General features: G+C 65.4%; 52 protein-coding genes (2 of these 52 cut by a window edge). 28 read left to right on the top strand and 24 right to left on the bottom strand.

Features of this window, described 5'->3' with window-relative positions:
- From ACTJKX_RS15250 to ACTJKX_RS15235, 4 genes are all read right to left on the bottom strand, one after another.
- Positions 1-1,021, bottom strand: the 5' portion of a protein-coding gene (locus tag ACTJKX_RS15250) for a GH1 family beta-glucosidase (protein WP_440725768.1). The gene continues 398 nt to the left of window position 1, outside the view; 1,021 of the gene's 1,419 nt are visible here — the first part of the coding sequence; the start codon lies at positions 1,019-1,021; its stop codon lies off the left edge, out of view.
- On the bottom strand, positions 1,002-2,657 hold the full coding sequence (locus tag ACTJKX_RS15245) for an amino acid ABC transporter permease (protein WP_440725767.1): 1,656 nt from the start codon (positions 2,655-2,657) through the stop codon (positions 1,002-1,004). The genes ACTJKX_RS15250 and ACTJKX_RS15245 overlap by 20 nt, the downstream gene beginning before the upstream one ends.
- A gap of 188 nt (positions 2,658-2,845) precedes the next feature.
- A complete protein-coding gene (locus tag ACTJKX_RS15240) occupies positions 2,846-3,598 on the bottom strand; it encodes a transporter substrate-binding domain-containing protein (RefSeq protein WP_440725766.1) in 753 nt (250 codons plus the stop codon).
- A gap of 36 nt (positions 3,599-3,634) precedes the next feature.
- A complete protein-coding gene (locus tag ACTJKX_RS15235; RefSeq protein WP_440725765.1) occupies positions 3,635-4,702 on the bottom strand; it encodes a LacI family DNA-binding transcriptional regulator in 1,068 nt (355 codons plus the stop codon).
- Between the two features lie 219 nt (positions 4,703-4,921).
- Here ACTJKX_RS15235 and fghA point away from each other — a divergent pair, with 219 nt between their 5' ends.
- Positions 4,922-5,758, top strand: a complete 837-nt coding sequence (gene fghA, locus ACTJKX_RS15230; protein ID WP_311944619.1) for an S-formylglutathione hydrolase — start codon at positions 4,922-4,924, stop codon at positions 5,756-5,758.
- Positions 5,759-5,823: 65 nt separating this feature from the next.
- Here the strand turns inward: fghA and ACTJKX_RS15225 are convergent, their stop codons facing one another.
- From ACTJKX_RS15225 to ACTJKX_RS15205, 5 genes are all read right to left on the bottom strand, one after another.
- Positions 5,824-7,071, bottom strand: a complete 1,248-nt coding sequence (locus ACTJKX_RS15225) for a cyanate transporter (RefSeq protein ID WP_440725764.1) — start codon at positions 7,069-7,071, stop codon at positions 5,824-5,826.
- Between the two features lie 17 nt (positions 7,072-7,088).
- A complete protein-coding gene (locus ACTJKX_RS15220) occupies positions 7,089-7,769 on the bottom strand; it encodes an ankyrin repeat domain-containing protein (protein WP_440725763.1) in 681 nt (226 codons plus the stop codon).
- A 157-nt stretch (positions 7,770-7,926) separates the two neighbouring features.
- Positions 7,927-8,904: an ABC transporter substrate-binding protein gene (locus ACTJKX_RS15215; protein ID WP_376717793.1), complete on the bottom strand. Its 978-nt coding sequence runs from the start codon at positions 8,902-8,904 to the stop codon at positions 7,927-7,929.
- Positions 8,905-8,999: 95 nt separating this feature from the next.
- Entirely contained in the window at positions 9,000-9,866 is an 867-nt protein-coding gene (locus tag ACTJKX_RS15210; protein WP_440725762.1) for an ABC transporter permease, read from the bottom strand.
- 16 nt (positions 9,867-9,882) lie between these two features.
- Positions 9,883-10,635 (bottom strand): ABC transporter ATP-binding protein, encoded by a 753-nt coding sequence (locus tag ACTJKX_RS15205; protein WP_311944627.1) that lies wholly within the window; start codon positions 10,633-10,635, stop codon positions 9,883-9,885.
- 178 nt (positions 10,636-10,813) lie between these two features.
- Here ACTJKX_RS15205 and ACTJKX_RS15200 point away from each other — a divergent pair, with 178 nt between their 5' ends.
- Positions 10,814-11,479 carry a response regulator gene (locus tag ACTJKX_RS15200; RefSeq protein ID WP_440725761.1) on the top strand — a complete coding sequence of 222 codons (666 nt, stop codon included), beginning with the start codon at positions 10,814-10,816 and terminating at the stop codon, positions 11,477-11,479.
- Entirely contained in the window at positions 11,466-12,839 is a 1,374-nt protein-coding gene (locus tag ACTJKX_RS15195) for a sensor histidine kinase (protein WP_440725760.1), read from the top strand. The genes ACTJKX_RS15200 and ACTJKX_RS15195 overlap by 14 nt, the downstream gene beginning before the upstream one ends.
- A gap of 18 nt (positions 12,840-12,857) precedes the next feature.
- Here the strand turns inward: ACTJKX_RS15195 and ACTJKX_RS15190 are convergent, their stop codons facing one another.
- Positions 12,858-13,688 (bottom strand): response regulator transcription factor, encoded by an 831-nt coding sequence (locus tag ACTJKX_RS15190; RefSeq protein WP_440725759.1) that lies wholly within the window; start codon positions 13,686-13,688, stop codon positions 12,858-12,860.
- A 161-nt stretch (positions 13,689-13,849) separates the two neighbouring features.
- On the opposite strand from ACTJKX_RS15190, the gene ACTJKX_RS15185 reads away from it, so the two are divergent.
- The 4 genes from ACTJKX_RS15185 (at position 13,850) to ACTJKX_RS15170 (ending at position 18,498) form a co-directional block, all read left to right on the top strand.
- A complete protein-coding gene (locus ACTJKX_RS15185) occupies positions 13,850-15,355 on the top strand; it encodes an amino acid permease (RefSeq protein WP_440725758.1) in 1,506 nt (501 codons plus the stop codon).
- An 82-nt stretch (positions 15,356-15,437) separates the two neighbouring features.
- Complete coding sequence (locus ACTJKX_RS15180; protein WP_440725757.1) at positions 15,438-16,205, top strand: SDR family NAD(P)-dependent oxidoreductase; 768 nt, start codon at positions 15,438-15,440, stop codon at positions 16,203-16,205.
- Between the two features lie 60 nt (positions 16,206-16,265).
- On the top strand, positions 16,266-16,793 hold the full coding sequence (locus tag ACTJKX_RS15175) for a nucleoside deaminase (protein ID WP_440725756.1): 528 nt from the start codon (positions 16,266-16,268) through the stop codon (positions 16,791-16,793).
- Positions 16,794-17,067: 274 nt separating this feature from the next.
- Positions 17,068-18,498: a sensor domain-containing diguanylate cyclase gene (locus tag ACTJKX_RS15170; protein ID WP_367626753.1), complete on the top strand. Its 1,431-nt coding sequence runs from the start codon at positions 17,068-17,070 to the stop codon at positions 18,496-18,498.
- 18 nt (positions 18,499-18,516) lie between these two features.
- Here the strand turns inward: ACTJKX_RS15170 and ACTJKX_RS15165 are convergent, their stop codons facing one another.
- On the bottom strand, positions 18,517-19,212 hold the full coding sequence (locus ACTJKX_RS15165; protein WP_440725755.1) for a GntR family transcriptional regulator: 696 nt from the start codon (positions 19,210-19,212) through the stop codon (positions 18,517-18,519).
- 114 nt (positions 19,213-19,326) lie between these two features.
- On the opposite strand from ACTJKX_RS15165, the gene ACTJKX_RS15160 reads away from it, so the two are divergent.
- The 3 genes from ACTJKX_RS15160 to ACTJKX_RS15150 all read left to right on the top strand — a co-directional run bounded on the left by ACTJKX_RS15160 (position 19,327) and on the right by ACTJKX_RS15150 (position 23,808).
- On the top strand, positions 19,327-20,694 hold the full coding sequence (locus ACTJKX_RS15160; RefSeq protein WP_311944683.1) for a glutamine synthetase family protein: 1,368 nt from the start codon (positions 19,327-19,329) through the stop codon (positions 20,692-20,694).
- Between the two features lie 91 nt (positions 20,695-20,785).
- Entirely contained in the window at positions 20,786-22,105 is a 1,320-nt protein-coding gene (locus ACTJKX_RS15155) for an NAD(P)/FAD-dependent oxidoreductase (RefSeq protein ID WP_440725754.1), read from the top strand.
- Between the two features lie 278 nt (positions 22,106-22,383).
- Positions 22,384-23,808, top strand: a complete 1,425-nt coding sequence (locus ACTJKX_RS15150; RefSeq protein WP_367626756.1) for an aldehyde dehydrogenase family protein — start codon at positions 22,384-22,386, stop codon at positions 23,806-23,808.
- An 89-nt stretch (positions 23,809-23,897) separates the two neighbouring features.
- On the opposite strand, the gene ACTJKX_RS15145 is transcribed toward ACTJKX_RS15150, so the two are convergent.
- Positions 23,898-25,397 carry a CoA-acylating methylmalonate-semialdehyde dehydrogenase gene (locus ACTJKX_RS15145; protein WP_311944641.1) on the bottom strand — a complete coding sequence of 500 codons (1,500 nt, stop codon included), beginning with the start codon at positions 25,395-25,397 and terminating at the stop codon, positions 23,898-23,900.
- A 223-nt stretch (positions 25,398-25,620) separates the two neighbouring features.
- Here ACTJKX_RS15145 and ACTJKX_RS15140 point away from each other — a divergent pair, with 223 nt between their 5' ends.
- On the top strand, positions 25,621-26,508 hold the full coding sequence (locus tag ACTJKX_RS15140; protein ID WP_440725753.1) for a LysR family transcriptional regulator: 888 nt from the start codon (positions 25,621-25,623) through the stop codon (positions 26,506-26,508).
- A gap of 101 nt (positions 26,509-26,609) precedes the next feature.
- Here ACTJKX_RS15140 and ACTJKX_RS15135 read toward each other — a convergent pair whose 3' ends face one another.
- On the bottom strand, positions 26,610-27,848 hold the full coding sequence (locus ACTJKX_RS15135; RefSeq protein ID WP_440725752.1) for an MFS transporter: 1,239 nt from the start codon (positions 27,846-27,848) through the stop codon (positions 26,610-26,612).
- A 243-nt stretch (positions 27,849-28,091) separates the two neighbouring features.
- On the opposite strand from ACTJKX_RS15135, the gene ACTJKX_RS15130 reads away from it, so the two are divergent.
- From ACTJKX_RS15130 to ACTJKX_RS15115, 4 genes are all read left to right on the top strand, one after another.
- Positions 28,092-29,303 (top strand): alpha-hydroxy acid oxidase, encoded by a 1,212-nt coding sequence (locus ACTJKX_RS15130; RefSeq protein WP_440725751.1) that lies wholly within the window; start codon positions 28,092-28,094, stop codon positions 29,301-29,303.
- A 140-nt stretch (positions 29,304-29,443) separates the two neighbouring features.
- A complete protein-coding gene (locus ACTJKX_RS15125; protein ID WP_440725750.1) occupies positions 29,444-31,783 on the top strand; it encodes a heavy metal translocating P-type ATPase in 2,340 nt (779 codons plus the stop codon).
- A gap of 15 nt (positions 31,784-31,798) precedes the next feature.
- The gene (locus ACTJKX_RS15120) at positions 31,799-33,310 is read left to right on the top strand and encodes a multicopper oxidase family protein (protein WP_440725749.1); all 1,512 of its coding nucleotides are present in this window, start codon (positions 31,799-31,801) and stop codon (positions 33,308-33,310) included.
- Positions 33,311-33,599: 289 nt separating this feature from the next.
- Positions 33,600-34,328, top strand: a complete 729-nt coding sequence (locus tag ACTJKX_RS15115; protein ID WP_440725748.1) for a FecR family protein — start codon at positions 33,600-33,602, stop codon at positions 34,326-34,328.
- Positions 34,329-34,443: 115 nt separating this feature from the next.
- Here the strand turns inward: ACTJKX_RS15115 and ACTJKX_RS15110 are convergent, their stop codons facing one another.
- The 3 genes from ACTJKX_RS15110 to ACTJKX_RS15100 all read right to left on the bottom strand — a co-directional run bounded on the left by ACTJKX_RS15110 (position 34,444) and on the right by ACTJKX_RS15100 (position 37,203).
- On the bottom strand, positions 34,444-35,316 hold the full coding sequence (locus ACTJKX_RS15110) for an NAD(P)-dependent oxidoreductase (RefSeq protein ID WP_440725747.1): 873 nt from the start codon (positions 35,314-35,316) through the stop codon (positions 34,444-34,446).
- A gap of 170 nt (positions 35,317-35,486) precedes the next feature.
- Positions 35,487-36,071 (bottom strand): histidine phosphatase family protein, encoded by a 585-nt coding sequence (locus ACTJKX_RS15105; RefSeq protein WP_440725746.1) that lies wholly within the window; start codon positions 36,069-36,071, stop codon positions 35,487-35,489.
- Positions 36,072-36,162: 91 nt separating this feature from the next.
- Positions 36,163-37,203, bottom strand: a complete 1,041-nt coding sequence (locus ACTJKX_RS15100) for an aldo/keto reductase (RefSeq protein WP_440725745.1) — start codon at positions 37,201-37,203, stop codon at positions 36,163-36,165.
- Positions 37,204-37,390: 187 nt separating this feature from the next.
- Between ACTJKX_RS15100 and ACTJKX_RS15095 the strand changes: the two genes are divergently transcribed.
- From ACTJKX_RS15095 to ACTJKX_RS15085, 3 genes are all read left to right on the top strand, one after another.
- Positions 37,391-38,314: a LysR family transcriptional regulator gene (locus tag ACTJKX_RS15095; RefSeq protein WP_311944655.1), complete on the top strand. Its 924-nt coding sequence runs from the start codon at positions 37,391-37,393 to the stop codon at positions 38,312-38,314.
- Positions 38,315-38,507: 193 nt separating this feature from the next.
- Positions 38,508-39,317 (top strand): SDR family NAD(P)-dependent oxidoreductase, encoded by an 810-nt coding sequence (locus ACTJKX_RS15090; protein ID WP_440725744.1) that lies wholly within the window; start codon positions 38,508-38,510, stop codon positions 39,315-39,317.
- Positions 39,318-39,420: 103 nt separating this feature from the next.
- Entirely contained in the window at positions 39,421-41,088 is a 1,668-nt protein-coding gene (locus tag ACTJKX_RS15085) for an OFA family MFS transporter (RefSeq protein ID WP_440725743.1), read from the top strand.
- 210 nt (positions 41,089-41,298) lie between these two features.
- Here ACTJKX_RS15085 and ACTJKX_RS15080 read toward each other — a convergent pair whose 3' ends face one another.
- Positions 41,299-42,174 carry an aldo/keto reductase family oxidoreductase gene (locus tag ACTJKX_RS15080; protein ID WP_394311674.1) on the bottom strand — a complete coding sequence of 292 codons (876 nt, stop codon included), beginning with the start codon at positions 42,172-42,174 and terminating at the stop codon, positions 41,299-41,301.
- Positions 42,175-42,266: 92 nt separating this feature from the next.
- On the opposite strand from ACTJKX_RS15080, the gene ACTJKX_RS15075 reads away from it, so the two are divergent.
- Complete coding sequence (locus tag ACTJKX_RS15075) at positions 42,267-43,205, top strand: LysR family transcriptional regulator (protein WP_394311676.1); 939 nt, start codon at positions 42,267-42,269, stop codon at positions 43,203-43,205.
- A gap of 19 nt (positions 43,206-43,224) precedes the next feature.
- Here the strand turns inward: ACTJKX_RS15075 and ACTJKX_RS15070 are convergent, their stop codons facing one another.
- Positions 43,225-43,746 carry a TetR/AcrR family transcriptional regulator gene (locus tag ACTJKX_RS15070; RefSeq protein ID WP_311944660.1) on the bottom strand — a complete coding sequence of 174 codons (522 nt, stop codon included), beginning with the start codon at positions 43,744-43,746 and terminating at the stop codon, positions 43,225-43,227.
- A gap of 294 nt (positions 43,747-44,040) precedes the next feature.
- Between ACTJKX_RS15070 and ACTJKX_RS15065 the strand changes: the two genes are divergently transcribed.
- The 3 genes from ACTJKX_RS15065 to ACTJKX_RS15055 are packed head-to-tail and all read left to right on the top strand — an operon-like array spanning position 44,041 to position 49,303.
- The gene (locus ACTJKX_RS15065) at positions 44,041-45,153 is read left to right on the top strand and encodes an efflux RND transporter periplasmic adaptor subunit (RefSeq protein WP_440725742.1); all 1,113 of its coding nucleotides are present in this window, start codon (positions 44,041-44,043) and stop codon (positions 45,151-45,153) included.
- A complete protein-coding gene (locus ACTJKX_RS15060; RefSeq protein ID WP_440725741.1) occupies positions 45,150-46,253 on the top strand; it encodes an efflux RND transporter periplasmic adaptor subunit in 1,104 nt (367 codons plus the stop codon). Before ACTJKX_RS15065 ends, ACTJKX_RS15060 begins: the two co-directional genes overlap by 4 nt.
- On the top strand, positions 46,250-49,303 hold the full coding sequence (locus tag ACTJKX_RS15055) for an efflux RND transporter permease subunit (protein WP_440725740.1): 3,054 nt from the start codon (positions 46,250-46,252) through the stop codon (positions 49,301-49,303). The genes ACTJKX_RS15060 and ACTJKX_RS15055 overlap by 4 nt, the downstream gene beginning before the upstream one ends.
- Here ACTJKX_RS15055 and ACTJKX_RS15050 read toward each other — a convergent pair.
- Entirely contained in the window at positions 49,272-49,826 is a 555-nt protein-coding gene (locus ACTJKX_RS15050; protein WP_440725739.1) for an N-acetyltransferase family protein, read from the bottom strand. The genes ACTJKX_RS15055 and ACTJKX_RS15050 overlap by 32 nt on opposite strands.
- A gap of 305 nt (positions 49,827-50,131) precedes the next feature.
- Positions 50,132-50,569, bottom strand: a complete 438-nt coding sequence (locus ACTJKX_RS15045; RefSeq protein ID WP_068294636.1) for an Lrp/AsnC family transcriptional regulator — start codon at positions 50,567-50,569, stop codon at positions 50,132-50,134.
- A gap of 125 nt (positions 50,570-50,694) precedes the next feature.
- Between ACTJKX_RS15045 and rocF the strand changes: the two genes are divergently transcribed.
- Together rocF and ACTJKX_RS15035 are read left to right on the top strand one after the other, a co-directional pair.
- Positions 50,695-51,630 (top strand): arginase, encoded by a 936-nt coding sequence (gene rocF, locus ACTJKX_RS15040; protein WP_440725738.1) that lies wholly within the window; start codon positions 50,695-50,697, stop codon positions 51,628-51,630.
- Positions 51,631-51,741: 111 nt separating this feature from the next.
- A complete protein-coding gene (locus ACTJKX_RS15035) occupies positions 51,742-52,155 on the top strand; it encodes an ACT domain-containing protein (RefSeq protein ID WP_440725737.1) in 414 nt (137 codons plus the stop codon).
- Between the two features lie 28 nt (positions 52,156-52,183).
- On the opposite strand, the gene ACTJKX_RS15030 is transcribed toward ACTJKX_RS15035, so the two are convergent.
- The 4 genes from ACTJKX_RS15030 to ACTJKX_RS15015 form a co-directional block, all read right to left on the bottom strand.
- Positions 52,184-52,396: a hypothetical protein gene (locus ACTJKX_RS15030; RefSeq protein ID WP_440725736.1), complete on the bottom strand. Its 213-nt coding sequence runs from the start codon at positions 52,394-52,396 to the stop codon at positions 52,184-52,186.
- A 51-nt stretch (positions 52,397-52,447) separates the two neighbouring features.
- Complete coding sequence (locus ACTJKX_RS15025; protein ID WP_440725735.1) at positions 52,448-52,879, bottom strand: SRPBCC family protein; 432 nt, start codon at positions 52,877-52,879, stop codon at positions 52,448-52,450.
- Complete coding sequence (locus ACTJKX_RS15020; protein ID WP_246683823.1) at positions 52,876-53,202, bottom strand: ArsR/SmtB family transcription factor; 327 nt, start codon at positions 53,200-53,202, stop codon at positions 52,876-52,878. Before ACTJKX_RS15020 ends, ACTJKX_RS15025 begins: the two co-directional genes overlap by 4 nt.
- A 252-nt stretch (positions 53,203-53,454) precedes the next feature.
- A complete protein-coding gene (locus tag ACTJKX_RS15015) occupies positions 53,455-53,820 on the bottom strand; it encodes a Rap1a/Tai family immunity protein (protein WP_311944673.1) in 366 nt (121 codons plus the stop codon).
- Positions 53,821-54,135: 315 nt separating this feature from the next.
- Here ACTJKX_RS15015 and ACTJKX_RS15010 point away from each other — a divergent pair, with 315 nt between their 5' ends.
- From ACTJKX_RS15010 to ACTJKX_RS14995, 4 genes are all read left to right on the top strand, one after another.
- Positions 54,136-54,564 (top strand): hypothetical protein, encoded by a 429-nt coding sequence (locus ACTJKX_RS15010; RefSeq protein ID WP_440725734.1) that lies wholly within the window; start codon positions 54,136-54,138, stop codon positions 54,562-54,564.
- Positions 54,565-54,614: 50 nt separating this feature from the next.
- The gene (locus ACTJKX_RS15005; protein ID WP_440725733.1) at positions 54,615-55,400 is read left to right on the top strand and encodes a hypothetical protein; all 786 of its coding nucleotides are present in this window, start codon (positions 54,615-54,617) and stop codon (positions 55,398-55,400) included.
- Positions 55,401-55,528: 128 nt separating this feature from the next.
- Complete coding sequence (gene msrB, locus ACTJKX_RS15000) at positions 55,529-56,005, top strand: peptide-methionine (R)-S-oxide reductase MsrB (RefSeq protein ID WP_440725732.1); 477 nt, start codon at positions 55,529-55,531, stop codon at positions 56,003-56,005.
- A 104-nt stretch (positions 56,006-56,109) separates the two neighbouring features.
- On the top strand, positions 56,110-56,201 hold the 5' portion of the coding sequence (locus tag ACTJKX_RS14995; RefSeq protein WP_311944676.1) for a hypothetical protein. The gene runs 418 nt beyond the window's last position; 92 of the gene's 510 nt are visible here — the first part of the coding sequence; its start codon is at positions 56,110-56,112; the stop codon falls past the right edge of the window.

The raw sequence follows: 56,201 nt of genomic DNA, 5'->3' as shown, positions 1-56,201 counted from the left end.
CGTAGTCGACGGCGGAATAGACGCCCTCGGGCCGCACGCGCCTGTAGTTGAGCGGCGCGAGCTCGCCGCCCTCCGCGATCACCGAGCGGCGGTAAATGTTGACGCCGAGATAGTCGACCGGGGCGGCGATGATGGCATTGTCGCCGGGGCGGATGTCCGGCAGAAGCGGGCCGTAGAGCGCCAGCATGTCCTCGGGGTAGCTTCCCTTGAACACGGCGTCGAGGAACCAGCGATTCTGGGCGCCGTCGAAACGCCGGGCGGCCGCGACATCGCGCGGGTCGGGGCTGGCCGGCTCGACCACGTTGAGGTCGAAGACGATGCCGACGGAGGCGTCGGGCACTTCGGCACGCACCGCCGGCACGGCAAGGCCATGGCCGAGCAAAGCGTGATGGCTGGCGGTCACGCCGCCCTTGGTGCCGTCATGAAGGCCCGGCGCGTCCTCGCCGGTGGCGTGGCCCGACCAGCAGAAGGTCCAGGGCTCGTTCAGCGTGGTCCATTGCTTGACGCGGTCGCCGAAGGCGCGGGCGATCACCGAGGCGTAGGTGGCGAAATGCTCGGCGGTCTCGCGGTTGTACCAGCCGCCGCGATCCTGCAGCATTTGCGGCAGGTCCCAGTGATAGAGGGTGAGGTAGGGCTCGATCCCGGCTTCCAGCAGACCGTCGATCAGCCGGTCGTAAAAGGCGATCCCCTTGGCGTTTGGCGTGCCCGTGCCCTCGGGCAGGATGCGCGTCCAGGCGATGGAGAAGCGATAGGCGTCGAGGCCAAGCCGCTTCATCACCGCGATGTCCTCGCGCCACAGATGATAGTGGTCGCAGGCGACCTCGCCGCTGCTGGCGTCGGTGATCACGCCGGGCTTGCGGCAGAAACGGTCCCAGATGCTCTCACTCTTGCCGTCGAGGTCGTGGGCGCCCTCGATCTGGTAGGCGGCCGTGGCGGCGCCGAAGACGAAGCCCTTGGGGAAGACGAGGCCGCGGGCACGGGCTTCGAGAGCCTTGCGGCTCTCAGCGATGCTTGATGTCATATTTTCTCTCGATGGTGTTGACCAGGCTCGCCGCGGCGAGGGTCAGGACGATGTAGAAGATGGCGGCGGAGTTGTAGGGCGCGAAGGGCAGGAAGCTCGCCGACTGGAACTCGCGCATGCGCTGGGTGATGTCGCGGATCGACAGGATGGAGAGCAGCGAGGTGTCCTTGAGGATGGCGATCAGCTCGTTGCCGAGCGGCGGAATGATGATGCGGAAGGCCTGCGGCAGCACCACCAGCCGCGCCGTCTTCCAGCGCGACAGGCCGATGCTGCGGGCCGCTTCGATCTGCCCCATCGGGATGGCGTTGATGCCGGAGCGGAAGATTTCCGCCAGATAGGCCGAATAGGCGAAGGCCATGGCGACGATGCCGCGCAGCAGATTGGGCGGGTCGAGGGCGCCCTGGGTGGCATCCTTGAGCGCGCCGCTGAGCGGCAGGCCGATATAGAGCACGATCACCAGCATCGGGATGCCGCGGATGGTGTCGACGATGAACTCCGAGCCGATGGCGAGCGGGTGGCGGAAATTGAGATGGCCGCCGAAGGTGAGCAGGCCGAGGATGATGGCGAGCACCGCGAAGGTGATGCCGGCCGAACGGTCACGCTCGTTCAGGAGCTCGGTCTGCCAGAGCACCGGCAGGCCGGCGGGCAAAGCTGCGGCCGGGATGAGCGCTGCCGACACGTCCTGTTTCCTGGCGATGGCGGCCAGGGCCTCGGGGGCGCCGGCGAAGCTGCGCACCGGCACCGGGGCGTTCGGCCCGCCGGGGAAGTCACCCTCGCGCACCGAGGCGATCAGGCTGGACGGCGTATTGCCGACGATCGCCACCTTGCCTTCGAGTGTGCCGGCCAGGACATAGCTGTCGCGCGGCTGCATCAGGAACCAACCCGCGGCCACGGCAAGCGCCAGAGTGAGGGCGACGAAGATCAGGCTGGCCCGCTCGCTGTAGCGCAATTGCAGCAGGCCGACCCAGACGAGGCCGAGCAGGGCGGCGAGGAGATAGGCGGCGACGGCGGCGCGGATGGTGGTGGCGACGCCGGCCGCGAAGGCGACATGGGCGAAGAAGAACAGGCCGACGGCGCCGACGCCGTTGACGAGGCCGAGGATCCAGCGCCCGGCGCGCCGCAATGGTGTTTCGCGCTCCTCGCTCGGCCGCCCGCCCGCGAGGAACAGGCCGAGGCCGAGCAGCGTCAGGCCGAGATAGGCCGGCAGGAGCCAGGCTTCGACCTGGCCCAGCATCAAATCGGCGTCCGGGGTGAGTTGCCGGGGCGTGACGCCCTTCACCACCAGGGCCGAGGTGAAGGGATCGACGGCGTTGGCGAGCACGGAGGCGAGATAGGGATGGCTGAAGCCGCCGAGGGCGATCGCCAGTGCGGCCGCGAGATTGAGGCCGGCGGCGGTGAGGGCCAGGCGCGGCCGGTAGGCATGGGCCCGTGAGAAGAACAGCACGGCAAGGCCCATGGTGAAGGCGATGGCCAGGGCTGCGAAGCCCGGCACGAAGGCGGACGAACCGTTCTCGACGCCGAGGATCGCCCGCAACGAGCGCTGATAGTCGCGCGAGGTCGAGAACAGATAGATGATGAAGGGCAGGGCCGTCAGAATGATCAGATTGCTGGGGCGTATGCGTCTGAGAGTATCCATTCGGTCCTCACCCACCGGGGCGATCGTGGTTTCGATGATTCTTTGGGAGCGCGGACGAGGGTGCCTATGGGCGTTGGGAACAGGATTGGGCGAGATGACAGGCCAATGTCGCTCCCTTTCCTTATCCCGGTGCAACCGGTAGAAGGTCCGTGCTCCCAAGAGAACCCTATCGTCAGAGAGATAGGGCCCTATTTGGCGCCCCAATATTTGGCGATCAGCTTGTCGAGCGTGCCGTCGGCCTTGATCTGGCTGAGCCCCTCGTTGAAGGCCGCGACATTGTCGTCGCCCTTGCGGAAGACGAGGCCGAGCGGGTCGGATTCCAGGCCCTTGATGCCGACGACGAGATCGCCGGCGAATTCGCGGTCATAGGCCGGCGCGTTGGCGCCGTTGATGACGACGCCGTCGACATCCTTGTTCTTGAGGGCGATGACCGAGGCGCTGAAGCTGTCATAGGCCACGACATTGTCCTTGCCGACGATCTTCTCGGCGACTTGGGCATCGGTGGTGTTGGCCTGGGCCGAGAGCTTCTTGGCCTTGCCCTTGAAGCCGTCGAGCGAGATGTCCTGGTCGGCCACGCGCACCAGGATCGCCTGGCTGTTGACGATATAGGGATCGGAGAAATCCATCGCCTTCTTGCGCTCGTCGGTGATCGACACGCCCGAGGCGACGAGATCGAAGCTGCCCTGGTCGAGGGCGGCGAAAATGCCGTCCCAGCCGGTGGTCACGAATTCGGCCTTGCAGTTGATCTTGGTGCAGATCGCATTGACCACGTCGACGTCGAAGCCGACGATCTGGTTGGTGGCGGGATCGACACTCTCCATCGGCGGCGAGGTGGTGTCGGAGCCGACCTTCAGGAGCTTGCCGCCGAGGTCGGCCGCCTGCGCCCCGCCGGCGAAGGCCGACAACAGCAGGGCAGCCGCGATCGCGTTCAGTTTTTTCATGGTTTCCTCCTCCATTGGTTTTGTTGGTTTTGTGGGTCAGTTCCCGCGGCCGCCGCGATCGTCCGGCTGGCGGACCACCAGCTCGGGCCTGAAAGTCTGCTTCAAGGCGAGAGGTGCGGCGCCGGCCATGCGCTCCAGCAGATATTGGCCGAGCAGCCGTCCGCAGATCTCGATGGGCTGGTAGAAGGTGGTCACGGGCGGCGTGAAATAGGCGCTGACATTGATGTCGTCATAGGCGATGACGTCGATGTCGGTGCCGACCCGGCGCCCGAGCCCGGCCAGGCCCGAGAGCACGCCGAGCGTGGTCGATTCGTTGACACAGACGAAGGCGGTCGGCGGGTCGGCGCGCCCGAGTAATTCGATCGCAGCCTTGCGGCCGAACGCCGTCGAAAGATCGCCCTCGACGATCAGGTCGGACGAGGCAGGCTGGCCGGCCTCAGCAAAGGCACGTGTGAAGCCGTCGATCCTGTCCATGGCGTAGGACAGGCGGGCTTGAGGATTGACCAGGGCGATGCGCCGGTGTCCGCCGGCGATCAGCCTCGCCGTGGCGGCGTGGGCGGCCCATTCATTGTCGATGTCGACATAGGCATAGTCGAGCGTCTTCCGGCAGCGCCCGAGCGAGACGAAGGGAAAGTCACGAGCGACCAGGAGGTCGATGCGCGGGTCGTCGGCGAGAATCCCCGAGAAGATCAGGCCATCGGCGAGGCCCTGCTCGACGATGCGGCGGGCGACCTCGCAGCCATCGGCGGCATCGCGGATGACATGGACGGAGAGGCTGTAATCACTGCCTTCGAGGGCCTGGCTGATGCCGCTGAGGATCTGGGTATATTCGACGCCGTCCCACTCATAGTCGGGGGCGGCCGTCACCGGCATCAGTACGGCGGCCTGATAGGTCTTGCCGGTGCGCAGCGCCATGCCACGCGTATTGGCCTGGTAGCCGATCTCTTGCGCAGCCCTGAAAATGGCATCGCGCGTCTCGGGCGCGACCACGGCATGGCCGCGCAGCGCCTTCGAGATGGTGGCGATCGAATAGCCCGTCCTGTCAGCCAGCGTCTTGATGGTGGGCGGCGCGGGGCGCGGCGGTTGCGATGATTTTTCGGCCATCCTCCCCTCCAGATTTGACGATTGTTGGATTTTGATATCAGCCAATAAAAACGTTTTCAATAAAAATAAAAACGTTTTTATTTAAAGGTGTACACGCTGTGAGTGATCCACGCGGATGGCGCCGCGGCATTTAGCGCGGGGACTGCAACCGGTTCGAAACTCGACGGGCAAGGGACGAGGTGGCTATGGTCGGCTCGATTCTGAATGAAGGGCCTGTCGATGAAGACCATCTCCACCTCGCGATCCCATGGCGGGATCCAGGGCGTCTATTCCCATGCCTCGTCGAGCTGCGATTGCGAGATGACCTTCGCGGTCTTCGTGCCGCCCCAGGCCGCCGAGCGCGCCTGCCCGGTGCTCTGGTACCTGTCGGGTCTGACCTGCACGCATCAGAACGTGATGGACAAGGGCGAATATCGCCGCCTTGCCGCCGAGCTGGGCCTGATCGTGGTCTGCCCCGACACCAGCCCGCGCGGCGAAGGCGTGCCGGACGAGAAGGACAATTGGCAGTTCGGCTCCGGCGCCGGCTTCTATCTCGACGCCACGCAAGAACCCTATGCCCGCAACTACCGGATGTATTCCTACCTCACCCAGGAATTGCCGGCGTTGATCGGCGAGCATTTCCCGGCCGACATGGCGCGCCAGTCGATCTTCGGCCATTCGATGGGCGGCCACGGCGCGCTGACCATCGCGCTGAAGCATCCGCAGCGCTACAAGAGCTGCTCGGCCTTCGCGCCGATCGTGCAGCCGAGCACGGCCGGCTGGTCGAAGCCGGCGCTGGAGAAATACCTCGGTGCCGATGAAGCGACCTGGCGCCCCTATGACGCCACGGCCCTGATCGCCGATGGCCACCGCTTCGACGCCTTCCTGGTCGATCAGGGCACGGCGGACGGCTTCCTCAAGGAAGGACTGCGGCCCTGGCTGCTGGAGGAGGCCTGCAGCAAAGCCGGCATCGCGCTGACCCTGCGCATGCAGGAGGGTTACGACCACTCCTACAATTTCATCTCCACCTTCATGGATGATCATCTCGCCTGGCATGCCGAGCGGCTCGGCAAGTGAGGGACGGGGTGTAGCCAGCGCCATAGAACAGGCGCTTCCGTCATTCCTTTCGCAGTCGGGTGGCTTCAGCCGCCCGTCGACCGCAATGGATGGTCGGTGCCGATCCCAGGCCTATCATCCGCTCCCATGGCAGCAGCGTAGCCTGCCGGATCGAAACGCGTGGCGATGAGGGCGGCGATCGCCACCCAGGTGAGATGCATCAGCCACCCCTCGACGAAGCTGCCGCTCCAGCTGTGCAGAAAAGCCATAGCCAGGGGAGCGAGGCCGGCGATGAGGAAGCCGCCGCCCTGCATCAGGGCGGCGAGGGCGCCAGCTTCCTCGGGGCGCGGCAGATGGTCGAGTGCCGTCACCAGCGAAAGGGAGAAGCAACCGCCGAGCCCTGCGCCCCCCAGCGCGATCCAGAGCAAGGGCATGGTGCCGGGCAGGAAGGCAAGACCGCAGAAGCCCGCTGCCTGCATGGCGAGGGTGAGATAGAGCCAGGGACGCCGGTCGCGGCTGCGCGAGGCCAGGATCGGCAGAACCAGGGCGGCGACGGCCTGCGCCACGGCCATGATGGCGACCAGGCTGCCGCTTTGCGCTATGCCCCAGCCGCGCCCCTGCATATAGGGGGCGAGCCAGGCAACCATGGAGGAATAGCCGCCATTGACCAGGCCGAAACAGGCCATCAACTGCCAGCTGCGCGGACGATGAAGCAGGCGCGACACCAGGGCCTTGTCGGGTCGGGCCGTCCTGCCATCCGCCAACACGCGCCAGGCCAAGAGCAGCGCTGCCGCCGTCGGCAGCGCCAGCCACGCCAAGGCAAATCGCCAATCCTGTCCGCCATGGGCGAGGACCGGTGTCAGCTGGGCGCCCACGGCGCCGCCGCCCATGATCATCGCCGAATAGAGACCGGTGACGGCGGCCACCTTGTGCGGGAAGCCCTGCTTGATGATGCCCGGAAAGGCTGCCTGGATGAAGGCGACGCCCGCGCCGCACAGGGCCGCTGTCAGAATCAGGGAGAACCCGCCAGCAGACCAGAGCCTGAGCAGCGATCCCAGGAGGAGAAGGCAGAGCGCCCACAGCATGCCCCGTCTGGTGCCGATCCTGGCCTGCAGCCCGGGCACCAGGAAGGCGCCGAGACCCATCAGCAGCATGGGCAGCAGCGTGAGCATGGCGATGCCGCCATAGCTCAGGCCCGTATCGGCCTCGATGCGTGCGATCAGGGGACCCGGCCCGGTCAGGAAGGGGCGCAGGTTGAGCCCGATCAGCACCACCAGGGACAGCAGGACCAAGGGCGAAGACGGGGCGGAGGATTGGGGGGGCGTTCGGGGCATGATCAATCAGGGGGCGATCAGCGCGCGCCGGCGGCTTCGAGCAAGGCGGTGATCTCGCGATAGCGCCGCTGCCGGGCATGCTGCAACGGCGTGACGCCGTCCTTGTCGGCGAGATTGACGTTGGCTCCCGCGGCGATGAGAAGCCTGACGATCTCGACATGGCGCGGCCCGCCATCGCTGAGAATGATGGCTTCCAGCAGGGCGGTCCAGCCGAGCCTGTTGACGTGATCGACGTTCACGCCGGCCTCGATCAAAGCCCGTACCGTGTCGACATGCCCCCGTTCGGAGGCCGGGATCAGGGCGGTGCCGCCATAGCGATTGGTGCTCTTGAGATCGGCTCCATGGGACAGCGTCAGCCGCAGAATGTCGAGATATCCGCGTGCGCCGGCCAGCAGATAGGGGCTGTCCTCAATGGCGTCCTTGGCGTTGACGTCGGCACCGGCTTCGATGAGGTGGCGGGCGACCGCGACGTGATTGCCCTGGACCGCTGCCAGCAGGGCCGTGCGGCGGTTGCCGTCCCGCTCCTCCAGTGAAACGCCAGGAGCCAGGGCCTTGACCGCGGGCAGGTCACCACGTTCGGCCGCAGCGATGAGGGCGGATGGCGCGGCTTTTGCCGGGACGCCTTGCGATGCGATGGAGATGAGAATGGTTCCCGCCACGATGATCAGGACATTGCGTTTGGACAAGGGTCTGCGCATAGCCGGCCTCCTACCGGGGCCATGCGTATCTCCCCGTTTGGTCATTTGGAAATTAAATGTCTCCATGGCGGCTATTGGAAATGCAAATGACAGGCCTGGCATCAACCAGGCCTGTCATTTGTCGCCCGTACGAGTCACAAAGGCCGGCGGCTGGTCGTCAACTGCCGGAACGGCCGGCGAGCTGCGGCACGAACATGTCGCTCCACTGGGCGGGCTTGACCTTGATGGTACCGGCCCGGTGCATGAAGTCGGCGAACTGCATCACGCCCTGGGGTGTGGTGGAGAAGCGCGCATCCGGGTCCTCGAGCATCTGCTGGACCTCGGACACGTCGACCTTCACCTTCGAGCTCCGGGTGAAGATCTCCGCCGCCAGCTTCTTGTCCTTGGCGATCAACTGGTTGGCATCATCCATGGCATCGATGAAGGCCTGGGTCATCTTGGGATTGGCATCGACGAACTTCTTCGGCGCGAAGGTGACGTCGAGCGTGATGTTGCCCAGATAATCGACCGAGCTGAGCACACGGTGGACGCCGGGCGCCTTGGCCTCGATATATTGGAAGGGCGGCGAGGTGAAATGAGCCCGGATCTCCGTCTTGCCGCCGATCAGGGCGGTGACTGCCTCCGGATGTGGCAGGCTGACGGTGGCCGGATCGAGCTTGGCGTAGTTCTCCGGGCCGAACTCCTTGGCGGCGATCATCTGCAGAACCACGGCGGAGAGCGAGGTCTTGATGCCGGGCAGGGCGATCTTGTCCGCTGAGGTGAAGTCTTCCAGCTTCTTGATCTCCGGCTTGTTGGTGTTGAGCCAGAGCGAGGTCGAGCTCATGCCGGAGACGCCGACCACCTCGACATTCGGGATGCCCTTGGCTTTCGCCCACAAGGTGACGAAACCGGGCGCGCCGGTGCCGGCGAAGTCGAGCGTGCCTGCCATCATGGCGTCGTTGATGACGTTGCCGCCGTCCAGCATCAGCCAGGTGACCTTGACGTCGCCGAGGCCGGCGGCCTTGGCGCGCTTTTCGAGCAATTGCTGGTCCTGCATCACGATCAGCGGCAGGTAGAGGATGCCGAAACCCTTGGAGATGCGGACCTCGCTCACCTCGGCTTGCGCACTGCCCGATGCCAGAGCCGGCGCGAGCATTGCAATGGCCAGGGCTGTCCTGAGCCAGCGTTTGAATGTCATGAAGAATCCTCCCTGATGGATGAGCCGTTCCGGCTTTGTCGGTTGGTGGTGGTTCAGTGCTGCATGCCCCAGCGCCGGATCGTCCTGCGCTCGATGGTGGCGAAGATGACGTTCTCGACGAACAGGCCGATCAGGATCACGGTGAACAGGCCGGCGAAGACATTGGCCGTTTCGAGCTGGTTGCGGTTTTCGTAGATGAACCAGCCCAGTCCGCCGGAGCCGGAGGAAACGCCGAAGACGAGCTCGGCGGCAATCAGGGTGCGCCAGGCAAAGGCCCAGCCGACCTTGAGGCCGGTCAGGATGGCGGGGAAGGCGGCCGGGATCAGGATGAGACGCACCAGCCTCAGATTGCGCAGGCCATAATTGAGGCCGACCATGCGCAGCGTGTTGGAGACGGCGCGAAAGCCGGCATGGGTGTTGAGCGCGATGGCCCATAACACGGAGTGGACGAGCACGAAGATGATGCTGCCCGTGCCCAGGCCGAACCAGATCAGGGCCAGCGGCAGCAGCGCGATCGCGGGCAAGGGGTTGAACATGGAAGTCAGCGTTTCCAGAAGATCCGCCCCGATGCGCGAACCGATCGCCAGGGTGGTCAGCAGGGCGGCAAGTCCGATGCCGATGGCATAGCCGATGAGGAGCGTCTGCAGCGATACCAGCATGCGCTCGGGAATGATGCCGTTGGCGATATTGGCGAGGAAGGCCTGCACCGTCTCGCCAAAGGTCGGAAACAGCAGGGGGTTGCCGAGCCAGCGCCCATAGGCTTCCCATGCCAGGGCCAGCACGGCGAGGATCAGGCCCTTGCGCACGAAGCCGAGCCGATAGAGCCGTTCGGCGATGCCGAGGGATTTGGCGACGACGGGAGCACTGCCCGAATGGACTTCCCGGATGATGTCGGGACGGAAGCTGAGAAGATCGGTCATGTCTGGGATCCCCGGCTCAATGCGCGGCAAAGAGCATGTCGTTGATGCGGGTTTCGAGCGCGGCCTGCGTGCCGGTACCCATCTCTTCGGGCGGCACGCTGTTGAGCTCGGCCTTGACCTCCCCGGGATGGGGCGAAAGCAGCAGGATGCGCGTGCCGATGCGGATGGCTTCCTCGATGGAGTGGGTCACGAAAAGCACGGTGAAGCGGGTGTCGTCCCATAGCCGCAGCAATTCGTCCTGCATCTTGCGGCGCGTCAGGGCATCGAGGGCAGCAAAGGGCTCGTCCATCAGCAGCACGTCGGGCTCCATCGCCATGCCGCGGGCGATCGCCACGCGCTGCTTCATGCCGCCGGACAGCATATGCGGATAGGAATCGATGAACTTCGTCAGCCCGACCTTGTCGATATAGGAACGGGCGCGCTCGGCGGCCTCGGCAACCGGCACCCGCCGGCTCGACGTCAGGGCGAAGACGACGTTTTCGCGCACGGTCTTCCAGGGCAGGAGCTGGTCGAATTCCTGGAACACCATCATCCTGTCGGGACCGGGTTCGGTGACGTCGGTCCCTTTCAGGCTGATGCTGCCTTCGACGGGCGTCAGATAGCCGCCGATCGCCTTGAGGATGGTGGATTTGCCGCAGCCTGACGGGCCCAGGAGCACGAAGCGGTCGGAGGGATAGACATCGAAGGAAACGCGCCTGGTGGCGGTGACGAGGGCGTCCGGTGTCTTGTATTGCAGCGTCACGTCCTTCACCGACAAAAGTGGTGTCATGGCGCTGGGGCTCGGCGAAGCGGGCAAACTTTCCTCCCTTGGATGGCTTTCTTGCGCACTATTGGCGCTTGCGATAGGCCTAGCACTCGAAGCTGACTTGGAACTGACTCCAGGAAGACTTGGAACTGACTCCAGGAACCTGAATCTTGGGACCTGCCTCTGTCGCTGCGGAGCCGCCTTGCGCGTTTTGGTCGTCGAAGACACTGCCGATATTGCCGAGGCCGTGGTGGCGCGGCTGGAGGCGATGGGGCACGCCGTCGATTGGGAGGACAATGGCCGCACGGCCTCCGAGCTCTTGGAGGTCCAGGCCTATGACCTGGTGGTGCTCGACCTCAGCCTGCCGGGCGAGGACGGGCTCGAGCTCCTGAGGAAATTGCGGGCGCGGCGGGCCAAGATGCCGGTGCTGGTGATCACGGCCCGCTCGGCTGTGGATGCCCGGGTCGATACCCTGGATCTCGGTGCCGACGACTATCTGACCAAGCCCTTCGATTTTCGCGAGTTCGAGGCCAGGGCCCGCGCCTTGTTGCGCCGGAGCGCCGGCCTGCCCGACAATATGCTGCGCGTGGGCTCTCTCGCGATCGACCGGGCCGGGCGGGTCGCCAGCATCGGCGACAGGCCGCTCAACCTCACCCGGCGCGAATTGACGGTGCTTGAAATCCTGGCGATCCGGCCCGAGCGGATCGTGCCAAAGGAAGAACTCGTCGAACAGCTCTTCAATTTCGACCAGGATCCGAGCCCCAACGCGGTGGAGCAGTTCGTCGCCCGCCTGAGGCGCAAGCTGACGGGATCTCCGGTCGAGATCCAGACCCTGCGGGGATTGGGTTACCGGCTTGCAACGCGGTGATCTCCGCCTGTCGCTGCGCATCCGCATCATCGCCGTTCTTTCGGCGGTGTTGTCGGCGGGAGCCGTCGTGCTGGGGTTGGCCGCCTGGCAATATGCCTCGATCGCGGCCCAGCAAGCCTATGACCGGCTGCTGAGCGGGGCCACCATCCAGGTGGCCGAGAACGTCTATGTGCAGGGCGGGGTCGTGGCGCTCGATCCGCCGGTGGCGGCCTTTTCGACGCTCTCGGCCTATGACCTGGTCTACTACAAGGTCGTCGACCCGCGCGGCGTGATCGTGGCGGGTTACGAGGACCTGGCGTCGTCTGCCACTCCGGCCGCGATGCGCAGCGGCATCGTGCTGGAGGAGGGGCATTACCAGAACCAGCCGGTACGGATCGCCACCATCGCGCGCCGGATCGACGACAAGGACGCCGGACAGTGGGCCACGATCATCGTCGCACAGACTGTCAATGCCCGTACCGCTCTGGCACGTGACCTTACCCTGAAGGCGCTTGCCGTGATCGCAGCGATGAGCGTGCTGGCATTGCTGGCGGTAGGGTTCGCCGTTCGCTTCGGCCTGAAGCCGCTGGCTTTGATCGAACAGGAGATCGTGGAGAGGCGGCCCGACGATTTGCGTCCGATCCGGGCCGGGCGTCCCGCCGAGATCCGCAACCTCGTCCAGGCCATCGATGATTTCATGCGCCGGTTGTCCGAACGGATGGCGCTGATGCAGCGTTTCATCGCCGACGCGGCGCATCAGATCCGCACACCCCTGGCGGCGCTCGATGCTCAGGTCGAGCTGCTTTCGGGACCGCAGGATGCGAAGCGGCGGGCCGAACATTTGTCGCGCGTTCGGGAACGGACAACCGAGCTGGCCCGCCTGACCCGGCAGCTTCTCGACCACGCCATGGTCGTCCATCGCGCGGATGCGGCGCAGACCTCGCCGATCGATCTCAACGAACTCGCCAAGGCGACGCTCGCGAAATCCGTGCCCCTCTCGCTGGCACGAGAGGTCGATATCGCCTTCGAGCACGCTGTTCCGCCACCTGTCATCGAGGGCGATGCCATCAGCCTGCGCGAGGCGCTGGCCAATCTGATCGACAACGCCCTGGTCCATGGTGCAAGCAGTCGCCTCACCGTGGTGGTCGGCCAGGTGGGCGACCGGGCCTGGATCGAGGTGCGGGACGATGGCGAAGGCTTCCCTCAGGAAGAAAGGGGGAGCCTCGTCGCCCCTTTCCAGAAGGGTGAGCGATCCGCGGGGTCAGGGCTCGGTCTGGCGATTGCCGACGAGGTCGCACGCGCCCATGGCGGTGCCCTGGAATTCACCGAGGAGGACGGGCTCACGGTGGTGCGCCTGTGCCTTTCGGTGTCGCGCAAATGACCGCAGGGCGGAGGCGGCCTATTTGTCCGCCAGCAGGTGGCGGATGAACTGGTTGAACAGCTCCGTTTGGCTGGAAATGCCGAGCTTGGCATAGATGTTCTTGCGGTGGATCTTGACCGTGCCCTCGGTAATGTCGAGCAGGCTGCCGATCGAGAGGCTGGAATGGCCGCGCAGCACCAGGCTGACGATGGTCTGCTCGCGCGGCGTCAGCAGCGCCGGCGCGAAGCTGAGAAAGGCCTGTTCGATGGCATGCTCGCGCGGAGCAGGTGCGGCCCCCGGGTCCCTTCCCTCTGCGAGGGCCTGCCACTGGCGGCCCATGAGTGCGAGCACCATCGGCGCTGCCCGGGCGAGATCCGCCATTTCAGCGGTTGCGAACGGGGATGAACCGTTCTGGCGCAACAGCGAATAGGCGAGATAGAGATCCGGCCTGAGGGCGTGCAGGAAGACGATCTCTTCGGTAAGGGAGCCGCTTTCCATCGAGATGCAGGGGTGGACGTCTGGCGAATTGAAGTATTCGCCTTCGAAGAAATCATCCGGGGCGAGATCGTGCAGGCGATAGAGGCCTGACGGCGTGGCGTGCACGCAGGCGGTGTAGACGGCGTCGAGCAGATAGGTGCCGGCGAGATAATTGGCCATGATCTGCGAAGAAGACACCGCCTTCAGGCCGTCATGCAGCAGCGTCGGCCTGTCTTCGAGCGGATAGGCGAAGATGCAGCTCAGGTCGAAGGGAGCAATTTGCCCCAGGGCTGCGTCGAGGGCAGCTGCAAATTGCGGAGAACCCAGCAGGGCGACCAGGTCCGGCGTCGCATGATGCCAGCTGTCTGCGGCCGATCGTTCGCGGCTGTTCATGGCCGTCCCTTCATCCTCCGTTTCCTGCTTGCCTGTATGCCCGCTCCCGTCAGCGGCAGCCTCTATCTCTTTAGGGATATTTATCGCAACGCTGCTTTTCGGATCATCGGGATGTCGCAAAGAGGAGAATTTTACAAGCTCCTCGGCAAGAGGGGACTTCCATGACGATCGAGACGACCAGCCGCCCGACCGGCGGCGTAACCTATCAGAGTGTCGACGAGGCCTATTTCGAGCAACGCCAGCTCAAGCGCCATGCCGGACTGTTCACCCTGTGGATGATGGGCGTCGGCGCCGTCGTCGCCGGCGAATATTCGGGCTGGAACATCGGCCTTTCGCAAGGCGGCTTCGGCGGCATGCTGCTCGGTGCGCTGATCATCGGCTTCATGTATGTCTGCCTGTGCTCGTCGATCAGCGAGATGAGCGCGGCCCTGCCGCATACGGGCGGCGCCTATTCCTTCGCGCGCACCGCGCTCGGGCCCTGGGGCGGCTTCACCACGGGCCTGGCCGAGAACATCGAATTCGTGCTGGCCCCTGGCGCCAACATGTTCTTCATGGCCTCCTATCTCGCCGCCATTTTCGGCACGCCCGACAGCTGGCTGCCGCTGTGGTGGATCGCCGGCTATATGGTGATGCTCGGCCTGTCCGTGCGTGGCCTGGAACTGTCGATGCGGGTGGTGGTCTGGATCACCGTCGCGGCCGTGCTGGTCCTGTTGTTCTTCTTCGTTGTGGCCCTTCCTCATGTGGATTTCGTTCGGCATGCGCTCAACATCGGCACGGACGGCAAGCTCGTGGCCGACGGCGCGGGCCCCTGGCTGCCCTTCGGCCTCACGGGCGTCATGCTGTCGCTGCCCTTCGGCGTCTACATGTTCCTGGCCGTCGAGCAATTGCCGCTCACCGCCGAGGAAGCCAAGAACCCCACGCGCGACATGCCGCGCGCCCTGATCCTGTCGATCCTGACGCTGATCGCGCTCGCCCTCGGCGTGCTGTTCTTCAGCGCCTCCATTCCGCCGGGCGCCCATGCCATGGGTTCGTCGGGTGAGCCGCTGCTCGATGGCTTCCGTACCATCTTCGGCGATGGCTGGGCCAAGCTGCTGGCGGGCGTGGCGGTGCTGGGGCTTGCCGCAAGCTTCTTCGCCGGCAGCTTCGCCTCGGGCCGCAACATCTATTCGCTGTCGCGCGCCGGCTATCTGCCGACCGTGCTGTCGGTGACCAATCCGCGCACCAAGACGCCGAACATCGCGTTGGCGACCGGCGCGGGCTTTGCCCTCATCGTGCTGCTGGCGATCTGGTTCCTGGGCGGCAAGGACAATGTTGCCTTCATGGCCGGCTTCCTGGTCAGCATGATCGTGTTCGCGGGCATGGTGTCCTACATCCTGCAGAGCATCGCCTTCCTACGCCTGCGCCGGCTCTATCCCGATATCGCCAGGCCGTTCCGCAGCCCCTTCGGTGCCTTCGGGGCCTATGCCACCATCGGCATCTGCATCCTCACGCTCGGCTACCAGTTCTTCGATCCGCTCTATCGCTGGGCGGCGATCGCGGCGGCGGCCTGGTATCTGATCGGCCTCGGCTATTTCGGCTTCTATCGCCGCCATCGCCTGGTGCTGTCGCCGGAGGAGGAATTCGCGGTCTCCGGCGGCACGCGCGGCCGCCCGCTCGGCGAGCATTGAAGCGCCGGCCGGAGCGAACGGATATCGGCCGGGTGTTTCGGTCGATTATGGATCGAATAGTCTAAATTCAAGTGAGGACATCATGGCCGCAAGGCTAGCAGGCAAGACCGCCATCATTTCGGGCGGGGCGACGGGCATGGGCGGGGCGGCTTCCAGGCTGTTCGCGGCCGAGGGCGCCAAGGTCGCCATCATCGACCGCAACGGTACCGCGGCGGAGGAGACGGCGGCGGCCATCCGGGCGGCGGGAGGCGAGGCAGCCGCCTTCGTCGCCGACGTCTCGGAGGAGGCCGAAGTCGAGACGGCGGTCAGGGCGGTGCAGGAGCGCTTCGGTCCCGTCACCACCTTGTTCAATCATGCCGGCACCATCCTGATCAAACCCTTCCTCGAGATCTCGCTCACCGAGTGGGACTGGCTGCATGCGGTCAATGTCCGCTCGATGTTCCTGATGACCCGGGCGGTGCTGCCTCAGATGATCGCCCATGGCGGCGGTTCGATCGTCTGCACCTCCTCGATCTCTGCGGTGGCGGCGACGCCGATGGAAGTGCTTTATGACACCACCAAGGGCGCCTGCCACATGTTCGCTCGGGCCATCGCCGTGGAGTTCCGGGACCGCAACATCCGCTGCAATGCCGTCTGTCCGGGCTTCATCCGCACGCCGCATGGCCTGCGCGAGGTCGCCGAGCTGCAGGCGCATGGCGTCGACGTCTCCGATGCCGCCATCGCGGCCCAGCAGGGGCGGATCGGCGAGCCCGAGGATGTTGCGCGGGCAGCGCTCTATCTCGCCAGCGACGAGTCGAGCTTCGTCAACGGCGCCCATCTGTTCGTGGACAACGGCTTCACCGCGATCTGAGCCTCTGCCTTCCGCTTTCCTCCGGCCGGCGAAGCACGATATCGTGGCGCCGGCCGGATCATGATGGGGGAGGGCGAGGTGAGCGCCAGCGACGAGACTCAAGCGGACGGCCTGTCCGCCCTGGACCTTGCCTTTCTGCGGCAGTCGATCGCCCTGTCGGACGAGTCCAGGCGGCGCGGCCGCCATCCCTTCGCCGCGCTGGTGGTCGACGGGAATGGCAATGTCGTCGCCTCGGCCGGCAACAATTCGATGCCGCCCGAGGGCGATCCGACCCAGCACGCCGAACTGGTGGCAGCCGCGGCGGCGGCCAAGGCGAGGACGCCGGAGGAACTCGCCGCCTCGACGCTCTACACCAGCGCCGAACCCTGCTGCATGTGCGCGGGCGCCGTCTATTGGACGGGCATCGGGCGGGTGGTCTATGCCCTCTCGGAACATCGCCTGCTCGAACTCACCGGCGCCCATCCCGAAAACCTCACCTTCTCGCTGCCCTGCCGCGAGGTTTTTGCGCGGGGACAGCGTCGGATCGACGTGGTCGGCCCCGCGCTGGAAGACGAGGCGGCCGTGCCTCACCTGGGTTTCTGGAGGTGAGGAGCGGGGGGCTTCGAGATATATGTCTGGCGTTGCTTTCCTACGACGATCATTGCCGCGCTCTGACGCCCATCTCGGCCAAATGCGCATAGCAGGGGGAGCAGCAGTCTTGCCTTGCTGCGCCATCCGGTATCTTGCAAGCTTCGAAGATCCAGCCGGTTGTGCAAGGCCTTGATTCGAAACGCGTCCGAAACCTCGAGGCGGTGAGAGCGAGTGCCTGACCGCGGGTCACATGGCAGGATGTCTATCGAGCGTGTCAACGAAGAGCAGGGCGATGGTTCCAGACGATAGCGACAATATCTTCGATCTGGCACCCATGTCGCTCTGGCTGGAAGACTACACCACTCTGCGTGAGCAGTTCGAGGCATGGCGCGCAGAGGGGGTGACGGATCTGCGAGCCTTTCTTTTGGCAGATCCCGCCAGGCTTGCTCATTGTTCGAGCCTCATTCATGTGCTCAAGGTCAACCGCAAGACCCTTTCGCTGTATGAAGCCGACAGTGTCGACCATCTCGTGGCCAATCTCGGCAGGGTGCTGCGTGACGACATGCTCGAGGCGCACATCGATGAGTTGAAGCAGCTTTGGGACGGCGCCACGGAGTTTTACAGCAACACGGTCAACTATACGTTGGGCGGCAAGCGTCTCGACATTCAGCTGCGCGGCATCATCCTGCCAGGACATGAGCAGGTGTGGGACCGTGTGCTCCTGGCCATCGAGGACGTGACCGCCCTCGAGGATGCCCGCCGCCAGACGGCGAAACAGCAGCAATATGCTTCAGCCCTCTTCGAGCACTCGCCGGTTTCGCTCTGGGTCGAAGACTTCAGCCGCATCAAGCAGTTGATGGACGACCTGCGGGCGCGCGGCATCGTCGATTTTCGGGTTTTCACGGATGTTCACCCCGAATTCGTGCGCCAATGCATGAGCGAAATCCGGGTTCTCGACATCAACAAGGAGACACTGGCCCTCTTCCTTGCCGCCGACAAGCCGACACTCCTGCAAAACCTGCCGCGCGTGTTCCAATCCGATATGGAAGCCCATTTCCGCGAACAATTGATTGATTTGTGGAATGGCGTTTTCTTTCAGCGCCGGGAGGTGCTCAATCACGCACTCGACGGCACCGAACGCTATCTTCTCCTGCAATTGTCCCTTCTTCCGGGACATGAAGAGGACTGGTCGCAGGTGCAGGTCGCGCTGACCGACATTACGGCGCGCAAGAAGGCGGAAGCCTATCTCGAATATCTCGGCAAGCACGATGTCCTGACGAAATTGTTCAATCGCGCCTTCTATGTCGACGAGCTGAACCGGCTGGAGCGCAACAATTTTTCGCCCGTGTCGATCATCGCCATCGATCTCGATCGGCTCAAATCCGTGAACGACCAGTGGGGTCATGCGACCGGTGACGCCTTGTTGCGGCGCGTCGGCGAGATCTTGAACGAGGCCGTCAAAAAACCGGGGCACGCCGCTCGCATCGGCGGCGACGAGTTTGCCGTCGTCCTTCCCTATGTCGACGAGCGCGGTGCGACGGCCATGATGGAAAACATCGAGCGCCTCGTCGAGATCAACAATCAATATTATTCACAGATGGCCCTGAGCGTCTCGATGGGTGCTGCCACCAGCCAGGACGGAGAAAAGCTCGAATCCGTCGCCAGGCGAGCCGATCTCCTGATGTATGAGAACAAGCACCGGCATCATTCCGATCCAAGCTAGTGCATCGCCGGGCGTCCTTCAGGTCGCGGCCACGTCCAGCAGCGATGCAACGGCTGGGGCATCGAAGCCGCCGATGCCCTCGCCGATATCGGCGCTGACCGACTTGACCAGCGCCGCCGGGTCGCGTTGTCGCAAGGCCTGGATGATCTCCTGGTGGCGGTCGACCACGTAGAGTTCGGCGACATGTTCCATGGCGACGCCCTGGACCGGGCCGAGCTGCAGCCAGACGCTTTCGATCATCGGCAATACGATGCGATCGGGGCTGATGCTGTAGATGGTGCGGTGAAACTGCTGGTTGGCAAGCAGGGCACCGACCTTGTCCTGCCTGGCGATGGCCTCGTCGATGGCGAGATCCATCTCGACCAGCTGGTCGATCTGGCGCTCGGTAATATGCGCGACGGCCCGCCGCGCCGCATGCTGTTCCAGCACGACGCGCAGCGAGATCAACTCCTCGAAGAGCTCCGGCGTGACGGCCGGAACCTGGATCCGGCGATTTTCGAGCAGTTTGAGAGCGCCGATCGAGGTGAGCTGTCTGAGCGCCTCGCGCACGGGCGTGGAGCTGCTTTCGAGCGCGGCGGCGAGGCCGCGTATGGTCAGCGAGGTTCCGGGCCGGAAAGCTCCTACCATGATGGCCTGCCTGAGGCGCAGGAAGACATAATCATGCGTCGTCGTACCATCGGCCCGGGCCAATGGCGGCAGTACCAACTTCTTCAATAATCTCGCCTCCCTGCGAACCTCACATATCTGCTTATCGCGAAGCCGGGCTTGATTCCAGTCGGATATGATGTCACATACTTAATAATGTGATCACAAAATGGAGCGCGCATGATGACGGCCGACAGCATCGATCGGGACACCCTGGCAGCTTTGCTGAAGGAAGACAGCCCGATCGAGAGCATCCAGGCCGTGGTCTGCGACCTCAACGGCATCATGCGCGGCAAGCGCGTACCGGTCAGCCAGGCCGAGAAGGTGCTGGGCGGCGGCATCCGCATGCCCTTGTCGATCGTCGGCGTCGACGTCTGGGGCGAGGACATCATCGACAGCGAGCATGTGTTCGCCTCGGGCGACATGGACGGCATCTGCGGGGCGACCGGACGCGGCATCCTGCCGGTGGCCTGGACCTCGCGGCCGAGCGCTCTGGTGCCGCTCTGGCTCTTCCTGGAGAGCGGCGAGCCCTTCCTTGCCGATCCGCGCCAGGCGCTCGCCGCCGTGGTGCGCGAATACCAGAAGCTCGGCCTGCGGCCGGTGGTGGCGACGGAGATGGAGTTCTATCTGATCGACCCGGAGCCCGACAGCGCCGTGCCGCCGATCTCGCCCTACACCGGCAAGCGGCTCGATTCGGACGCCATTCTCTCTATCGACGAACTCAACGATTTCGGCGAGTTCATCTCCGACGTCTATGCCGAATGCGAGCGCCAGAACGTGGCGGCGGATGCGGCGATCGCCGAGAACGGCATCGGCCAGTTCGAGATCAACCTCCTGCACAGCGACGATCCCCTGAAAGCGGCCGATGACGCCGTCTTCTTCAAGCGCATCGTCAAGGGTGTCGCGCGCAAGCACGGCCTTGCGGCCACCTTCATGGCCAAGCCTTACGGCACGCGCTCGGGCAACGGCATGCATGTACATTTCAGCCTGCTCGATGCCGAAGGTCGCAACGTCTTCAACGACGGCAGCAAGGAAGGTTCGCCGATCCTGCGTCATGCCGTGGCCGGTTTGCTGCGCGGCATGGCCGAGACCACGCTGTTGTTCGCGCCGCATTTCAACTCCTATCGCCGCCTCAGGCCCGACACCCACGCTCCGACCACGATCGCCTGGGGCTATGAGAACCGCACCGCAGCCGTCCGCATTCCCGGCGGCAGCCCGGCTGCACGCCGTATCGAGCATCGGGTCGCCGGGGCGGATGCCAACCCCTATCTGGTGGTCGCGGCCATACTCGGCGCGGCCCTGATCGGCATCCGCAAGCAATGGACGCCGCCCGAGCCCATCATGGGGCGCGCCCATCTGCCGAGCGCATCGGCCAAGATCCCGTCCGAATGGGGACAGGCGGTCGATGCCTTCGAGGCCGGCGAGATCGCCGCCGAGATTTTCGACCCCGTGCTGCGCTCGATGCTGATCGCCTGCAAACGCCAGGAGATCGCCGGTTTCGCCGAACAGGTCACCGACTACGAATTCGCCGCCTATCTCGAAATCGTCTGAGCTGTCTTTCAATCCATCGCCTTCCGGCCGTGGCGCCGACCAGACCTCCGGTTTGGTGCGCGCGACGGCCGGTCCATGAGGTATGTCCGCCATGTCCACCGTCGAGTTCGCCACCGCCCATCCGCCATCATCCAGCGCCGGCCACGCGGCGACCTATTATGCCGCCACCGCCAAGGGCGCCTTCGAACGTCCCGTCCTCAACGAACATTTGACGGCCGATATCTGCGTGATCGGCGCCGGCTTTACCGGCATTTCCGCGGCACTGGAACTGGCCGAGCGCGGCTATAGCGTGGTCGTGCTGGAGGCCATGCGCATCGGCTTCGGCGCCTCCGGGCGCAATGGCGGCCAGATCGTCAACGGCTACAGCCGCGACCTCGATGTGATCGAGAAGCGCTATGGCGCCAAGGCGGCCAAGGCGCTCGGCGCCATGGCCGGCGAGGGCGCCGACATCATCCGCGGCCGCATCGCCCAATATGGCATCGATTGCGACCTCGTGCCCGGCGGCTTCTTCGCTGCCTTCACCGACAAGCAACTGCGCGAGCTCGATGAGCAGCAGCGCATCTGGGAGCGCCATGGCCATGGCGGCCTGGAACGCATCGACCGGGCGGGCCTGCCTGACATCGTCGCCTCGGACCGCTATGTCGGCGGCCTGGTCGATCACAAGGGCGGCCATATCCATCCGCTCAGCCTGGTGCTGGGGGAGGCCGCGGCCGTGGAAAAGCATGGCGGGCGGATCTTCGAGCGCTCGCCGGTGCTCTCGGTCGAGCAGGGAGCCAAACCGGTGGTGCGCACCCAGCACGGAGCGGTGACCTGCACCTATCTCCTCGTCTGCGGCAATGCCTATATCGGCGATCTTCTGCCCGAGATCGGCGGCAAGATGATGCCGGTGTCCAGCCAGGTCATCGCCACCGAGCCGCTGGACGAGGCGGTAATCCGCGACCTGCTGCCGGCCAATTATTGCGTCGAGGACATGAACTATATCCTCGATTATTATCGCCGTACCGCCGACAACCGCCTGCTTTTCGGCGGCGGCATCGTCTATGGCGGCGGCGATCCCGCCAGCATCGAGGCCAAGATCCGGCCAAGCCTGGCCAGGACCTTCCCACAGCTCGCCAATATCCGCTTCGACTATGCCTGGAGCGGCAATTTCGCCTTGACCCTGACGCGCATCCCGCATGTCGGGCGGCTGTCGCCCTCGATCTATTTCTCGCATGGCGACAGCGGCCACGGCGTCACCACCACCCACCTGCTTGGCAAGATCCTGGGCGAAGCGGTGGCCGGCCAGGCCGAACGTTTCGATGTCTGGAGCAGCCTGCCTTATTATCCCTTCCCGGGCGGCAAGACCTTCCGGGTGCCGCTGACCGTGCTTGGCGCCTGGTGGTACGGCCTGCGCGACAAGTTCGGCCTGTGACGGCAGACTCGGAAAGATGTTTCTTGTCATGCCCGGGCTTGTTCCGGGCATCCAGAGATCGTCTTTCTCGGCGAGTATCTCCTGGATTGCCGGGTCGAAGCCCGGCAATGACAAAGGCCGGGATAGCTCGAATTCTGGTCACATGCTTTGGGACCTCAACCCGCTACCATCGCACCTGCGACATGATGGCTGTTCCAGTGGATCGGTGCGCTGGGGCAGTGTAAGTCCGACATATTCACGAGGGGCGGGAGACCGTCTCCGCAATCAGGGAGTGAGCGATGCTCGACAAGCGCAAGTTCTTCATCGACGGCAAGTGGGTGGATCCTGTCGTTCCCAACGATCTGCAGGTGCTGGATCCGGCCACCGAGCAGCCGGTCGCGGTGATCTCCATGGGCACGCCCGCCGATGTCGACAAGGCCGTCGCCGCCGCCAAGAAGGCCTTCGCCACCTATTCGCGCACCAGCGTCGAGGAGCGCCTGGCGCTGCTGGAAAAGCTGCTCGACGTCTACAAGCGCCGCTATGAGGAGATGGCCCAGACCATCACGCTCGAACTCGGTGCGCCGATCTCGATGAGCCGGGCCCAGCAGGCCGATGTCGGCGTCGGCCATCTGCAGGGCTTCATCGATGCGCTGCGTCATCTCAAGGCCCGCGATACCCTGCCCAATGGCGATGTGGTGCTGCGCGAGCCGATCGGTGTCTGCGGCCTGATCACCCCCTGGAACTGGCCGATCAACCAGATCGCGCTCAAGGTGGTGCCGGCGCTCGCCACCGGCAGCACCTGCGTGCTCAAGCCGAGCGAGTTCACCCCCCTCAACGCGCTGCTCTATGCCGAAATGGTCGAGGAAGCCGGCTTCCCCGCCGGCGTGTTCAACCTGGTGAACGGCGATGGCCCCTCGGTCGGCGCTGCCCTCTCCAAGCACAAGGACATCGACATGATGTCCTTCACCGGCTCGACCCGCGCCGGCATCGCCGTCAGCAAGGATGCGGCCGAGACCGTCAAGCGCGTCACGCTGGAGCTCGGCGGCAAGTCGCCCAACATCATCTTCGAGGATGCCGACCTGGAAGATCGCGTCGCCGGCAGCGTGCTGGAATGCTTCAACAATTCCGGCCAGTCCTGCGACGCACCGACCCGCATGCTGGTGCAGCGTTCGGTCTATGACAAGGTCGTCGACATCGCAGAGCGTACCGGCAGGACGCAGGCCGTCGGCGATCCCAAGCAGGAAGGCGAGCATATCGGCCCGCTGGTCAGCGACATCCAGTTCGGCCGCGTGCAGGCTTTGATCGAGGCCGGCGTCGCCGAAGGCGCGCGCGTGCTGATCGGCGGTCCCGGCAAGCCGGAAGGCTATGAGAAGGGCTATTTCACCAAGCCCACCATCTTCGCCGATGTCGATCCCAACATGCGCATCGCCCGCGAGGAGATCTTCGGCCCGGTGCTGTCGATCATTCCCTTCGACACCGAGGAGCAGGCGATCGAGCTCGCCAACGACACCAATTACGGTCTTGCCGCCTATCTGCAGACCGGCGACGACAAAAGGGCCGAGCGGGTCGCGGCCAGGCTGCGCGCCGGCATGGTGCACATCAATGGCGGGCCTCATCGCTATGGCAGCCCGTTCGGCGGCTACAAGCAGTCCGGCAATGGCCGCGAGGGCGGCATCTTCGGCCTGGAGGACTTCCTCGAGGTGAAGACGGTGCATCGCCCCTGATGGGATTGTCAGAGGCGGGCTTCGGCCCGTAGCGCAACAAAACGCCGCCGGGATCGCTCTCCGGCGGCGTTCTTCGTTCGATGCGTCGATTACTTCATCGTCGGCATCACGAAGTCGGCCCCGGCGCGGATGCCGGTGGGCCAGCGGCTCGTGATGGTCTTGAGCTTGGTGTAGAACCGCACGCCCTCGGGGCCGTGCATGTGGTGGTCGCCGAACAGCGAGGCCTTCCAGCCGCCGAAGGAGTGGAACGCCATCGGCACCGGGATCGGCACGTTGATGCCGACCATGCCGACCTGGATCTGGTGGGCGAATTCGCGGGCGGCGTCGCCGTCGCGGGTGAAGATCGCGGTGCCGTTGCCGAATTCATGCTCGTTGATCATGCGGGCGGCAGTGGCATAGTCGGGCGCGCGCGCCACCGCGAGCACCGGGCCGAAGATCTCTTCCTTGTAGATCGTCATGTCGGTGGTGACATGGTCGAAGATCGTGCCGCCGAGATAATAGCCGTTCTCGTAGCCCTGCATGCTGAAGCCGCGCCCGTCCACCACCAGCTTGGCGCCTTCGGCCACGCCGGTGTCGATATAGCCGCGCACCTTGTCGAGATGCTGCTTGGTCACCAGCGGTCCCATCTCGGCTTCCGGGTCGGTGCCGGGTCCGATCTTGAGGGCGCGCACCCGGGGTTCCAGCTTGGCCAGCAGCGCCTCGGCCGTGGCTTCGCCGATCGGCACCGCAACCGAGATCGCCATGCAGCGCTCGCCGGCCGAGCCATAGGCCGCGCCCATCAGGGCGTCGACGGCCTGGTCGATGTCGGCGTCGGGCATCACGATCATGTGGTTCTTGGCGCCGCCCAGCGCCTGGCAGCGCTTGCCGTTGTGAGAGGCGGTCTCGTAGATGTAGCGGGCGATCGGCGTGGAGCCGACGAAGCTGACGGCCGAAATGTCGGGATCGGTGAGGATGGCGTCAACGGCCTCCTTGTCGCCATGGACCACGTTGAAGACGCCGTCCGGCAGGCCGGCTTCCTTAAGCCACTGCGCGAGCAGCAGCGAAGCGGACGGATCGCGCTCGGAGGGCTTGAGGATGAAGCAGTTGCCGCAGGCCAGCGCCACCGGGAACATCCACATCGGCACCATGGCGGGGAAGTTGAACGGCGTGATGCCGGCGACCACGCCGAGTGGCTGGCGCAGGGAATGGCTGTCGACGCGGGTGCCGACATTCTCCGTCACCTCGCCCTTGAGGAGCTGAGGCGCGGAGGTGGCGAACTCCACCACTTCCATGCCGCGCTGGATCTCGCCCTTGGCATCCGACAGCACCTTGCCGTGCTCGGCCGTGATCACGGCGGCGAGCTCGTCGGTGCGTTCCTCGAGGATGTGCAGGAACTTATTGAGGATGCGGGCGCGGCGCAGCGGCGTGGTGGCGGCCCAGCCGGGGGCGGCCGCCTTGGCGGCGGCGGAGGCCTCGCGCACTTCGGCGACGGAGGCGAGGGCGACTTCGGCCGCGGCTTCGCCGGTGGCGGGATTGTAGACCGCCGCCTTGCGGCCGCTGCGGCCGGCAACCAGCTTGCCGCCGATGAAATGGGAGATCTCGCGCGTCATCCTCTTCCTCCTGTCCTCGTCCGCCGATAGGCGGCGTTCGGCGAGATCTATGCAGTTGATCCGTTCGCACAGCAATGAGAGGGATTGCACTTCCGATGTGCAAAAATTAAAGTCATCAATAGACGATCTTCCCGGGGTGCACGGGCATCTTGCCCGTTCTTGGAAACGTGGCGGATGTCGGTCAGGCAGAACGGGCAAGATGCCCGTGCACCCGGAGTTCGCCATGAACTGGGACCACATCCGCATCTTTCTGGCGGTGGCGCGCAGCGGGCAATTGCTCGGCGCGGCGCGCCAGCTCGGGCTCAACCATGCCACCGTCGGCCGCCAGCTCACGGCGCTGGAGGAGACCTTCGGCGCCAAGCTCGTCGAACGCCAGACCCAGGGCTGCACGCTGACGGCGGCCGGCGAGGCCCTGCTCGTCGCGGCGGAGAAGGCCGAATCCGAATTCCTGCGCGTCGGCGCCCTGGTATCCGGCACCACGGCGGAGATCAGCGGCACGGTGCGTGTCGGCGCGCCGGACGGGCTCGGCAACTACTTCCTGTCGCACGAACTGGGCGCCCTGGCGGCCCGACACCCGGAACTGGTGGTGCAGCTGGTGCCGCTGCCGCGCACCTTCTCGCTGTCACGGCGCGAGGCCGACATCGTGGTGACGCTGGACCGCCCCGTGCAGGGGCGGCTGATGGTCAAGAAGCTGACCGACTATACGCTCAGCGTCTATGCCTCCCTGGGCTATCTCGAAGCGGCGCCCCCCATCGCCAGCGAGGAGGACCTTGCCGGCCATCTCTTCGTCACCCATGTCGATGACCTCGTCTACAGCCGGGCGCTGGATTATGCCGAGACGCTGGGCCGGCTGATGCGCCGGCGCTTCGAGTGCGGCAGCGTGGTCGCCCAGATGGAAGCTGTCAGGGCCGGCCACGGTATCGGCATCCTGCACGACTATGCGGCCCGGCAATATCCCGAGCTGACGCGACTGCTGCCGGGCACGCGCTTCACCCGCAGCTATTGGCTGGTTTCCCATCCGGACACGCACAACACCCGCCGCGTCGCCGCCGTTGCCGACCATATCACCCTGCGGGTTCGGGCGGAGCGGGCCCATTTCGCGCGGGACTGAGGAAATTTCCCGGGACCGCCGGCATCTTGCCGGCTCTTGATTGCCCCACGCTTGCCGGGTCGGAAGAAGCCGGCAAGATGCCGGCGGTCCCAGGGAAGCTTTCACGCCCGCCCCGAGGCCATCGCCGTTTGCGGCGTGTCGTTGATCGGGAAATGCAGCGCTGCCGCCATCAGGCTGGCAAGGGCGGTCGCCCACCACACCAGTGTGTAGGAGCCGGTGAGATCGAAAGTCAGGCCACCCAGCCAGGCGCCGAGAAACGAGCCGATCTGGTGGCTGAGAAAGCAGATACCGAACAGGGTGCCGAGATGGCGCACGCCGAAGACCTTGGCGACGAGACCGCTGGTGAGGGGAACCGTGCCGAGCCAGGTCAGGCCCATCACGGCCGCAAACAGGGTGACGGAGCTGTCCGATTTCGGCGCCAGGAAGAAGGCGGCGATGGCGACGCCCCGGATCAGATAGAGCCAGCCGAGCACATGCTGCTGCCGGTAGCGCCCGCCGAGCCAGCCGCAGGCCCAGCTTCCCGCCATGTTGAACAGGCCGATCAAGGCGAGGGCCTTGGCCCCGGTGCCCGACGGCATGTGGCAGAGCGAAAGATAGCCCGGCAGATGGGTGGCGATGAAGGCGAGCTGGAAGCCGCAGGTGAAGAAGCCGAGAGTGAGAAGGCAATAGCCGCGATGGCCGAGAGCCTGTTCCAGCGCGGCTTTCAGCGGCAGGGCCGCCTCTTCCTTCTCGGCCGCGGCCAGCCTTGGTTGGCCATCCAGAAACAGGCCGAAAGGCGCCGCGGCCAGCATGACCAGCGCCAAGACGATGAGGGCGGTGGACAGGCCCGAATATTCCGAGACGATCTGTGCCAGGGGAACCATCGCGACCTGTCCGAACGAGCCGCCGGCGCTGGCGACGCCCATGGCCATGCTGCGCTTTTCGGGTGCGGTCTCGCGGCCGACCGCGGTCAGTACGACGCCGAAGGCCGTGCAGCTGATGCCGATGCCGACCAGCACGCCGAGACCGAGGACGAGCATGATCCCCGACGGCGCCATGGCGGCAATGCCGAGGCCGAGAGCGAAGGCAGCGGCGCCGAATGCCACCACGGGCGCTGCGCCATAGCGATCGGCCGCAGCCCCCGCAAAAGGTTGCGCTGCTCCCCAGACCAGATTGTGGATGGCGATGGCGAAAGCGATCAGGGTGACTGGAAGTCCCCGGTCAAGCGAGAAGGGCTCGACGAAAAGGCCGAAGGTCTGCCGGATGCCCATGGCCGCGCTCAGGATGATGGCGGCGGACAGAATGAGCAGGGTCTGGCGATTGAATGCGGGCCTGGCTTTGATCGGATCGGACAGCGCCATTTCCATCTCCTCGGGAGAGAGGCGATCGCATTCCTGACGCCGCCGCTTCATCCCGCTTCTTGGGGAATTCGATAGATGGCGGGGACGATTCACCCGAATGGCCGGCCTGTACACTCACTGTACGGTATACTTGACGCATCGGGCGATATGTCCTGCGACCTTGATTGACGAAGCGGTCCTGCTTGCGCCAAGGGATAAGGGGCAACGACGCGGAAACGGGCAGGCTGGAGAAGAGCAGGAAGAGTGCCGGACAATTCGCATTCCCGAACGGTGGTCACCGCTCGCCGCATCGAGGCGAACGTACCGCGGTCGTTGCGGCCTTTCCTGGCGCTTGCGGATTTCGAGCCGGCGGCCCGCCGTCATTTGCCGCGCCAGATCTATGGCTATTATGCCGGTGCTGCCGAGACGAATGCCGCGCATGCCGGCAACAGCCGGGCGCTGGCCGCCCTCGGGCTGGTGCCGCGCGTGCTCGTCGATACCAGGGCGCGTTCGACGCGCCACGCCCTGTTCGGCCAGGCCTATGCCCTGCCGGTCGGCATCGCCCCCATGGGGCTGTCGGGCCTCGCCACTTTCGAAGGGGACCTGGCGCTCGCCAGGGCCGCCGCAGCCGAAGATGCCCTGATGGTGGCCAGCGCCACTTCGCTGATCCCCTTGGAGCGGCTGGCAGAGGAGGGTGGGGCTCGCTGGTTCCAGACCTATCTGCCGGGCGAACCCGAACGCATCAGCCGCATGGTGGCACGTGTGGCCGCCGCGGGCTATGAAACGCTGGTGCTCACCGCCGACGTGCCGGTGGCGGCCAATCGCGAGAACAATGCCCGCACCGGTTTCTCAACGCCCTTGAAACCGAGCCTGCGATTGTTCTGGGACGGCATCACCCATCCGTCCTGGTCGCTGGGGACCTTTGCCCGCACCCTGGCCGGCGGCATGCCGCGCTTCGAGAACATGGATGCCTTTCGCGGCCCGACCCTGCTGTCCCGCAATGCGGTGCGGGATATCGGCGCCCGCGACGGGCTCGACTGGAGCCATCTCGATCTCATCCGGCGGTCATGGCGCGGCAAGCTGGTAGTGAAGGGCATTCTTGCGCCCGAGGACGTCGCGATTGCGCGCGAGAGAGGCGTCGACGGCGTCTGGATCTCCAATCATGGCGGGCGCCAGCTCGATACGGCGGTCGCTCCGATGACGGTCCTGCGCGAGGCCGTTTCGGAGGCTGGCGAGATGGCGGTGTTGATCGACGGCGGCTTCCGCCGGGGTACGGATGTCCTCAAGGCGCTGGCGCTCGGGGCCGACTTCGTCTTCGTCGGGCGTCCTTTTCTGTTTGCCGCTGCCGTGGGTGGGGAAAGCGGAATCCGTCACGCCTTTGGCCTCCTGCAGGCGGAAGTCGCCCGCAACATGGCCATGCTGGGCGTGAGCGGCCTCGACGAATTGCAACCGGTGCATGTGCGGGCGGTAGGCTGATCGCGGCGCATCACCGAAGCCGCAACAAATCGTCAGCTTTCCGAAAACTCTCTTGACCTTCCCATGATGTCAAGCCTTACGCCCTGTCCCGGAAGGCTGGGAGACCAGCGCGAATCGATTGAGAGGCATGGGACGGGCTGATGAACGACCATCACCATCATCACGACCACCACCACGATCATGGCGGGGCGCCGGCCGGCGTGAAGGATCCGGTCTGCGGCATGGATGTCGATCCGGCGACCGCCAAGCATTCCATTCAGCATGAAGGGCGCCCCTATTATTTCTGCTCGGCCGGCTGCAAGTCGAAATTCGAGGCGGAGCCGGGACGGTATCTCGGCGAGCGCAAATCGGCACCTGCGGCCCCCGCGGGCACGATCTATACCTGCCCGATGCATCCCGAGATCCGGCAGGAAGGACCGGGATCCTGCCCGATCTGCGGCATGGCGCTCGAGCCGCTGCAGGTCACGGCCGAAGCCGGCCCCAATCCCGAGCTCGCCGAGATGACGCGCCGTTTCTGGGTCAGCCTGGTGTTGACCCTGCCGGTCTTCATCCTGGAGATGGGGGCTCATCTCGTCCCGGCGCTGCATCATCTGGTGCCGCCGGCCCGATCGGCCTGGATCCAGCTCGTCCTGGCCAGCATCGTGGTGCTGTGGGGTGGCTGGCCTTTCTTCGTCCGCGGCTGGCAGTCCGTGCTGCGCCGCAGCCTCAACATGTTCACCCTGATCGCCATGGGCACCGGCATTGCCTGGGTCTACAGCCTGGTGGCGGTGTTCGCGCCCGGCCTGTTCCCCGACGCCTTCCGTGGTGACGACGGCAGCGTGGCCGTCTATTTCGAGGCGGCCGCGGTGATCACCGTGCTGGTGCTGCTCGGCCAGGTACTCGAACTCAGGGCCCGCGAACATACGTCGGGGGCGATCAGGGCCTTGCTCAACTTGGCTCCGAAGACGGCGACACGCATAAGGGAAGATGGTTCGGAGGAGGAGATCACGCTCGACAAGGTGGCGGTCGGCGACAGCCTGCGCATCCGTCCCGGCGAGAAGGTGCCGGTGGACGGCAGCGTGCTGGAGGGGCGCTCCTCACTCGACGAGGCGCTGGTGACCGGCGAATCCATGCCGGTGGCCAAGGCCGTCGGCGACAGCGTCATCGGCGGTACGCTCAACCAGACCGGCGCTTTGGTGATCCGCGCCGACAAGGTCGAGGGCGACACCATGCTGGCCCAGATCGTCCAGATGGTCTCGCAGGCGCAGCGCTCGCGGGCACCGATCCAGCGCCTGGCCGACCAGGTAGCCGGCTGGTTCGTGCCGGCGGTCATCCTGATCGCGGCGGTGGCCTTCATCGCCTGGGCGATCTTCGGGCCGGAGCCTCGCTTGGCCTATGGCCTTGTCGCCGCGGTCACCGTGCTGATCATCGCTTGCCCCTGTGCTCTCGGCCTGGCGACGCCGATGTCGATCATGGTCGGCGTCGGCAAGGGCGCGGGCCTCGGCGTGCTGGTCCGCAATGCCGAAGCGCTGGAGCGGCTGGAGAAAGTCGACACCCTGGTGGTCGACAAGACCGGCACGCTCACCGAAGGGCACCCGACCCTCACCGCCATCTGGCCCGCCGAAGGCTTTGGCGAGGACGACTTGCTGCGGCTGGCGGCCAGCGTGGAGCGGGCTTCCGAACATCCTTTGGCCCGGGCCGTGGTCGCGGCGGCGGAGGCGAAGGGCCTCGCCTTGTCTGCGGTTGTGGATTTCGACTCCCCCACGGGCAAGGGTGCGCGGGGGACCGTCGAGGGTCAGCTGGTTCTCCTCGGCAATGCGGCCTTCATGGCGCAGGAGGGCGTCGCGGTCGCCCTGGCTGCGGAAGCCAACCGGCTGCGCCAGGACGGGGCGACGGTGATCTTCGCCGCTGTCGACGGTCGCCTGGCCGGCCTGCTCGCCATTGCCGATCCGGTCAAGGAAACCACGCCGGCCGCCCTGGCGGCTTTGCGTGAAGAGGGTATCCATGTCGTGATGGTCACAGGGGACAACCGCGTTACCGCCGAGGCCATCGCCCGCCGGCTCGGCATTGATGCCGTCGAGGCCGAGGTCCTGCCCGAACGCAAGAGCGCGCTGGTCGAGGCCTTCAAGCGCGAGGGCAAGGTGGTGGCCATGGCCGGCGACGGCGTCAACGATGCGCCGGCTTTGGCGGCGGCCGATGTCGGCATCGCCATGGGCGCGGGCACGGATGTGGCGATCGAGAGCGCCGGGGTCACCCTGGTCAAGGGCGATCTCATGGGCATCGTGCGGGCAAGGCGGTTATCGCAGGCCACCATGGCCAATATCCGCCAGAACCTCTTCCTCGCCTTCGTCTACAACGCCGCCGGTGTGCCCGTCGCGGCCGGGGTGCTTTACCCCGTCTTCGGTATCCTGCTGTCGCCCATCATCGCCGCGGCGGCCATGGCGCTCTCCTCCGTCAGCGTCATTGCCAACGCGTTGCGCCTGCGCACGCGCCAGCTTTGAGCAAGGATTATCGGTATGAACAGACGTGAATTTCTGCTCTCCGGCGTCGCCGCCCTGGTGATTTCAAGCCCTGCCGCGGCGCAAATGCAGGATCATTCCAAGCATGGCATGGATATGCCGGGCATGTCGCCAGGGGATGGCAAGACGGCGGTTCCCGCGGCCTCGCCTGTGTTGCCTGAAGGCGCCCCGCTGCGCGACCTGCCCCGTCTCGCCAATCGGGCCAGCGGGCCTGGGCGTTTCGAGGCCGACCTCACGGCCAAGCCCGCCATCGCCCGCTTTGCCGAAGGTGTCGAGACGCCCATCCTTGCCTATGACGGCGAGACGCCCGGCCCCCTGATCGAAGTGACCGAGGGCGACAAGGTCGCCATCCGCTTTGCCAATCGCTTGCAGGGCGAGGAAACTACCATCCACTGGCATGGCATGCCGGTGCCGGCGGACCAGGACGGCAATCCCATGGACCCGGTGGCCTCAGGCGCCGATCGGCTCTACGCCTTCGAGCTGCCGGAAGGCAGCGCCGGCAGCTACTGGTACCATCCCCATCCCCATGGCCGCACGGCCGAGCAGGTCTATCGCGGTCTCGCCGGGGCCTTTATCGTCAAGCCGCGCCAGGATCCGATCCCGGCCGCCTATGGCGATACACCGCTGTTCTTTACCGATCTGAGGCTGGCGTCCGATGGCTCGATCCCGCCCAACACCATGGCGGACCTGATGAATGGGCGGGTGGGTGACCATGTCCTGGTCAACGGCCAGAAGAAGCCTGTCCTGACGCTGCCCGCCGGCAGCTGGCGCCGCTTCCGCCTGTTCAACGCCAGCAATGGGCGCTTTCTGCGCCTGACCTTCGGCACGGCGCCGATCACGCTGATCGGCAGTGACGGCGGCCTTCTCGAAGCGCCGGTGCCCGGGCTTCGGGTCATCGATCTCGCGCCCGCCGAACGGGCAGAGGTCGTCGTCGCCTTCGACCAGCCGGGGCAAGTGGTGCTGCGGACGGAGGATGTCGATCACGGCTGGATGGGGCCGGGACGTCCCGACACCGCCGCCGATCTGATGACCATCGATGTGACGGCGGACAGGGCCGAGACGGCTCCGGCCCTGCCGGCGAAGCTGCGCCGCATTGCCGATCTCGGCCCGCCCGTCGCTACGCGCCGCCTCGAATTCACCGAGACCATGTCGATGGGGGAGGGCGGCATGAAGATGGGCTTTCTTATCAACGGCGCCTCCTTCGACATGAACCGGGTCGATGTCGTCGCCAAGGCGGGGCAGACCGAATTGTGGGAGATCGCCAATCTGGCGGACATGGATCACCCCTTCCATCTTCACGGTACGCAGTTCCAGCCGGTGGAGACCGAGCGGGACGGCCGGGTGAGCAAGGCGCCCTATCGCGCCTGGAAGGATACGATCAATGTGGCGCGCGGCGAAACCGTGCGCCTGCTGGTGCGGCAGGAACAGCCGGGCCTGCGCATGTATCATTGCCATATCCTGGAACATGAGCAGCTGGGAATGATGGGCGTTGTCGAGGTGCGGGCCTGATCCTATCGCCCGCCTTGGCTGCAAAAGCCTAAGTCTTCTGCATGAGTTCGGGGGGCTTGTAGACGAAAGGGTTTCAGCTAGGATGAATGACTGGCCGCGGGTAAGGAACTCGAGGAACTTACTTTGCGGCCGGTACCGGAAGAAGCGTACACATCAAGAATAGAGCGGTATCATCGTCTGGGGACGTTCGTTGAAACGGACTGTCCCGGCAGGGAGGAGGCCGCCGGCTTGGCGGTGTCGGGTCCGGTTTTCCCCTGATCCACCACCCCCTCGTCTGGAAAGCCTCATCATGCCGATCCACCGCCGTTCACTCCTGGCTGGCCTGTTGCTTGCCGGAATACGGCCGGAGAGAGTCCTGGCTCGGGCCGCCGTGGAGGCGGGCTCGATCCTGGGCGCCAGCGGCGAAAGCACCGCGCAGGCCCGTGGCCGCACCCGTCTGCTCGCGGTCGGCGACCCCGTCTATCTCAACGATCTCCTGGCGACCGGCGAGAGCGCGCGGTTGTCGGCGCAGCTTGGCGAGGCCACCCGCTTGCTGCTGGGCGCCCGCACAAGGGTACGCATCGACAAGTTCCTGATCGACCGGGGCGGCAAGCTGGTGCTCGAGCGCGGCGCCATTCTGTTCGACCGCCCGCATGATCGCCCGTCGGGGGAACTCGGCGTTACGACGCCGTTTGGCCTGATCGCCGCTCGCGGCACCCGGTTCTTCGCCGGGCCGAGCTGGGGCAAGTTCGGCGTCTATGTCGAGGATGGCATCGTCGACGTCGCTACCAGAGGGGGAACGGTGCGGCTCACCCCTGGTTTCGGCACCGAGCTTACCGGCATGCAGGTCCCGCCGGCCAGGCCCGCGGCCTGGAGCCGCCTGCGCATCGGCGAAGCCTGGGCCGCCGTGGTCGGGTCGCGCCACACTTTTGGTGGCGGTGACATCTCGCCTTCGGGTGGTGGGGACATGCCGTCGCCGGGCGGTGCCGGTAAGCCGTCGGATCACACATCGGGCGGCAGTCATCCCGCGCCGAAATAGTTCCGCCGCTTCACTGAAGCGGAGCAGGCCGGCGCGAGTGGTCGCGTGTTGGAGACGATCTGCTGGGCGACCGGCATCGATCATGGCAGCGCGGCGATGGGGCTTTCCGCCTTGTTCAGTGCGCGGTCCGCGCCTCGATGGCCCGGATGACCGCCGCCATGTCGGACGTACCGAGGCCGAGATCCTGTGTCTCGCCATAGAGAGCATGGCAGATGTCGAGCAGGGGCGAGGCAAGCCCAGCGCGGCGGGCGGCGTCGGCGACCAGGCGGTTGTTCTTCAACACATCGGCGATCGAGGCCTGCACCGCAAAATCACCCTCGACCAGTTTTTGCAGTTTGATGCGGGAGACCGGGCTCGCCATCGGGCCGGCATCGAGAATGGCCCGGAATTGCTGCATGTCGAGACCATGCTGCCCGGCAAAATGGGCGGCCTCGGCAAGGCCCGTCACCATGGTGATCAGGAACAGGTTGACGGCGAGTTTCATCGTCAAGGCGCCGGGAACGCTTCCGCAGTCGAAAGCCTGATGGCACATCGCAGCGATCAGGGGGCGGATCTCGGCAAGCGCGCCCGCATCACCTGCCAGCATGGCCACGAGCTGTCCGGCTTCGGCCGGCTTGCGGGAGCCGGAAACCGCAGCTTCGACATAGTGGCCGCCGGCGGCGCGGATGTCCTGGTCGAGCCGGCGCGAATCTTCCGGCGAGATCGTGCCCATTTGCACGATGATATGGTCGGCGACCCGGTTTTCGAAATCCATCGAGCCGCGGCCGAGCACCGCATCGATCGCCGCCGTGTTCGCCAACATCAGGATCACGATGTGCGCCGTGGCGAAGACCTCGCCGGGGCTGACGGCCACCGCGGCACCGGCAGCTTGCAAGCTGGCGTATTTGTCCGGGGAGCGGTTCCAGACCACCAGCGGCGTTCCCGCCTTTACGAGATTGAGCGCCATGGGTTCCCCCATGACGCCGAGACCGATGAAGCCGACAGGCATGATGACGCGTTTCTCGTCCTGAAATCTTCGGGGAAAGGATCCTATCTAGCGGTCCCGCGCCAATCTTGAACGATTGTGCGAGCTCGCAGCACGGGGCCTCCCCGGTACTCTGGGGCAGCGTGGCGGATGGATGAGCGTTGCTGCCTTCCCAGTGCCGGGGGGAAGCTGATTCAGGGCTCGATCCGCTTCCAACCCTGCAGCAGCCGTCGTGTCGCCACCTCGAAGCTGAAATAGTTGCCGCCGCCCGCCGCCTGGTCGTGGCGGCGGTCGATCGGGGCGGACAGGAGGCGGCAGAGCAGGAGCGTGCCGACCCCGCCATGGGCGACGATGGCGATGTCGCCATGGCTGCGATCGGCCGCCAGGATGGCGTCGACGGCGGCGGCGATGCGGTTCTGGGCGTCGATGGCGCGCTCCCAGCCGCGAATGCTGAGCTCCGGATTGGCGAAGAAGGCGTCGGCGGTGGCCTCGAATTCGGGTGACGGCAGGAATCCGCTCGCCGAGCGGTCATTCTCATGCAGGGCCGGCACCACCTGTACGGGCAGACCGAGATGACCGGCCAGGATCTCGCCGCCGTCACGCGCCTTGCGTTCGTCGCTGGAGTGGACGGCGGTAATGCGCGTGACGAAACCATGCCGGTTGAAGGCCTCGTGCCGGGCCCGGCCCCTGGCCGAGAGCCGCCATTGCGGCACTGGAATGGCCGGGTCGATCTCGACGTCCGCATGGGTGATGAAATGGGCGATCCTGGTGGCGGTCAAGCGTCGGTCTCCAGCGGTCGCGGCAACGAATCCTCGCGGTTCATCCTGTCCGAAGGGAAGGGCGATTGCCATCCCCTTCGGGCTGATCGCCTCAGGCGCGGCCCTGGGGCTCGGGCAGCCGCATCGCCGCCTGGCGCTCGATCATCCAGCCGGGATATTCGCGGGGCAGGGCACTGACGGCATCGAGACGGGCGAGTTCGTCGGCGCTCAGCACCACATCGGTGGCGGCTAGGTTGTCGTCGAGCTGCTCGATGGACTTGGCGCCGATGATCACCGACATCACGAAGGGCCGATGCAGCACGAAGGCCAGCGCGATGCGGGCAACGGACACGTTGTGGGCCTGCGCGATCTCGCGCATCACATCGATGCAGGCGAAGGCTCGGTCCTTGTCGACGGGCGGAAAATCGAAATTGGTCCGGCGCGCGCCGTCCGGGCCTTTGCCGTCGCGATCGATCTTGCCCGAGAGCAGGCCGCCGGCGAGCGGGCTCCACACCATCAGGCCGAGCTTTTCAGCCTCCAGCAGCGGCACGATCTCGCGTTCGAGGTCACGCCCGGCGACGGTGTAGTAGGCTTGCAGGGTGGAAGGCCGCGTCCAGCCATGCCGGTCGGCGAGGCCGAGGGCCTTCATGATCGTCCAGGCAGACCAGTTGGAGAGGCCGACATAGCGTATGTGCCCCTGCCTTACGAGATCGTCGAGGGCGCGCATGGTCTCCTCGATCGGCGTGAAGCGGTCGAGGCCATGGATCTGGTAGAGATCGATATAGTCGGTGCCGAGGCGTTTCAGGCTGGCCTTGACCGCATCCATGATGTGGCCGCGCGAGGCGCCCCTGTCGTTCGGCCCCGGGCCGACCGTGCCGAGCGCCTTGGTGGCGAGCACGATATCGGAGCGCTTGCGGCCGGAATTGACGATGGCGCGGCCGGTGATCTCCTCCGACAGGCCACCCGAATAGACATTGGCGGTGTCGATGAAATTGATGCCGGCATCGAGGGCGCGGGCGACGATGCCGTCGGCCAGGCTCTGGTCGAGCGTGCCGATCGTGTTCCAGAACTCGTTGCCGCCACCGAAGGTCATGGTGCCCAGGCAAAGCTCGGATACGAAGAGGCCGCTGCTGCCAAGTGTCTTGTAGCGCATGAGATGAAATCCATGAATCAAGGGGATGGAAGCTGCCGCTCTGGCGGCAGGCAAGGGGCGGGAGCCCGGCTCCCGGCCACGCTTCGAAGATAGACCCCTGCCGGCGAGGCCATAAGCCGGCGCCGGCTCCACACGCTGTATAGCTGTGCTATACAGTCGAACCGTATTCCCTTCCAGCGACGCAGAGATGGCACGTAGCGACCCCTTCGACGGCTTGTCCGAATTCCTCGCCATCGTGCGCCGGGGTAGTTTCCGCGCGGCAGCCATCGAACTCGGCGTTACTGCCGGGGCGGTGAGCCAGGCGCTGCAGGGGCTGGAGCGCCGGCTCGGCCTGCCGCTCCTGCACCGCACCACGCGCAGCCTTGCCCTGACCGAGGAGGGCGAGCGCCTCCTGGCCCAGCTCGGGCCTGCGGCCGAGACCATCCTGGGCGCGCTGGACGATCTCGTGCAGTCGCGGGCCAAGCCCTCGGGCACGCTGCGCCTGCTGGTGCATCGCATGGCGCTGGTGCATGTCCTCGAACCGGTGCTGCCGCTGTTTCAGCAGCGCTGGCCGGAGGTGCATGTCGACGTGACAGTGGATTCCACCCATGCCGAGCTGGTCGAGGGGGGCTTCGATGCCGGCATTCGTGTTGGCGAGTTCATCGACAAGGACATGATCGCCGTGCGGGTGACGCCGCCCTTTCGCTGGATGGTGATGGCCTCCCCGGCCTATCTCGCCCGGCATGGCCGGCCGCAAGCGCCCGAAGACATCGCCCGGCACCAATGCCTGCGTTACCGGCGGCCGGATGTCGGCGATATCTATCGCTGGGAGTTCGAGCGGGACGGCCAGGCGCTTAGCATCGAGCCGCCCGGCGCCATCGTTGCCAATGATCCCTGGCTGCTGCGGACCCTGGCCGTACAAGGCATGGGGCTGCTCTATGGCTCGACCCTGCAAACGGCCGGTGAGCTCGCCCAGGGGCTGTTGGAAACGGTGCTGGAGGAATTTTCGCCGGCCGGCGACAGCCTTTTCGTCTATTTTCCCCGCACCAGCCGGAGCCAGCCCAAGCTGCGCGCCTTCGTAGAAGCCTGCGCCGAGCATCTGCGTCAATCCGGTGTTTCCGGCCTTCCGTAGCATCGGGTTTGGTGCCACAGATGAATGGTCGGACTTTTGAGTCGGCGTTGCATCGCCGCTTTGGGGAACGCGGCAATCCAAGAACGAGCAGGCTCGAACAAGAGGAACCTGCAAGATTTCAAATACTTGCAGGATTTCTCATTATTGCCCGTCCGCGGAGAACATTGAGAAATCCTGCTTAGGGGAAACGACCATGGGCGAACAGGGACATCCGGCGGAACAGGGCGGCGCGGTCAGGCTGACCGATTTTTACGGGCTGGAAGGCAAGGTCGCGGCCGTGACCGGCGGTGGCAGCGGCATCGGGCTGGCGGCGGCGCAGGCCCTGGCCGCGGCCGGGGCCGAGGTGGTCATTCTCGATCGGGCGCCGGTGGGCGAGGACGTGCTGGCAAGCGTCAGGGGCGCGCACCGCGCCGGAGCGCTCGTCATGGATGTGACCGACGAGGCCGAGGTGACCGCGCGCTTTGCCGAAATCGTGGCTCGCCATGGCCATATCGACATCCTCGTCAACAATGCCGGCCTCGCCATCCGCGATGCGGCCGTGGATCTCAGCCTGGAAGCGTGGGACAAGGTGGTGGCCGTCAACATGACCGGCGTCTTCCTGTGCGCGCGCACGGCGGCCCGCCACATGATCGCGGCCGGGCAGGGCGGAGCGATCATCAACACCGCCTCGATCATGGCGCTGTCGGGCGGCGGCGTCTATCCGAACATCTCCTACCAGACCACCAAGGGTGCCATCGTCAATCTCACCCGCGCCCTGGCGGTGGAATGGGCCCCGCACCGCATCCGGGTGAATGCGGTCGCCCCCACCTATGTTCGCACGCCTTTCATTGCGCCACTGCTGGCCCAGCCCGAACTGATGCAGCGCATCGAGGCGATGACGCCGCTGCGCCGCATCGCCGAGCCGCATGAGGTCTCACCGGCGATTCTCTTCCTCGCCGGTCCGGGCGCCGCCATGGTGACCGGCCATACGCTTCCGGTGGATGGAGGCTATCTGGCTCAGTAAAGCCGAGGCTCAGACGTTGCGTGATCCTCAGTTTCGTGGAAGTTTGCGCGCGAAGGCGGCGCTTTAACCGCGAAATTAAGAAGAAAATATTGAGGAAACACCAATGAATAGTAGCGCTTCTGCCGAGGCTGGGGGCCAGGCGCCTGGTTTGTTGGATCGTGAACGCCTCGTGGCACAGCCAGGCTTCAATCGTTGGCTCGTCCCCCCTGCGGCACTGGCCATCCATTTGTGCATCGGCATGGCCTATGGCTTTAGCGTCTTCTGGCTGCCTCTAGGACAGGCGCTCGGCATCAGCAAGCCGGTGGCCTGTGCGGTCGATCCCGGTTTCTGGGGCGCTCTCGTCGGTCTGGGGCGGGCTCTGTTTACCACGAGTTGCGACTGGCGTGTTTCCGACCTCACCTTGACCTATACGCTCTTCTTCGTGCTGCTCGGCTCGGCCGCGGCGATCTGGGGCGGCTGGCTGGAGCGGGCCGGGCCGCGTAAGGCCGGTGTGGTGGCCGCCCTGTGCTGGTGCGGCGGACTGCTCATCTCGGCGATCGGCGTCTATATCCACCAGCTCTGGCTGATCTGGCTGGGCTCGGGCGTGATCGGCGGCATCGGCCTGGGCCTCGGCTACATCTCTCCCGTCTCCACGCTGGTCAAATGGTTCCCGGACCGGCGCGGCATGGCCACCGGCATGGCGATCATGGGCTTCGGCGGCGGTGCGATGATCGGCTCCCCCCTGGCCGATATCCTGATGAATCATTTCAAGAGCGCGGACAGCGTCGGCGTCTGGCAGACCTTCGTGACATTGGCCGTGATCTATTTCGTCTTCATGATGGCGGGCGCCTTCGGCTATCGCGTGCCGCCGGCCGGCTGGCGCCCGGAAGGGTGGACGCCGCCCGAGAGCACCAAGGCGATGATCACCTCGGGCCATGTCCATCTGTCCAATGCCCACAAGACCCCGCAATTCTGGCTGATCTGGGCAGTGCTCTGCCTCAACGTCTCGGCCGGCATCGGCGTGCTCGGCATGGCCTCACCGATGCTGCAGGAGATCTTTGCCGGCTCGCTGATCGGCAAGCCGGAGATCGCCTTCGGAGCGCTCGATGCGGGCCAGGCCAAATTGGTCGCCACCATCGCCGCGAGCTTCGTCGGCCTGCTCTCTCTGTTCAACATCTTCGGGCGTTTCTTCTGGGCCTCGCTGTCCGACAAGCTCGGTCGCAAGCTTACCTATGCCACCTTCTTCGGCCTCGGCATCGTGCTCTATGCCTCGGCGCCCTGGGCAGCCCATGCCGGGCTGCTGGCGGTGTTCGTCGCCTTCTTCTGCGTGATCGTCTCGATGTATGGCGGCGGCTTTGCCACGGTTCCGGCCTATCTCGCCGACATGTTCGGCACCCAGTTCGTCGGTGCCATCCATGGCCGGCTGCTGACGGCGTGGTCGACGGCGGGGATCGTCGGGCCGGTGGTGATCAACTACATCCGTGACGCCCAGATCGCCGCTGGCGTGCCCCGGGCCCAGGTCTATGACCGCACCATGTATGTGCTCGCCGGCATGCTCGCCGTCGGCTTCGTCATCAATCTCATGATCAAGCCGGTGGCCTCCCGCTGGTTCATGAGCGATGCCGAGGTCGCAGCCCTGCAAAAGCGCGGCGGGACGCAGGAGGGGAAATCCTCAGGCATCGGGCGGGGCGGGTTGAACGGGCCGGCTGCCCTGGCCTGGCTGGCCGTCGGCATTCCCATTCTCTGGGGCGTATGGATCACCTTCTCCAATGCGCTGAAGCTGTTCCACTAGAGCGAAATCCCCCCCGTATCGAGAAAGAACGGGACGGAGAACCCAATGCAGTTCACTTGAGCGTTTCGCGGGGCTCGACCTTTGTCATTGTCGGGCTTGACCCGGCAATCCAGCTCCCCGACGGTTCGTCCGTGCGGCTTCTGGGTAGCCGGATCAAGGCCCGGCTATGACGAGACGGGGAACCGGTCTTCCGGTTGATTGCTTGCCTTCCTAGGAACGGCTTGCCGCAACGCGATCGAGTGCGGCGACCTCGTCTGCCGGCAGGTCGAGCTCTGCCGCTGCGAGGTTGGCGTGCAGATGCGCGACGGAAGACGTGCCTGGAATCAGCAGAATGTTGGGCCCGCGGCGATAGAGCCAGGCGAGCGCGACCTGCATGGGCGAGGCACTGAGGCGCCGGGCAACCTCCGACAGGGTCGAGGATTGCAGCGGCGTAAATCCGCCGAGCGGGAAATAGGGCACATAGGCGGTACCCTGGCGGGCGAGATCGTCGATCAGGGCGTCATCGGTCCGGTGGGCGAGATTATAGTGGTTCTGCACGCAGACGATCGGGCAGATGCGGCGTCCTTCGGCGATCTGCGTCGCGGTGACGTTGCTCAATCCGACATGCCGTATCAGGCCCTGCTCCCGAAGCTCGGCGAGAACGGTCAGCGGCGCTTCGATCGAACCCTCGGCCGGCCCGTGAACATCGAACATGACGCGAAGATTGACGACGTCGAGGACATCAAGCCCGAGATTGCGCAGATTGTCGTGCACTGCCTGGGTGAGGGCCTCCTGCGAAAAGGCGGGAAGCCATGACGCGTCTTCGCCGCGCCGGGCGCCCACCTTGGTGACGATGACGAGATCGTCGGCGTAGGGGTGCAAGGCCTCGCGGATCAGCCGGTTGGTGATGTGCGGGCCGTAGAAGTCGCTGGTATCGATATGGTTCACGCCGGATGCGACGGCTTCGCGTAGCACAGCCAGGGCCGCGTCCTGATCCTTGGGTGGACCGAACACGCCGGGACCGGCAAGCTGCATGGCGCCATAGCCGAGGCGCTTCACGGCACGGTCGCCGAGGTTGAAATTGGCGGACTGCTTGGTTGAGGTCATGGTCGATCTCCTGTTCGTCCGGTGTAGCTAGGGCCTGTCAATTGGCGCGACAATCGGCCATAATCCGGACAGGTTGTTCGGAGTTACGAACAGTGAAAATCGATCTCAACGATCTCCATGCTTTCATGGCCGTCGCCCGGGCTGGGGGCTTCCGTGACGGCGCTCGTGCGAGCGGAGCCAGCCCGTCGGGCCTGAGCGAGGCGGTGAGCCGGCTGGAGACGAGGCTCGGCGTCAGGCTGCTGAACCGTACGACGCGCAGCGTCGCCGCCACCGAGGCGGGCGAGCGCCTGTTTGAGCGGCTTGGCCCGGTCATGAGCGAGATGGAGGCGGCGCTGGATGTCGTCAACGGTTTTCGCGACAGACCGGCGGGGACCCTCAGGCTCAATGTGCCCGTCAGCGCCGCCCGGCTGGTGCTGCCGGCGATCGTGCCCGGTTTCCTTGCCGCCTTTCCCGATATCCGGCTGGAGGTGATTGCCGAGGACAGCTTCGTCGATGTGCTGGCGGCGGGCTGCGATGCCGGCATCCGCTACGACGAGCGGCTGGAACAGGACATGATAGCCGTGCCCATCGGGCCGCGCATGCAGCGCTTTGCTGCTGGAGCGGCGCCCGCCTATCTCGATCGGCGGGGGCGGCCCGAGCACCCACGCGATCTGCTTCACCATGCCTGCCTGCATGGCCGTTTCTCATCCGGGGCAATGCCGGCCTGGGAGTTCGAGCGCGACGGCGAGATCGTGACCGTCGACGCCACCGGGCCGCTCCTGGTGAGCGTCGGTACGGCGACGGATCTGGCGGTTGAGGCGGCAATTGCCGGCACGGGTATCATTTTTCTGTTCGAGGATTGGCTGCGCCCGTATTTTCAGAGCGGGGCTCTCGAACCTGTCCTTGAACCCTGGTGGCAACGCTTCTCCGGCCCTTTTCTATATTATCCCGGGCGGCGTCTCGTTCCCGCACCGCTGCGGGCATTCATCGATTTCATCAAGACGTCCGGGCCACGCTCCCTGGCGGGCGCCGAGGACAGGCCTCCCCGGTGAGGGGAGTTGAGCAACGGCATCAGGCCCTCGCGGCAAAGGCGTCCAGTTTATCGAGCAGGGCGGCCAGTTCCTCGGCGCTCGGCTGGAAGGACTTCATGCCCATGCTGATGAGAATGCCATAGGAGGCGAACAGCACCAGGGTCGAGTCGATGCTGCCGGCCTTGTCATCCTTGCCCGCTCGCTCGACCAATGTGCTGAACATGGTGGCCAGCACGCCGGCCGCTTCCGGGATTTCGGCGGCAGTCACCAGGAACGCCGGCGACACACCGCCTTCCTCCAGGGCGACGCGACGGGCGAGCTGAGCCAGGGCCGAGGCGAAATTCACCGTCGCATCAGCGGTTTCGTCGATTTCCATCATCAGTGTTTCCATATCCTGACGCATGGCCGCAACGATCAAAGCCGTCTTGGTCGGGAAATGATGCAGCACGCCGCCCTTGCTGACGCCGGCCTCTGCCGCCACCAGATCGATGGTGAGGTTGTGAACGCCGATGCGTTCGATCACCGCGATGGTGGCGGTCAGGATTTGCCCGATGGTTTCCATGCTGCGCCGCTGCAACTTTCGCGCGCGCAGGGTCTGGGGTGGGGGAGCAGACTGGGGCATAATTCCTGAAAGGGTCTCCGCTTAATAAAAAACCGTCTGGACGGTTTTGTTTTTAGTTGATATGGGAACGCTCGACAAGTGAAATGATCGTTCCCGACCGGGTGTCCCGGGAGGGAACCATGGCCTCTGGACGCCGCGGAGCGGGTGAGGACGATGCAGCAGTTGCAGGACCTCAGGCCTTCCCGTCGAAGCGGCTTCCTCGAACGACATTCGCATGAATCAGCGGGGACGACGATGACCTCAAACCTCGGCAATCCTGCGTGGCCGCGCCGCGCCGTACGGCTGCAGCGCGCCGTCCTGCTCGGAAGCCTGATCGCGATGACCTTGCCTGCCGCCGCCTGGAGCGGAGGGGCGCCGGCGCGGGTCGGCGTCGTGACCGCGCGGGTTGCCGACTACCGGCCGAGCGTCAGCCTGACCGGCGACGTGGAGGCCCAGGTGCAGAGCGACATATCCTTCCGCGTGAGCGGGCGCATCGTCGAAAGGCTGGTGGATGTCGGCGATCACGTCACGCCAGACCAGGTGCTGGCACGCGTCGACGGGCAGGAGCAGCGCATCGCCCTCGACACCGCCAACGCCGCGCTCGCTTCAGCCCAGGCGCAGCTCCAGCAGAGCCAGGCTGCGTATCAGCGCCAGAAGACGCTGATCACTTCGAATGCCACCTCGCAAAGCAGCCTCGACGCCGCGCAGGAGAATCTCAGCGTCGCCCAGGCTTCCGTGGCGGCCGCGACGGCACAGGTCGAGCAGGCCAAGGAACAGCTCGGCTATGCGGATCTGCGCGCCGGTGTCGCCGGCACGGTGACGACACGCAATGCCGAGGCGGGGCAGGTCGTCCAGGCCGGCCAGACCGTGGTCAGCATCGCTCAGGACGGACCGCGCGACGCGGTCTTCGACGTCTACGAGGCCCTGATCGACAAGCCGCCGGGTTCACCGGAGATCGGTATCACGCTGGTGGCTGATCCCAGCGTGAAGACGACCGGCCATGTGCGGGAGATCTCGCCCATCGTCGATGCCCGCAAGGGCACGATCCGGGTGAAGATAGGCCTCAAGGAGACGCCACCGGCCATGTCGCTCGGCACGGCCGTGCGCGGCGAGGCCAGCCTTGCTGCCCAGAAGCGTTTCGTGCTGCCGTCCTCGGCTCTGTTCGAGTGGCAGGGCAAACCGGCTGTCTGGACCGTCGCTGCCGACACCCATGCGGTCGAACCGCGGGTTGTCACGCTCGATCGTTACACCACGCAGGACATCGTGCTGTCGGCCGGACTCGAAGATGGCGAGAGCGTCGTCGTGCGCGGCGGTCAATTGCTGCGGCCCGGCCAGGTCGTCGAAACCGTCGAGGAGCAGGCGCGATGAGCTTTTCCCGTCTCATGCCGATGACCTCGGCGGCCCTAGTGGCCCTGGCCGGGGGTGCCCTGGTACTGGCTGGCGACGCCTTGGCGCAGGACCGCATCGCCCGGCCGGTGTTGACCCTCACGGTGCGCAGCATCGACACGGCCAGCTTCGGCCCCTTCGTCGGCAGCGTCGACGCCCGCTACCAGACCGATCTCGGCTTCCAGGTCGGCGGGCGTATCATCGCCCGCGAAGTGAATGTCGGCGACAGGGTCAAACAGGGTGACAGGCTGGCGGCCGTCGATGCCACGCTGCTGCGCCTCGCCGTGCAGTCGGCCGAGGCCGATCTCGCCAATGCCAAGGCCCAGCTCGCCAATGCCGTGCTGACCGAAAACCGCAGCCGCGCCTTGGTGGTCACCGAGACGGCTTCGCGCGCGCAGGTCGATACGGCCGTGGCCGCGCGGGAGACGGCGGACGCCAAGGTCTCCCAGGCCGAGGCCTCGCTGCGGCAGGCCCGCAACGTGCTCAGCTATGCCGAGCTCGTCGCTCCCTATGACGGCGTGATCACCGCCGTGAATTCCGACGTCGGCAAGGTGGTGTCGGCCGGTGACATCATCGTCACCCTGGCTCGGCCCGACGTGCGCGAGGCCGTGGTCGACGTGCCAGATTATCTGGCCGACGAACTCAAGGCCTATCCCCGCTTCGACGTCGTTCTGGCCGGCGAGCCCAGCATCCGCACCACAGCCACGCTGCGCCAGCTCGCGCCTGCCTCCGATGCGGTGACGCGCACGCGCCGGGCCCGCCTGGCCCTGCAGGATCCACCCAATGGCTTCCGGCTCGGCTCGACCATTTCCGTGTCCGCCACGCGAAAGGTCGCGCCCCATGTCGCCGTTCCCGTCTCGGCCTTGGCCGGACCGAGCGACAAGCCGTCCGTCTGGGTGGTGGATGCGGCCAAGGCCGTGGTCGTGGCCCGGCCGGTGACCCTGGTCTCCACCAAGGCCGGCTATGCCGTGGTTGATGGCCTCAAGGACGGGGACATCGTGGTGAAAGCCGGGGTTGGCAGCCTGCAACCCGGCCAGGCCGTCGATCTCCAGCGCAGCCAGACTCTCGAGGAACAGAAATGAGCGGCTTCAACCTGTCGGACTGGGCGCTCAAGCACCGCTCCTTCATCTGGTATCTGATGATCGCCTCGGTGATCGCCGGCGCTCTCTCCTATGTGAGGCTCGGCCGCGAGGAGGATCCGTCCTTCGACATCAAGACCATGGTCGTCCAGGTGAACTGGCCGGGCGCCACGCTCGACGAGACCCTCAACCAGGTCACCGACCGGGTCGAGAAGGAGCTCCAGCAGATCGGCGCGCTCGACTATACGCGCAGCTATACGCGGCCGGGCACGGCCACCATTATGGTCAACCTCAAGGACACCACCAACGGCCGGGCCCTGAGCGATGCCTTCTACCAGGTGCGCAAGCATGTGAACGACATCTGGTACACGCTGCCGAGCGGTGTGCAGGGGCCCTTCTTCAATGACGAGTTCGGCGACGTCTACGGCAATGTCTATGCCTTCACGGCCGACGGCATCGATTTCCGCCAGTTGCGCGACTATGTCGAGGAAGTACGCAATCGTGCGCTCGCCGTACCCAATGCCGGCAAGACCCAGATCCTCGGCGCCCAGGACGAGGTGATCTATCTCGATTTCGACACGGCGCGCCTTGCCAGCCTCGGGCTCGACCGCCAGGCGGTGATCGCCTCGCTGCAGGCGCAGAACTCCGTCTCGGCCGCCGGCGTGATCCAGGCCGGGCGAGATCGCGTCAGCGTGCGGGTCGATGGCGGCTTCAAGTCGGAACAGGACCTCAGGGCAATCAATCTGCGCGTCAATGACCGCTTCTTCCGGCTGAGCGATGTCGCCACCATCACGCGCGGCTATGTCGATCCGCCGACTTCGCTCTTCCGTTTCGACGGCAAGCCCGCCATCGGCCTGGCGGTCGCCATGGCGCCGAACGGCAACGTTCTCCAGTTTGGCGAGGACCTGAAGGAGGCCATGACCGAAGTCACCGGCACCCTGCCGATCGGCGTCGGCGTGCATCTGGTCTCCGACCAGCCGGCGGTGGTCGAGGAGGCGATTTCCGGCTTCACCCGCGCCCTGATGGAGGCGGTGATCATCGTGATGGCGGTCAGCTTCGTCAGCCTCGGTCTGCGTGCCGGGCTGGTGGTGGCGATCTCCATCCCGCTGGTGCTGGCCATCGTCTTCCTGGTGATGGAATATACCGGCATCTCCCTGCAGCGCATCTCGCTGGGCGCGCTGATCATCGCCCTCGGCCTGCTGGTCGACGACGCGATGATCACGGTGGAGATGATGATCAGCCGGCTGGAGGCCGGCGACAGCCTGGGCAGGGCAGCGACCTTCGCCTACACCTCGACGGCCTTTCCGATGCTGACGGGCACGCTGGTGACGGTGGCCGGCTTCATCCCGATCGGCCTCAATTCGAGTTCGGCGGGCCAATATACTTTCACCCTGTTCGTGGTGATCGCCGTCGCCCTGCTGGTATCCTGGATCGTCGCGGTGCTGTTCGCGCCCCTGCTCGGCGTGACCGTGCTGCCTGCGACCATGAAGAAGCATGACGAAAAGCCGAGCCGGCTGGCTTCCGCCTTCAAGAGCACGCTGCTCGCTGCCATGCGCTGGCGCTGGGCGACCATCGCCATCTGCCTTGGTTTGCTTGGCGCCTCCGTGGTGGCCATGGGCCATGTCCAGCAGCAATTCTTCCCGTCGTCCGATCGACCGGAACTGCTGGTCGACATGACGCTGCCGCAGAACAGCGCCATCGGCGAGACCAAGGTGCAGATGGGCCGCTTCGAGCAGGCGTTCGTCGGCGACGACGACGTGGTGCGCTGGAGCTCCTATATCGGGCAGGGCGCCGTGCGCTTCTATTTGCCGCTCGACCAGCAGCTCTCCAACCCCTTCTTCGGCCAGGCCGTGGTGGTCACCAAGGATATCGAGGCCCGCAACCGCGTGCAGAAGAAGCTGGAGGCGCTGGCCCGCGACAAGTTCGTCGGCATCGACGTGCTCGTCCATCCGCTCGAGCTGGGTCCGCCGGTCGGCCGCCCTGTGCAGTATCGCGTCAGCGGCGCCGATCTCCAGAAGGTGCGCGAACAGGCGATCAAGCTTGCCGGCATCATCGCTGCCGACCCCAATCTGGGCACGATCACCTTCGATTGGAACGAGCCGGCGCGCGTGCTCAAGGTCGAGGTCGACCAGAACAAGGCGCGCCTGCTCGGCGTCACCTCGCAGGATATCGCCTCCATCCTCGATGGCACACTGGCGGGAACCGCCTTCACCCAGGTGCGTGACAACATCTATCTGGTCAACGTGGTCGGCCGTGCCACTGCGGATCAGCGCAACTCCGTGGAGACGCTGGAGAACCTGCAGATCCCGCTCTCGGGCGGGACAGTGGTGCCGCTGCGCGCGGTGGCGACTATCGGCTACGGCATGGAGCAGCCGATCGTCTGGCGTCGCTCGCGCCTGCCCACCATCACGGTGCAGGCCGCGCTGGTCGGCAATGTCCAGCCGGCGACGGTGGTCGACAGGCTGGCGCCGAAGGTGGCCGAATTCAAGGCCGGGCTGCCCGACCACTACAAGCTCGAAGTGGGTGGGGCGGTGGAGGAATCCGCCAAGGGCCAGGGGCCGATCATCGCCATCGTGCCGATCATGCTCCTGACCATGGTGACCATCCTGATGGTACAGCTCCAGAGCTTCCAGAAGCTGTTCCTGGTGATTAGCGTGGCGCCGCTCGGCCTGATCGGCGTGGTGCTCGGCCTCCTGCCCTTCAATCAGCCCATGGGCTTCGTCGCCATCCTCGGCATTCTCTCGCTGATCGGCATCATCATCCGCAACTCCGTGATCCTGGTGAAGCAGATCGAGGATCATGAGGAGGCGGGCATGGATCGCTGGACCGCCGTGGTGGACGCGACCGTCCACCGCATGCGTCCGATCATGCTGACGGCGGCCGCCGCCAGCCTCGGCATGATCCCGATCGCCCGCGAGGTGTTCTGGGGCCCGATGGCCTATGCCATGATCGGCGGCATCCTGGTGGCAACCGTGCTGACGCTGCTGTTCCTGCCGGCCCTCTATGTGGCCTGGTACCGGATCAAGGAGCCGAAGACACCGGCTGCCGCCTGAGGAGCGCCTCCAGATCGTCCCAGGCATAGACGAGGTTGTGCGAGCGCCAGAGCGGGCCCGGATCGGTATAGGATCCGGCCGGCCTGCCGCCTTGCGCCTCGTAGAAGGCAATCGCCGGTCCATTGCCGGCGACGACGCCGATGGCAGCGCTCCGGCGGCCCTGTTCGACCAGCCGCGCCGCCATCGTTTCGAGCAGGGCCCGCCCGATACCCCGGCGCTTGTGCTGTGGATCGACATAGAGATGCTTGATCTCGCTGCGCCCGTCGAAGACCGCCTGCGAGGGCGTGCCGGCCGCGGCAAAGCCGACCAGCCCGGCCCCGCTTTCGGCCAGCAGCACGATCTGGTCGGCGGCAGGGGAGGACAGCCGCTTGTGCCAGCTTGCGAAGCGATGCTCCTCGTCCAGTGCGACGAAGGCCTTGGAAGGCGCCAGTGCATGATAGGTGTGGCGCCAGACGGCGACATGCAGGTCGGCCACCGCCTTGGCGTCGTCGAGACGGGCAGATCGGATGTTGACTGCGCTCATTCCATCGCTCCCAAAGCTGGCAGTTACCCGTTCCGGAAACACTCTTGGGGCATGAAACGCGGCTCAAGCGCCGACGTTCCAAGACCATACGCTGCAAACGGCGACGTCGTCACTATGGCCGCCACTCAAGATCCTAGCATGCCGTTGGGCTGGCGTTGCGCTCTCTTATTGTCGAGGTCGAGCTGCCCCTCACCCTTACCCTCTCCCCGCCACTTGCGGGGAGAGGGTAAGGGTGAGGGGCCACGCGACCGTACCCAGTTCCATTCAATTTCAGGCGCCGTGCAAAGACCCTGAAAAAGGTGTCCCTAGAGTCTTGCCTGCGTGCTGCGCGGCGTGGCGAGCAGCAGGTGGGTTTCGGAAGCGGTAACGCCCTGGATCAGGCGGATGCGGCGCAGGACAGCGTCGAGATCGCTGAGATTGAGGGTGGCGAATTCCACGACGATGTCCCAGCGGCCATTGGTGGTGTGCACTGCGCTAACCTCGGGAAAGCCGCCGAGGACGTCGATGACCCGGTCCGCGGCCCGTCCTTCCACCTCGATCATCACGATGCCGCGCACCGGCATGGCGATCGCGTCGGCCTTGAGGATCACGGTGTAGCCGATGATGTCGCCCTGGGCTTCCATGCGCTCGATGCGTGCCCGCACCGTGGCGCGCGACAGGCCTAGCTCGCCGGCGAGATCGGAAATGCTGCGCCGGCCATTGTGGCGCAGCAGGGTAAGGAGCTGGCGGTCGATGTCATCCATGTGTTTGCCGAACTGATCATAAGTTTATAGCAATTCGATAAGGGATATTGAGCTCTTTGCCAAATTGCATCGTTCATACCGCCAAGCCTGGGCGATAGACTGCCGCCGGATTTCAAGAGGCTCGCATGACTTCGAAACATTGTATCTTGCTGGGTGTGCCGCTGCAGGAAGGCACGGGACGGCTTGGCTGCGACATGGGCCCCGGCGGCTTCCGGGCCGCAGGCTTGGCTGGCGCCTTGCAGGAACTCGGCCACAGCGTCGAGGATCGCGGCAACCTTGCTCCCGCACCCCAGCGCCCGCTCAGCCACCCCAACCAGGCCATCAAGCATCTGCCTGAAGTGGTGGCCTGGACCGAAGCCCTCGCCGAGGCTTCCTATCGTCTCGGTGCCGAGGGCATGCCGATCATCCTCGGCGGCGATCATGGCCTGGCTGCCGGTACGCTCAGTGGTTTCAGCCGGCGAGCCGCCGAAACGGGCCGGCCCTTCTTCGTACTCTGGCTCGATGCCCATCCCGATTTTCACACGCTGGACTCGACGGTAAGCGGCAATCTGCATGGCTGCCCGGTGGCCTATGCCACCGGCCGGCCCGGCTTCGAGGGCTATTTCCCGCCGCTGGCCGCGCCAGTGAATCCCGAGAACATCTGCATGATCGGCATTCGCAGCGTCGATCCGGCCGAGCGCATGGCCCTGACCGCCGCAGGCGTCACCGTGCATGACATGCGCGCCATCGACGAGCATGGCGTTGGCCCGCTGCTGCAGGCCTTTCTCAAGCGCGTGGCGGAGGCGAACGGCGTGCTGCATGTCAGCCTCGACGTCGACTTCCTCGATCCCGGCATTGCGCCGGGCGTCGGCACCACGGTGCCGGGCGGTGCGACCTTCCGTGAGGCGCATCTGATCATGGAGATGCTGCATGACAGCGGCCTCGCCACCAGCCTCGATCTCGTCGAACTCAACCCCTTCCTCGACGAGCGCGGCCGCACCGCCCTGCTCATGGTCGATCTCGTTGCCAGCCTGATGGGGCGGCGGGTGATGGATCGGCCGACGCGCGCGGGCACGGCCTAAACGGCCTAACCTGTCATTGCATCTGGGAAGCCAGACCTGCAATCGTGGCGTTGGGAAGAGGGATCTGCCGCTGCCATGTCAGCGCAGCGGCGGGGGATCGGGAGAGGCGGCATGCCACAGAGCGTTCGTGACACCAGGGCCATGATTGCGGGCATGACGCCGCGCCTCAAGGAAGGGGCCTTCGTCTTCTGCACCACAATCTCGCCGGCCGTGATAGAGGCTGCTGCCGGGCAGGCGCTGTCCTTCTTCCGGGAAGAGGAAGGCGTCACCTTGATCCTGCCGGTGGAGGTCGCCGCCACCTTCGGCTTCGATACCGCCCTGGCGATGAAGCGCATCGAGTTGGAGGTCTTCTCCGCGCTCGACGGCGTCGGGCTGACGGCCGCCGTGGCGTCCGCCCTGGCGGCGGTTGGGATTCCCTGCAACATGGTCGCGGCCTTTCACCACGATCACGCCTTCGTTCCCGCCGGGATGGCCGAGCGCGCCGTCGCCGTCCTCGAGGCCGCACAGCGGCAGGCTGCAAGCTGAGGCGCCAGCTTATGCGCCGCCCAGGCGTTCAGTCCCGAACGCGCCTTGCTCTGTTGGCATAGGGCAGTGCGAACATATAGAGGCCGCTGAACAGCAGCAGGAAGAGCGGCAGCAGGGGCGCATAGACCACCAGGGCCGGTGGTTCGCCCAGTGCCATGGCAACGAAATTGGCAATCACCGTCGCCGTGAAGGCGATGGACAGCCAGCGATGGGTCTGCCGGATCAGGGCGTTGAAGTTCAATGCAGCCTCCCTTGTGAGTATCGAGTCGTTATGCCGCAGTGGGGCCGGAGCTTAATTCAGCTCCGCCACGACCTTTTCCAGATTGGCGAGGAATTGCTGCCATCCGGCCTTGGCGCCGCCATAGGCCTGCCGCTGGGTCGGCCGGAAGCCTGCCTGCTCCATGCGCAGATGCGTACCGGTGCTGCTGGGCGTGAGCGTGAAGGTCACCACGCTCTTCAGATCGTAGGCGGGATCCTCATGGCTGAAATTCCAGCTATAGGACAAGGTCCTGTGCGGCTCGACGGTGAGGACCTCGCAGTCGAGCACGCCGCCCCATTCGCCGCGCAGATTGAAGCGGTGGCCGACCACCGGATCGAAATCGTTCTTCATCAGCCACTCTTCGATCAGATGAGGCTGGGTGAGGGCGCGCCAGAGCTTTTCGGGCGGATGCCGAATCTCACGTTCGACGATGACGGTACGGGGTTCGCTCGTGCTGTTGGTCATTGGTCCATCCTGTTCAGCAAATCTTCGAGATCGTCGAACCGGGCTTCCCAGAATTGCGTCATCTGGCTTGCCCAGTCGATCAGAGGGCCGAGGGCGCCGAGTTGTGCGCAATAATGGGTCTGCCGGCCCTCATGGCGATCACGGACCAGCCCGGCCTGTTTCAGCATGGCCAGATGCTTCGAGACAGCTGGCTGCGAGACCCGGGCATGGGCCGTGAGGGCCCCGACCGTCTGCTCTCCCTTGCGGCACAGGCGTTCGAAGATCGCCCGCCGGGTCGGATCGGCAAGCGTTCTGAACAGCAGGTCGGGGGAGAGGGGTGTCAAAATCAATAACTCCTCAGTTATGGGTTTGATCCATAGCTCAACAGTTATGGATTCGTCAAGTCTGCAGCAAAGGGCGCAACCGCTGTCAGTCCGTGACACGGCTCGAACGGGGTCACACAGGACATTATCCGGAAAAGCGGATCGGCTTTTCGCGAAGAAGATGCGGTCAAAACGGCGAGGAAGCGGGGAGTGCAGATTGCCGCTGCCGCCGGAGATGTCGCCCGGCGGTGCGCTATCCCGGCGCAGCAAGCGTCAGGAGCAGGGCCACTTCTCCTGCAGGGCCGTGGTGGCGAGGACCACGAAGGGCTCCTTGAGCCGGTCTGGATGGGCGTCGAGGAAGGCAGAGACGACGGTTGCCGTCTGCGCGACCGAGACGTCGACCGGCTTGCAGATACGGCTGTTCGACGTCAGCAGGCGGCCCATTGAGGCAAGATCCTCGATCTCGATCGCGCAGCCCAGGGAAGGAAGTACGAGTTCACTCGGTGTCGGCCCGGTATTGGCCGCCAGGCTGCGGCAGGCGGCGCGATAATAGTCGCCGCTGTTCGGCAGGGTTTCGGCGGCCACAGGCAAGCAGAGGCCGGTCAAGCAAAGGGCCGAAAGCAGGAATTTTCTCACCATGGGGAAATCCTTGATGTGCCAGCTTGTCCTGGCAAACTGGCATTTGCGGGGCGGCATGGTCAATCCGAACCTACCGCGCGGCTTGGTCTGGCCCGGCGCGTACCGTGGCAACTGCCGGCGCTGGGACACTCTTCACGGTGCGAAGATCGCAGAGATCATTCGTGAATTCCATAGTAAAACAATACAAAAGTAATTCCTCCGATCGTATAGACTTGTGCTCTCCGACCACGCATGCAAGTGCGCTTGTCCGCTGGGGAAGCCATGTTCATTTCAAGCACCAAACGATTTCTCGCCTTTTTGGTCGTGGCGGCGCCTATGTTTGCGCCGATGGTGAGCCATGCCGGCGATATCGAGCTGCAGCCGCAGCAGTTGCGGGAAGATCTTGCCTTCCTGAAGGAGCGTTGGGCACCGCTCGACAAGAGTTTCAGCGACGAGCAGCGGCAGGCCTTCGACCGCCGGATCGAGGAAATCGCGGCCGCGGCTGACAAGCTCACGCCGGAAGATTTCGCCCTGAGCGTCATGGGAGCTGTCGCACTTGCCGGCAATGGGCACACCAACGCCAATGTCGCTGCCTATCTCGGCGCTGACCTACCAGTCCGCGCCTGGTGGTTCGCCGACGGGCTGTTCGTCGTCAAGACCCATCCGGCCTATGCCCATCTGCTCGGTGCCCGCATCGACAGGATCGGTGCGCTGCCGGCGGAGCAAGCCTTGCTCCAGGCTACCTGGTCAATCCACGGATCCTGAAGAAGATCGGTGCGGCGGAAAGCGTCTCCGCCATCCCCTTCACGGTGCGGTTGGCGGATGGCAGTACGCAAACGCCGCGCCTCGAGCCCGTCGCGGCGGACCCGGGTGACGAGCGCAGATCCGGACTGAATCGGGGCTATTCCGTCCTGATCCCGGATCAGAAGGATCTGCCGGAGCGCTGGCCGCATATTCTCGATGGCAAGGGCGATCTTTCGCCGCTCTACAGCAAGCGCGGCGACGTCAAGGCCTTCATGATCCGGCCTTCGGGCAACACACTCTATATTCGCAACGACACCGTCGCGAGTGTCGACGATACGCCGCTCGTCCAGAAGCTCTCCACCGTCGTCAGGGATGAGATCCTGGCGCACAGACCCAAGCATGTCATCGTCGACTTGCGCCTGAACAATGGCGGCGATTTCTTCAACACGATCCTGTTCGCGCAGGCCCTGCCGCGGCTCCTGCCCGAGGATGGCCGCATCTTCGTGCTGATAAGCCGGGCGACTTTTTCCGCCGGCATCGTCACTGCCGCCATGATCAAGGGGGCCGGCGGCGGCAAGGTCGTGTTCATCGGCGAGCCCATGGGCGATGCCGGGCGGTTCTGGGCCGAGGGCCGGAAAATGACGCTGCCGCACTCGAAGATCGCGGTGCGGTACAGCGACCAGTTCGAAGACTATGAGAAGGGCTGTACGGACACACGCAATTGCTATTGGGCGACGGTGGCGTTCGGTCCCCGCGGCATCTCGCTGGCGCCCGACACAGCCATCGATGTCACTTTTGCAGACTATGCAGCCGGGCGCGATCCGGTGCTGGCCAAGGTGCTCGAGCTTGCCCGATGAGCTCCCGGCGGTTTCCGGGTGCCCGGCCGCGCCGGAGCGAGACCAGGACCGGGACCGGTAACAAGGCGGGCCCGGTTGGCGTAGGATGCAGGAGGGGCCAAGCCAGCAACCTGCGAGGAGACCTGCCCATGCCGACACGCCGCGATTTCCTGGGCCTGGCGCTGCTGGGAGGCGCGAGCTTCGTCTTCGCACAAGCGGCCGCGGCAGGCCCTGCTCGTCTCACGCTCAGCGACGCGGAATGGCGTCGGCGTCTGACTCCGGCCCAGTTCGCCATTCTGCGGACAGCCGCCACCGAACCGGCCTTCACCAGTCCGTTGCTGCATGAGCGACGACCGGGGCGCTTCACCTGCGTGGGCTGTGGCTCCGCCCTGTTCTCCTCCCGGACCAAATATGACAGTGGCACCGGATGGCCGAGCTTCTGGGCGCCGATCGGCCGGTCGGTGCGCACCAGCCGGGATGCCAGCCTCGGCATGATCAGGACGGCGGTTGCCTGCGCCCGTTGCGAGGGGCATCTCGGCCATGTCTTCGACGATGGCCCCAAGCCGACGGGGCAGCGCTACTGCATCAATGGATTGGCCCTGGCCTTCACGCCAGGCACGGCATGATAAAGGCCGTTTGAAGCACAGCCGTAGTTTGTTCGTGAATTGTTCTTGTTTCCGGCGGGCGCCTGGGTATGATCAGGCATTCCTTCCTTCGGAGAGATTGCGCAATGCCCATCTTCAGCCGCGCTGGCCTGGCCCTGATCGCATTGATGGCCCTGCAAACCGGCCCTGTCCTAGCCGAGACGACGGCCTGCAAGCC

It is taken from the genome of Labrys sp. 22185 (assembly GCF_052045555.1).
GTDB classification, from domain to species: Bacteria; Pseudomonadota; Alphaproteobacteria; order Rhizobiales; family Labraceae; genus Labrys; species Labrys neptuniae.
Note: the sequence above shows the minus strand (reverse complement) of the source record. Positions and strands in the feature narration are given on the sequence as shown.

Excerpts from the sequence above, each read along its gene's own strand:
- ACTJKX_RS15245 (WP_440725767.1), bottom strand. The coding sequence starts at position 2,657 with ATGGATACTCTCAGACGCATACGCCCCAGCAATCTGATCATTCTGACG.
- ACTJKX_RS15240 (WP_440725766.1), bottom strand. The coding sequence starts at position 3,598 with ATGAAAAAACTGAACGCGATCGCGGCTGCCCTGCTGTTGTCGGCCTTC.
- ACTJKX_RS15235 (WP_440725765.1), bottom strand. The coding sequence starts at position 4,702 with ATGGCCGAAAAATCATCGCAACCGCCGCGCCCCGCGCCGCCCACCATC.
- fghA (WP_311944619.1), top strand. The coding sequence starts at position 4,922 with ATGAAGACCATCTCCACCTCGCGATCCCATGGCGGGATCCAGGGCGTC.
- ACTJKX_RS15225 (WP_440725764.1), bottom strand. The coding sequence starts at position 7,071 with ATGCCCCGAACGCCCCCCCAATCCTCCGCCCCGTCTTCGCCCTTGGTC.
- ACTJKX_RS15220 (WP_440725763.1), bottom strand. The coding sequence starts at position 7,769 with ATGCGCAGACCCTTGTCCAAACGCAATGTCCTGATCATCGTGGCGGGA.
- ACTJKX_RS15215 (WP_376717793.1), bottom strand. The coding sequence starts at position 8,904 with ATGCTCGCGCCGGCTCTGGCATCGGGCAGTGCGCAAGCCGAGGTGAGC.
- ACTJKX_RS15210 (WP_440725762.1), bottom strand. The coding sequence starts at position 9,866 with ATGACCGATCTTCTCAGCTTCCGTCCCGACATCATCCGGGAAGTCCAT.
- ACTJKX_RS15205 (WP_311944627.1), bottom strand. The coding sequence starts at position 10,635 with ATGACACCACTTTTGTCGGTGAAGGACGTGACGCTGCAATACAAGACA.
- ACTJKX_RS15190 (WP_440725759.1), bottom strand. The coding sequence starts at position 13,688 with ATGAACAGCCGCGAACGATCGGCCGCAGACAGCTGGCATCATGCGACG.
- ACTJKX_RS15185 (WP_440725758.1), top strand. The coding sequence starts at position 13,850 with ATGACGATCGAGACGACCAGCCGCCCGACCGGCGGCGTAACCTATCAG.
- ACTJKX_RS15180 (WP_440725757.1), top strand. The coding sequence starts at position 15,438 with ATGGCCGCAAGGCTAGCAGGCAAGACCGCCATCATTTCGGGCGGGGCG.
- ACTJKX_RS15175 (WP_440725756.1), top strand. The coding sequence starts at position 16,266 with ATGATGGGGGAGGGCGAGGTGAGCGCCAGCGACGAGACTCAAGCGGAC.
- ACTJKX_RS15170 (WP_367626753.1), top strand. The coding sequence starts at position 17,068 with ATGGTTCCAGACGATAGCGACAATATCTTCGATCTGGCACCCATGTCG.
- ACTJKX_RS15160 (WP_311944683.1), top strand. The coding sequence starts at position 19,327 with ATGACGGCCGACAGCATCGATCGGGACACCCTGGCAGCTTTGCTGAAG.
- ACTJKX_RS15155 (WP_440725754.1), top strand. The coding sequence starts at position 20,786 with ATGTCCACCGTCGAGTTCGCCACCGCCCATCCGCCATCATCCAGCGCC.
- ACTJKX_RS15150 (WP_367626756.1), top strand. The coding sequence starts at position 22,384 with ATGCTCGACAAGCGCAAGTTCTTCATCGACGGCAAGTGGGTGGATCCT.
- ACTJKX_RS15145 (WP_311944641.1), bottom strand. The coding sequence starts at position 25,397 with ATGACGCGCGAGATCTCCCATTTCATCGGCGGCAAGCTGGTTGCCGGC.
- ACTJKX_RS15140 (WP_440725753.1), top strand. The coding sequence starts at position 25,621 with ATGAACTGGGACCACATCCGCATCTTTCTGGCGGTGGCGCGCAGCGGG.
- ACTJKX_RS15135 (WP_440725752.1), bottom strand. The coding sequence starts at position 27,848 with ATGGCGCTGTCCGATCCGATCAAAGCCAGGCCCGCATTCAATCGCCAG.
- ACTJKX_RS15125 (WP_440725750.1), top strand. The coding sequence starts at position 29,444 with ATGAACGACCATCACCATCATCACGACCACCACCACGATCATGGCGGG.
- ACTJKX_RS15120 (WP_440725749.1), top strand. The coding sequence starts at position 31,799 with ATGAACAGACGTGAATTTCTGCTCTCCGGCGTCGCCGCCCTGGTGATT.
- ACTJKX_RS15115 (WP_440725748.1), top strand. The coding sequence starts at position 33,600 with ATGCCGATCCACCGCCGTTCACTCCTGGCTGGCCTGTTGCTTGCCGGA.
- ACTJKX_RS15110 (WP_440725747.1), bottom strand. The coding sequence starts at position 35,316 with ATGCCTGTCGGCTTCATCGGTCTCGGCGTCATGGGGGAACCCATGGCG.
- ACTJKX_RS15100 (WP_440725745.1), bottom strand. The coding sequence starts at position 37,203 with ATGCGCTACAAGACACTTGGCAGCAGCGGCCTCTTCGTATCCGAGCTT.
- ACTJKX_RS15095 (WP_311944655.1), top strand. The coding sequence starts at position 37,391 with ATGGCACGTAGCGACCCCTTCGACGGCTTGTCCGAATTCCTCGCCATC.
- ACTJKX_RS15090 (WP_440725744.1), top strand. The coding sequence starts at position 38,508 with ATGGGCGAACAGGGACATCCGGCGGAACAGGGCGGCGCGGTCAGGCTG.
- ACTJKX_RS15085 (WP_440725743.1), top strand. The coding sequence starts at position 39,421 with ATGAATAGTAGCGCTTCTGCCGAGGCTGGGGGCCAGGCGCCTGGTTTG.
- ACTJKX_RS15080 (WP_394311674.1), bottom strand. The coding sequence starts at position 42,174 with ATGACCTCAACCAAGCAGTCCGCCAATTTCAACCTCGGCGACCGTGCC.
- ACTJKX_RS15070 (WP_311944660.1), bottom strand. The coding sequence starts at position 43,746 with ATGGAAACCATCGGGCAAATCCTGACCGCCACCATCGCGGTGATCGAA.
- ACTJKX_RS15065 (WP_440725742.1), top strand. The coding sequence starts at position 44,041 with ATGACCTCAAACCTCGGCAATCCTGCGTGGCCGCGCCGCGCCGTACGG.
- ACTJKX_RS15060 (WP_440725741.1), top strand. The coding sequence starts at position 45,150 with ATGAGCTTTTCCCGTCTCATGCCGATGACCTCGGCGGCCCTAGTGGCC.
- ACTJKX_RS15055 (WP_440725740.1), top strand. The coding sequence starts at position 46,250 with ATGAGCGGCTTCAACCTGTCGGACTGGGCGCTCAAGCACCGCTCCTTC.
- ACTJKX_RS15050 (WP_440725739.1), bottom strand. The coding sequence starts at position 49,826 with ATGAGCGCAGTCAACATCCGATCTGCCCGTCTCGACGACGCCAAGGCG.
- ACTJKX_RS15045 (WP_068294636.1), bottom strand. The coding sequence starts at position 50,569 with ATGGATGACATCGACCGCCAGCTCCTTACCCTGCTGCGCCACAATGGC.
- rocF (WP_440725738.1), top strand. The coding sequence starts at position 50,695 with ATGACTTCGAAACATTGTATCTTGCTGGGTGTGCCGCTGCAGGAAGGC.
- ACTJKX_RS15035 (WP_440725737.1), top strand. The coding sequence starts at position 51,742 with ATGCCACAGAGCGTTCGTGACACCAGGGCCATGATTGCGGGCATGACG.
- ACTJKX_RS15025 (WP_440725735.1), bottom strand. The coding sequence starts at position 52,879 with ATGACCAACAGCACGAGCGAACCCCGTACCGTCATCGTCGAACGTGAG.
- ACTJKX_RS15015 (WP_311944673.1), bottom strand. The coding sequence starts at position 53,820 with ATGGTGAGAAAATTCCTGCTTTCGGCCCTTTGCTTGACCGGCCTCTGC.
- ACTJKX_RS15010 (WP_440725734.1), top strand. The coding sequence starts at position 54,136 with ATGTTTGCGCCGATGGTGAGCCATGCCGGCGATATCGAGCTGCAGCCG.
- msrB (WP_440725732.1), top strand. The coding sequence starts at position 55,529 with ATGCCGACACGCCGCGATTTCCTGGGCCTGGCGCTGCTGGGAGGCGCG.